At 65.1% G+C, this 42,007-nt stretch carries 34 protein-coding genes; 8 read left to right on the top strand and 26 right to left on the bottom strand.

Annotated features, from left to right (window positions below; all coding sequences use genetic code 11):
* Positions 1–451: 451 nt before the first annotated feature.
* Together G3446_RS16110 and G3446_RS16105 are read right to left on the bottom strand one after the other, a co-directional pair.
* Entirely contained in the window at positions 452–880 is a 429-nt protein-coding gene (locus tag G3446_RS16110; protein WP_164453855.1) for a tetratricopeptide repeat protein, read from the bottom strand.
* Positions 881–969: 89 nt separating this feature from the next.
* The gene (locus G3446_RS16105; RefSeq protein ID WP_164453854.1) at positions 970–2,475 is read right to left on the bottom strand and encodes a multiheme c-type cytochrome; all 1,506 of its coding nucleotides are present in this window, start codon (positions 2,473–2,475) and stop codon (positions 970–972) included.
* 439 nt (positions 2,476–2,914) lie between these two features.
* Here G3446_RS16105 and G3446_RS16100 point away from each other — a divergent pair, with 439 nt between their 5' ends.
* Positions 2,915–3,484, top strand: coding sequence for a c-type cytochrome (locus tag G3446_RS16100; protein WP_245232548.1), 570 nt, complete (start codon positions 2,915–2,917; stop codon positions 3,482–3,484).
* A 13-nt stretch (positions 3,485–3,497) separates the two neighbouring features.
* Positions 3,498–4,778: an NAD(P)/FAD-dependent oxidoreductase gene (locus G3446_RS16095; RefSeq protein WP_164453852.1), complete on the top strand. Its 1,281-nt coding sequence runs from the start codon at positions 3,498–3,500 to the stop codon at positions 4,776–4,778.
* A 325-nt stretch (positions 4,779–5,103) separates the two neighbouring features.
* Here G3446_RS16095 and G3446_RS16090 read toward each other — a convergent pair whose 3' ends face one another.
* The 8 genes from G3446_RS16090 to G3446_RS16055 form a co-directional block, all read right to left on the bottom strand.
* A complete protein-coding gene (locus G3446_RS16090; protein WP_164453827.1) occupies positions 5,104–5,406 on the bottom strand; it encodes a hypothetical protein in 303 nt (100 codons plus the stop codon).
* Positions 5,403–6,113 (bottom strand): hypothetical protein, encoded by a 711-nt coding sequence (locus G3446_RS16085; protein ID WP_164453851.1) that lies wholly within the window; start codon positions 6,111–6,113, stop codon positions 5,403–5,405. The genes G3446_RS16090 and G3446_RS16085 overlap by 4 nt, the downstream gene beginning before the upstream one ends.
* Positions 6,110–6,748, bottom strand: coding sequence for a transcriptional regulator (locus G3446_RS16080; protein ID WP_164453850.1), 639 nt, complete (start codon positions 6,746–6,748; stop codon positions 6,110–6,112). Before G3446_RS16080 ends, G3446_RS16085 begins: the two co-directional genes overlap by 4 nt.
* A 226-nt stretch (positions 6,749–6,974) precedes the next feature.
* Positions 6,975–8,405 carry a type I restriction-modification enzyme R subunit C-terminal domain-containing protein gene (locus G3446_RS16075; RefSeq protein WP_209262463.1) on the bottom strand — a complete coding sequence of 477 codons (1,431 nt, stop codon included), beginning with the start codon at positions 8,403–8,405 and terminating at the stop codon, positions 6,975–6,977.
* A gap of 132 nt (positions 8,406–8,537) precedes the next feature.
* Complete coding sequence (locus G3446_RS16070) at positions 8,538–9,068, bottom strand: hypothetical protein (RefSeq protein ID WP_164453849.1); 531 nt, start codon at positions 9,066–9,068, stop codon at positions 8,538–8,540.
* 24 nt (positions 9,069–9,092) lie between these two features.
* Positions 9,093–10,454 carry a paraquat-inducible protein A gene (locus G3446_RS16065; protein ID WP_164453848.1) on the bottom strand — a complete coding sequence of 454 codons (1,362 nt, stop codon included), beginning with the start codon at positions 10,452–10,454 and terminating at the stop codon, positions 9,093–9,095.
* A gap of 139 nt (positions 10,455–10,593) precedes the next feature.
* The gene (dnaE, locus tag G3446_RS16060; RefSeq protein ID WP_164453847.1) at positions 10,594–14,169 is read right to left on the bottom strand and encodes a DNA polymerase III subunit alpha; all 3,576 of its coding nucleotides are present in this window, start codon (positions 14,167–14,169) and stop codon (positions 10,594–10,596) included.
* Between the two features lie 419 nt (positions 14,170–14,588).
* Positions 14,589–14,996 (bottom strand): peroxiredoxin family protein, encoded by a 408-nt coding sequence (locus G3446_RS16055; protein ID WP_245232547.1) that lies wholly within the window; start codon positions 14,994–14,996, stop codon positions 14,589–14,591.
* Positions 14,997–15,441: 445 nt separating this feature from the next.
* On the opposite strand from G3446_RS16055, the gene G3446_RS16050 reads away from it, so the two are divergent.
* Entirely contained in the window at positions 15,442–16,797 is a 1,356-nt protein-coding gene (locus tag G3446_RS16050; protein ID WP_164453845.1) for a YhjD/YihY/BrkB family envelope integrity protein, read from the top strand.
* Between the two features lie 25 nt (positions 16,798–16,822).
* Here the strand turns inward: G3446_RS16050 and G3446_RS16045 are convergent, their stop codons facing one another.
* The 3 genes from G3446_RS16045 to G3446_RS16035 all read right to left on the bottom strand — a co-directional run bounded on the left by G3446_RS16045 (position 16,823) and on the right by G3446_RS16035 (position 19,936).
* Positions 16,823–17,785: an alpha-E domain-containing protein gene (locus G3446_RS16045; RefSeq protein WP_164453844.1), complete on the bottom strand. Its 963-nt coding sequence runs from the start codon at positions 17,783–17,785 to the stop codon at positions 16,823–16,825.
* 34 nt (positions 17,786–17,819) lie between these two features.
* Positions 17,820–19,280 carry a circularly permuted type 2 ATP-grasp protein gene (locus tag G3446_RS16040; RefSeq protein ID WP_164453843.1) on the bottom strand — a complete coding sequence of 487 codons (1,461 nt, stop codon included), beginning with the start codon at positions 19,278–19,280 and terminating at the stop codon, positions 17,820–17,822.
* A 161-nt stretch (positions 19,281–19,441) separates the two neighbouring features.
* On the bottom strand, positions 19,442–19,936 hold the full coding sequence (locus G3446_RS16035) for an ATP-dependent zinc protease family protein (RefSeq protein WP_164453842.1): 495 nt from the start codon (positions 19,934–19,936) through the stop codon (positions 19,442–19,444).
* Between the two features lie 173 nt (positions 19,937–20,109).
* Between G3446_RS16035 and G3446_RS16030 the strand changes: the two genes are divergently transcribed.
* Entirely contained in the window at positions 20,110–20,778 is a 669-nt protein-coding gene (locus G3446_RS16030) for a hypothetical protein (protein ID WP_245232546.1), read from the top strand.
* Between the two features lie 40 nt (positions 20,779–20,818).
* Here G3446_RS16030 and msrB read toward each other — a convergent pair whose 3' ends face one another.
* Positions 20,819–21,220: a peptide-methionine (R)-S-oxide reductase MsrB gene (gene msrB, locus G3446_RS16025; protein WP_164453841.1), complete on the bottom strand. Its 402-nt coding sequence runs from the start codon at positions 21,218–21,220 to the stop codon at positions 20,819–20,821.
* Positions 21,221–21,369: 149 nt separating this feature from the next.
* Here msrB and G3446_RS16020 point away from each other — a divergent pair, with 149 nt between their 5' ends.
* From G3446_RS16020 to G3446_RS16005, 4 genes are all read left to right on the top strand, one after another.
* A complete protein-coding gene (locus G3446_RS16020; RefSeq protein ID WP_164453840.1) occupies positions 21,370–22,566 on the top strand; it encodes a pyridoxal-phosphate-dependent aminotransferase family protein in 1,197 nt (398 codons plus the stop codon).
* 12 nt (positions 22,567–22,578) lie between these two features.
* Positions 22,579–23,196, top strand: a complete 618-nt coding sequence (locus G3446_RS16015; protein ID WP_164453839.1) for a thioredoxin domain-containing protein — start codon at positions 22,579–22,581, stop codon at positions 23,194–23,196.
* Positions 23,193–24,077, top strand: coding sequence for an archaetidylserine decarboxylase (gene asd / locus G3446_RS16010; protein WP_164453838.1), 885 nt, complete (start codon positions 23,193–23,195; stop codon positions 24,075–24,077). Before G3446_RS16015 ends, asd begins: the two co-directional genes overlap by 4 nt.
* 97 nt (positions 24,078–24,174) lie before the next feature.
* The gene (locus G3446_RS16005; protein ID WP_245232545.1) at positions 24,175–24,375 is read left to right on the top strand and encodes a Fe-S-cluster oxidoreductase; all 201 of its coding nucleotides are present in this window, start codon (positions 24,175–24,177) and stop codon (positions 24,373–24,375) included.
* 719 nt (positions 24,376–25,094) lie between these two features.
* Here G3446_RS16005 and G3446_RS16000 read toward each other — a convergent pair.
* The 12 genes from G3446_RS16000 to G3446_RS15950 all read right to left on the bottom strand — a co-directional run bounded on the left by G3446_RS16000 (position 25,095) and on the right by G3446_RS15950 (position 41,913).
* Positions 25,095–25,694 (bottom strand): Uma2 family endonuclease, encoded by a 600-nt coding sequence (locus tag G3446_RS16000; protein WP_164453836.1) that lies wholly within the window; start codon positions 25,692–25,694, stop codon positions 25,095–25,097.
* A gap of 144 nt (positions 25,695–25,838) precedes the next feature.
* Complete coding sequence (locus G3446_RS15995) at positions 25,839–26,732, bottom strand: trypsin-like serine protease (protein WP_164453835.1); 894 nt, start codon at positions 26,730–26,732, stop codon at positions 25,839–25,841.
* A 44-nt stretch (positions 26,733–26,776) separates the two neighbouring features.
* Positions 26,777–29,929 (bottom strand): efflux RND transporter permease subunit, encoded by a 3,153-nt coding sequence (locus G3446_RS15990; protein ID WP_164453834.1) that lies wholly within the window; start codon positions 29,927–29,929, stop codon positions 26,777–26,779.
* Between the two features lie 3 nt (positions 29,930–29,932).
* On the bottom strand, positions 29,933–30,790 hold the full coding sequence (locus G3446_RS15985; protein ID WP_164453833.1) for an efflux RND transporter periplasmic adaptor subunit: 858 nt from the start codon (positions 30,788–30,790) through the stop codon (positions 29,933–29,935).
* Between the two features lie 221 nt (positions 30,791–31,011).
* Positions 31,012–32,316 carry a replication-associated recombination protein A gene (locus G3446_RS15980; protein ID WP_164453832.1) on the bottom strand — a complete coding sequence of 435 codons (1,305 nt, stop codon included), beginning with the start codon at positions 32,314–32,316 and terminating at the stop codon, positions 31,012–31,014.
* 6 nt (positions 32,317–32,322) lie between these two features.
* On the bottom strand, positions 32,323–32,949 hold the full coding sequence (gene lolA, locus G3446_RS15975) for an outer membrane lipoprotein periplasmic chaperone LolA (RefSeq protein WP_164453856.1): 627 nt from the start codon (positions 32,947–32,949) through the stop codon (positions 32,323–32,325).
* 161 nt (positions 32,950–33,110) lie between these two features.
* On the bottom strand, positions 33,111–35,657 hold the full coding sequence (locus G3446_RS15970) for a DNA translocase FtsK (RefSeq protein ID WP_164453831.1): 2,547 nt from the start codon (positions 35,655–35,657) through the stop codon (positions 33,111–33,113).
* Between the two features lie 691 nt (positions 35,658–36,348).
* A complete protein-coding gene (locus G3446_RS15965) occupies positions 36,349–36,564 on the bottom strand; it encodes a cold-shock protein (RefSeq protein WP_164453830.1) in 216 nt (71 codons plus the stop codon).
* A gap of 1,251 nt (positions 36,565–37,815) precedes the next feature.
* Entirely contained in the window at positions 37,816–39,117 is a 1,302-nt protein-coding gene (locus G3446_RS15960) for an EAL domain-containing protein (protein WP_164453829.1), read from the bottom strand.
* Positions 39,118–39,350: 233 nt separating this feature from the next.
* Complete coding sequence (locus G3446_RS15955; RefSeq protein WP_342450136.1) at positions 39,351–39,497, bottom strand: DUF2061 domain-containing protein; 147 nt, start codon at positions 39,495–39,497, stop codon at positions 39,351–39,353.
* Positions 39,498–39,500: 3 nt separating this feature from the next.
* Entirely contained in the window at positions 39,501–39,626 is a 126-nt protein-coding gene (locus tag G3446_RS28985) for a hypothetical protein (RefSeq protein WP_342450135.1), read from the bottom strand.
* Positions 39,627–39,873: 247 nt separating this feature from the next.
* Positions 39,874–41,913, bottom strand: coding sequence for an ABC transporter ATP-binding protein (locus G3446_RS15950; protein WP_164453828.1), 2,040 nt, complete (start codon positions 41,911–41,913; stop codon positions 39,874–39,876).
* Positions 41,914–42,007: the final 94 nt, after the last annotated feature.

Genomic DNA, 42,007 nt, shown 5'->3' with positions numbered 1-42,007 from the left:
GTCGCGGTCGATCAGAGCGGCGCGACCGGCGGCTTCAACATCAATAGCAGCAGCCAGACGCAGAACGGCATCAGCGGTCAGGTCTCTCTGTTCTAAGGCTCAAGTGAGCCTGAGCAATGCTGACAAAGACGGGGGCTTCGGCCCCCGTTCGCCTTGCCCAAGCGGTCAGTCGACGGAGCGCGAGCGAATAGCCAGCCAGGCGTGACTTGGAAACAACCTGATCTGGCTCCGGCGCGGCCTCACATCCGTTTGACTACCGGTTCGCGGGGTGAGGCGGATGCGATTCAGCCGGCGTCGTTGCCGTAGATCACCTGTTTGAAGGCGGGCTGCCAGCGGATGGAGTTGGCGGACGCGCGGGGCCTCTGTGGCTGACACCCTTGGCGAGCGGCCGTCGCCGGAGAAGATCGGAAGACGCCCTGGTGCGCCGGGAGCGCCCGACACAATCGCAGGCCTAGTCGCCCGCCGCCTGGGCGGTGCGCGCGTCGATCCAGGCAATCACCGAATCGACCTCACCCGCCTTCTTGGGCGCAATCGCCTTGGCCTCTTCCAGGGCGGCGCGCGCAAGGCTGTAGCGACCGAGATGGAGCTCCGCGACGGCCATGCCGACGAAGGCATCGGCGTTGCGGGCATCGAGGGCGATGGCCTGGCGAAATCGCGCGATGGCCGCCGGCTGATCTTGCTTGAGGAGCAAGGCGCCGCCGAGCCGGGTGCGTGCGAGCGCCGAGTCGGCATCCAGCTCGACCGCGCGCTCGAGGATGACGGCGGCGGCGTCGATCTCGCCGGCCTGCAGCTTGGCTTCGCCCTCGCGGACCAGATCGCCGACATCAGCGGCGGAGACTGGGATCGCGATGAGCATGAGCAGCACGAAAAGGAGTCGCATCTTTGTGCACCTATCGTCGGGCAAGTCTGTGTTGACCCTCGGGAGACCGCGAGGCGCCAGCCCCCCGACTGGCGCCTCGCGCGTACCCCCTACTTCAACGCCCCCTTGCCATACCTGGCCTCGAAGCCCTTGCGGACGTTATCGAGCTGCTCCTTGCTCATGCCGTTGAAGTACCAGTCGTGGCCTTCGTTGGCCGCGAAGTGCTTCTCCAGCAGGGCTTCGGCGAACTTCTCGTTGCCGTCCTTCTTGTGCACCACCTCCTTGAGCTCCGGGATCCACTCGAAGTAGGTATTCTTGGCCACGTCATAGATGCCGTGCCACCAGGTGTAGTCCGGGCCGTTCATGGAGGCGCCATGCCGAGCGCGGCGGCCCTCGTGGTGCCAGATCTCCCACCAGACCCACTCGATCTTGTCGTCGAAGGGCGCCGGGGTGATGTAGCCGCCTTCCTTCAGCTCGGCCATGGCGCCAGCGATCGGCTTGGCGAACTTCTCGTTGTAGAGCTCCACAACGTCGTCGAACTGCTTGTAATGGCCCTCGATCACACTGGTCGAGTGACAGCCGAAACAGACACCCTCCATCTGGGAGCGGCGGTCTTTCCAGGTCATCACCTCGATCACGGTCGAGCCCTTGGCGGCATCACCCACCTTGGGGATCTCCTTGCCCTCCGGGACGTCGAACTCGTCGCCGTTCTCGAGCCGGACCAGGTTGATCTTGGTCGAGATGGGCGGGCGCAGCGTCCATGAGATACGCTCGCCGACATTGTGCGTCTTGCGGATACCTGGCGCCGCGCTCATGTGGCAGGTCGCGCAGGTCGGCGCCGCGCTGTAGTCGACGCCGGCAACCCACTTGTCGGACTCCAGGTTCATCTCATCGACCTTGGCGTGATAGATGATGCCGTGTTTGGACTCGTTGTAGATCTCGATCTGCGGGTGGTCGGGACCGACGTGGCACTTGCCGCAGGTGTCCGGTGTGCGTGCCTGGGCGCGGGAGAAGCGATGGCGGCCGTGGCAGGCCGTGCAGGAGCCGAGACTGCCGTCCGGGTTGATGCGCCCGATGCCGGTATTCGGCCAACTGCCGGGGGTCGGGCGGCCCTTGTCCTTGCCCTCGGTGATGAACTCGAGCTCAGACCCATGACATTGACGGCAGCCGGCGTTCACCGCCGCGGGGCCGCCGACGACCTCACCGAGGAGATTGTCCAAGGACGCGAGAATCTGTCCGCCCTTGGCGTGGTGGGAGCCGTCCATCTCCTCGAACTCGACCTTGTGACAGTTCGAGCAGTCCTTGGGCGTGACCACGATGGAGATGAGTGCGTCTTCGTGGGCGAAGCCGTCGATGTCACCCTCCTTCGCCTCATGGCAATCCAGGCAGGTCACGCCCGCCTGGCCGTGCTGGCTGTTGTTCCACTCCCAGTAGAGTCCCGGGCTCTCGGTCATGTGGCAGTCGACGCATTCCTGTCCACGCGGATCTCCCCAGTCCACGCCCAGCTCTCCGCCCGGGCGGGCCGCCTGAACGCTGGCTGCCATGGCCAGTAGACCCAAAGCGATGGCTAGCTCGAACAGCTTGCTCGAGCCGAACTCTCGCGGCTGTCGCTTCATAACGCACTCCTGATTTCGTTCTTGGCTGCTCGTGCGCCGAGACAGACCCCTTCGAATCCGCTGGCGCACCCACAGGACGCTGTGTCCCCAACCTTCGGGAGGAGCACCCCGGCAAGGCACCGGCGGCCCATCTCTCCCCCACCTGCGGGACACGCGAACGACATGCGTCTCCCGTGCACAGACCGGACAGCATGGCCTGCGCCGCTCTCCATCGCGCAACGCCCTCAAGTTGCCCAGAGAACCGGCGGTCGGCCTTGATTTACCTCAAATCTAGCGAGCCGATCGCGACTCCCTGCGTCGGCTCGGCGAACTTGATCGAAATCAAGGTCCTGACCGGAGACGTCAGTGAGAGTCGGGGCAAACGAGAAACCTCGGCAGGACGGCCGTGCGCCTGCCGTCCAGAGGACCCACCCGAAGGAGAAGCCTGATGAGACTCCGCATGTCATCAACCCTGCTCGCGGTCGGTCTGACGCTGAGCTCCGCCGCCGCGGCCGAAGGGGTGCGCTCCGCCAGCATGCTCGCGAACACCTGCGCCGGCTGTCACAGCACCCATGGCGCGAGCGCCGGAGAGCAGATGCCGACCATCGGCGGCATGGACAACGGCTATCTCTACGATGTGCTGCGCGACTACAAGACGGGGGTCAGAGGCTCGACCATCATGGGCCGCATCATGCGCGGCTACACGGATCGGGAGATCCACGCCATCGCCGCCTACTTCGCCGCTCAGCCCTGGGTCTCGACGGATCGCGTCGCGGTCGCCACGGACCTGCACATCGCCAGGGACATCCACGCGCGTCAGTGCGAGACCTGCCATGAGGACGGCGGCCGCGAGCAGGAAGACAAGTCACCCCGTCTCGCCGGTCAGTGGGCCGGCTATCTCGAATACGCCCTGGAGGCCTGCCGCGAGATCGGCCACCGCTGCCGCCCGCGCAAGATGGGCGAGCGCGTCATGGAGCTTTCCGATGCGGAGATCGCGGCGCTTGCGCGCTTCTACGAGAGCGAGAAATAGGGGGACGATGGCGATGACTGATCTTGGACGCAGGGCCTTTCTCAAGACCTCCGCGCTGGCCGCGAGCGCGGCTTTGTTGACGTCGCCTGCCCGACGGGTCCACGCGGCACCCAAGGCGCGTGTGGTGGTCGTCGGCGGCGGCTTCGGCGGCGCCATCGCGGCCAAGTATCTGCAGATGGCGGATCCGGAGATCCGCGTCACCCTGGTCGAAAAGGAGCCCGTCTTTCGCTCCTGCCCCATGAGCAATGAGGTCCTGAGCGGCGACCGCAGCCTGGACGCACTGACCTTCGATTTCCGCGGCCTCACCCGGCGCGGCATCGCCATCATGCAGGACGAGATCACTGAGATCGATGCGGAGCAGCACTTCGTGCGCGGCAGCAGCGGCAATCGCTACAACTATGACAAGCTGATCCTCTCGCCCGGGGTCAGCTTCCGCTGGGACGCCATCGAGGGTCTCACCGAGGAAGTCGCCGAGCGCTTCCCGCACGCCTGGAAGGCCGGCCCGCAGACGCTCAAGCTGCGCCAGCAGCTCGAGGCCATGGACGACGGCGGCGTCTTCATCATCTCCGCGCCGCCCAACCCCTTCCGCTGCCCGCCCGGCCCTTACGAGCGCGCGGCCCAGGTCGCCCACTACTTCAAGCAGCACAAGCCCAAGTCGAAGATCATCATCCTCGACGCCAAGGACGCCTTCTCCAAGCAAGGGCTCTTCCAGGCGGGCTGGAAGCAGCACTATGGAGACATGATCGAATGGGTGTCCGGCGCCGCCGGCGGCATCGTCGAGGCCATCGACCCGAAGACGGGGGCCTTGATCGGCACGGTCGAAGACTTCCACGGCAATGTGGTGAGCCCCATCCCGCCACAGCGCGCCGGTGCGCTGGCGGTCAGCGCGGGTCTGACGGACGCGTCCGGCTGGTGCCCCGTCGATCAAAAGACCTTTGCCTCGACCCTGCACCCAGACATCCACGTCATCGGGGACTCCTGCATCGCCGGTGTCATGCCCAAGTCCGGCTACTCGGCGAATTCCCAGGGAAAGGTCTGCGCCGCCGCCATCGCCGCTGAGATCGCCGGACAGGCCGCTCCCGAGCCGTCCTATGTCAACACCTGCTACAGCCTCATCACGCCGGATCATGGCATTTCAGTGGCTGGTGTCTATGACTTGGAGGACGGACAGATCGTCGGCATCGAAGGTGCCGGGGGCCTGTCCCCCATGGATGCCGATGCACGCACCCGTGCCATCGAAGCACGATTCGCACACGATTGGTTCAGGAACATCACAGCGGATATGTTTGGCTGAGGCGAACGCGCGCGGCCCCGCAACATGAGCCTTGGACAAGCCTGCGAAATCGGCGGGCCTTGGGAGCACGTCGCCCGAGCATAGCCGGATCAGCGCTCGCGCCTTGGCGGAGTGGATCCCAGGGTGGCGGGAGACAAACGTTCAGCTGGGACGAACGCGCGCTGCTCCAGCTCATGAGAGGTCTGCCTTCGTCCGCCCTGCGCTCGAGAGCTGTTCGCGCGGTGTATCGCGCCGCAGGGCCACCCGCTCGCCACCCATGGCCTCGCCGAGGTGATCCGCCAAGCCTACAAGCCTACGCCCGCGCCAGGCTCACAAGACACAGTGCTCAGCGGTGCTGAGCCGATGCGCCTGAAGTTTTGCGGTCGATTTCCTTGGATCCAAGCTGGTCCCGCCGAGCGTTAACCTGGCTCTCTGGCTCTGTAACTGTTAATGGCCACCTAAACTGATCCAGCCACGGCCACTTATCTTGACCCACTTGAGGGTGACCAGTCTCACGGCATCCTGCTTGAGCTCTTTCGTGTACTTCTTGCAGCACCAGCTCGGTGACGTAGTTGGAGTAGTTGATGCCGTCGTCGCGCAGGACGTCGCAGAGGCTCCAGAGCTTTTGGACGATGTGGTTGTCGGTCATGGGCGGTCGTGCTCGTTTTCTTGGGCGATACGCCGCCAGCGCTCCCAGACGATGTCGGCGCGGCCAGGGTCGGTGATGTTTCCGGCGATGGCGTAGTCGAAGTCTGGATGCCGCAGCAGGCAGGCGAATTCTTGGGCGATAGAGGTACTGACGTCCTGGTCCGCTGCGGCGATCTCGTCACCGAGCGCCTTGCGTCCGTCCACCAGGGTGAGGATGTCTTCCAGGTCGTGACTGCGCAGGGGATCGTCGTTGCCACGGCCCTTGAATGCATCCAGCTTGGTGGCGACGAAGTAGACGGGATCGAGCAGGTTGATGCAAAGGTCATGGTCCAGCCGGTATGGCTGCGAGGTCTCCAGTGCCCGGCGGTACCAGCGATTGGTGAAGCCCAGGATGCTGGCATCAGTGGGCATGAAGTCGACGATGAGCTCGTCGAGGCGCATCCGGCAAATGATGTCGTCCTCCGGGGACTCGCGGAATCCGCATTGGCGCAGCCGGTCCTGGATCCTGGCCCAATGCCCGCGCCCGTCGGTGCCGACGATGAGATCGACGTCCAGCGTATAGCGAATGCCTTGTCGCGCAATGGGATCGTTCAGCAGGAGCGCCGTGGTGGAGCCGCCGACGAAGGGCATGCGCTCGAGCAGGTCCGGCGGCAAGGCCCGAGCGACCCGCAGGAGCATGTCGCGTTGCTGTCGCTCGATGTCACTCATCGCGGCTGCAGCAGCATTTCGAGGATGCGGGCGGCCTCGGACTGCTCGCGCGGCCGACCGAGGCGTATGGCATCGATCAACGCCAGCATGGTGTAGAGCTGGGCATCTTGCCTGACGGCCTTGGGCACGGAGCGGTAGAGGGGGGCGATGGTCTGCCCGGAGGCGGTGCCCAGCGGGTCGGGCCACACCCATTGCTCGGCCCCGGCAACGGCCCCGCGCAGCACCGGAGCCGCGAATCCGGTCGGAATACCCCGCACCACCCTCGCGGGTGTCGCGGGGAACACGTATTTGAGACCGTGGAGGATGAATTGAAGCAAGGCACTGACGTTGGCTTGCGGCAAGCCGTCCGAGCGCGAGCGCATGGCCAGACCCACGGCCATGGACCGGCGCAATGATTGGCTGACCTCGCTCTTGCTCAGATTCAGGGAGGCTTCGAGACCGCGAATGGTCAGTGCCCGCTCGGGCGCTTTCGCCTGATCCAGGTCCTCGATGACAGTGCCATCCTCTTGCTCCCAGCCTTGCCAGTCGTGCGGCAAGGGTCCCAGCTGAGCCTGGCTCCGGGCGAGCTGTTGCTGGGCGCACGGCTGGCGTTGCGTCACGAGCTTGAGCAGCAGCACGATGTCTTGACTCTTCATGGCGAGGGGCTGGGTAGGCGTCGCGTTCGCTGTTCGCGAACAAAGGACATTTGTACGCCTTGTACCGATCAATTCAAGGAGGTGGCCATCGACAATGTCCCTATGTGCCGACGTCGCCCGCAAGTGGGCTCCTAAGGTGATCGCCGCGTAGGAGCCCGCTTGAGGGCGACTTTGGCCGTTGGTGCTCAGGCACGGACGAGGCGCAAGAAACCCTTGACGCACCCAGTCAGGCCGGTTGCTGCCAGAGATGATCGGCAATCTCATCCAGTACCTCATCGAGCCGGTTACCGAGCACCTTGTCGAGCTGCTTCGCGCCGCCCTTGTCGGCAAAGCGCGCATTGACGAACCCGCGCTCGATGATGACCTCGAAGGCCAGCTGCTTGGCCAGCCGCTCCAGCCATTTGCGTTGCACGGGCGTCCAGGCATGGGAGGCGTAGATGCCTTCCATGGCGCGGGCGACGCGTTGCTCGAAGGGGATCAGCGCCTCGCCCAAAGCGGCTTGGCGAATGTGGCCGATGATGCTGGCGGCGATGTCCTGGTTGCTTTGGTTGCGCCAGGCGGTCTTGAGCTTGGCTTCGGAGAATCCGTTCTGGTCCAACAGCAGGCGCACGTCCTTGAGCTGCTCGCGGGTCAGGTCGCGCGGACGGTTGACGACGACGGCCAGGGCGGCGGACTGGTTCAGCTGGTCCCTGATGAAGGCATTGAAGCTTTCGAGATAATCCTCGGGCTTGGCGTGATCGCCGTAGCTCTGATCGCGGACCAGCAGCTCGTCCTTGTGGTCCGAGATGAGGGGGTATCTCTCGGTGCCGAGCAGAGTGTTGACCTCGGCGAGCTGCTGGACCAGGTTGGCGTGTGTCTTGACGAAGTCTCCGGCCTGACGCGGGCCGAGCTGATGCAGTTGCTGGTGCAGCTTGCCAGGCTCGACACCCCAGAGCTGCTCCAGCTCCTTCAGCTTGGCCCGGATGTCTTCACGCCGCTCGGCTCGGCTGTCGGCTTTGCGCAGTATCCGCATCATCTTTTGGGAGAGCGCAGCCAGGACGTCGTCGGCATGGCTGCTGTCCGGCTGACTGCCGGGGGCGTCGAGGCTTCTCGGGTCCAGGAGCTCCCGAATCAGTTGCTCGACCGTAACGCCGGGATCCTTGACCAGTGGTTTCATGGTGCTGACATCGCGGAGCGCGGCGTAGATGTCTACCGGGTCGTAGATCTTGAAGACGGTCTTGCCGATGTCGTCGCAGCGACGCGTGGCGCGGCCCAGCATCTGCTCGTAGAGAATGCGTGAGCGGACGCGGCGCAGGAACACCAGATGGCAAATGGCCGGCACGTCGATGCCGGTGGTGAGCAGGTCCACTGTGATGGCGATGCTGGGGTAGCGCTCGTTCTTGTAGCGGCGGATGAGCGCGTCCACCTTGTCGCTCGCGCCGGTGATCTTCCGGACCGATGCCTCGTTGTAGGCGTCGCCCCAGAGGTCCTTGAAGGCCGCGTCCAGCAGACGCTCGACCATGTCCGCATGCAGATCCGTGGCGCAGAAAATCAGGGCCTTCTCGTGGGCGACTCGCCCGAAGAGCGGAGGGTGAGGTCGGAGTCGGGGCAATCTCGACTGGTGGCAGGCGAAGACCACATCCTCGCGCGCGCCTTTCGCAATCTCAAGGCCGTTCAACGAGTGATCCGTCCGGCTTGTCACAAGAACGATGAGCGCATTCGCAGCCACGTCCTTCCCTGCATGCTAGCCCATGAGCTGCAATAACATCATTAGCAAGGGGTTTCCGCATTCTTGCCGGGGGGAATCGGACTAGGGCGTCGTCCCGGATTCGCAGGGCACGAAGAAGTCGTTCGTCAGCGCCTCGCGGCATTGGGCTTCGATGCTGCTGTCGGACAGAGGGGTGGGCTTGCCTTTCAGCTCTTCCTTGGCCAGATCGACGAGCTCGTTGGCCAGGCGGCAGGGCTCGGCGAGGCTGCAGCGGAAATCCTTTCCGCAGACGCGATCGACCAGCTGGTAGCAGGCCGAGGAGCCAGGTAGCAGGGTGACGGGCGTGCTGGGCTCCCAGGCGTCGAGCATGCCTTGGCTCGGGATCGCCGTGCCGTCGCGGACGATGACCACTGAGCCATCCTCCAGCCGATGGACACCGTCCCAAAGCGGCGCTCGCTGCCCCTGATCCGTGCGCCAGGCGCGATGCGTCGAGGGGTCGACCTCGATCCGCGATCCGTCCTGCAGGGTCCCGGTCCATTCCGCGCCGACCACAAGGCCGATCGACAGCAAGAGGGCGCTGCCACCGAGCACAGCCGCGCCAAGACACCGCCTGTACGACTTGAGCGAAGACACGACCAGCCTCCGATATCTCCTCAATCAGCTTGGATGGGTCTCACCGAAATGCCTCTCCAGCGTAGCCGATAAGAAGAGACTTGCCAGCACGAAGCCGAGGAAGAGGTAGAAGCCAGGCTCCAGCGCCGTGCCATTGGTGGTCAGAATCTGCGTCCCGAGCGCGGTGGCGGACGCGCCGCCGTCATCCGCCCCCCGTGTGAGGCTCCTAAGCTGGCTGCCGATGAGTCCGTCGAAGCCGAGATAGGCCATGAAGATGGCGATGACCAGGACGTCCGCCATGGACCACTTGCCGGAGCGCAAGGCGAAGAAGCGCACCAGGGCCGAGCTTCGCGACCGGCGCAGGTCGAAGTAATAGAGGTAGGTGGTCATTACCTTGATGGCGGGGAAGATCACACTGAAGAGGGTGATGAGCACGGCCACCAGCAGCATGTCCGCGGCCCTGGTCTCGACCAGGATGCGCACGACCTCGAAGATGCTCTTGGTCTGGAAGTAGAGGACCTGATTCGTGAAGACGATGGGCTCGTCCAAGAAGGTCAGCTGCAGCTCGGTGATGCTGGCCTGGATCTCGATCATGGGTGTGAGAATGCCGCCCAACAGCAGGATCACGGTGGCGCCGGTCAGGAGGAAGAGCTTGAAGGGATCGAAGCCCGCTCGCCCAGCCGCGCCTTCCCCGTCTGCGCCCTTGGCCCGGCCCGATATGCACAGCAGAAAGAGCAGCAGGATCAGAGCGAAGAGGATCGCCAGCCGCTGCCGCAGGGGTCCTTCATCGGCGTCGATTCGGGTTTCGAGCGTCGTGGTGCAGCTGTCCCGGTCGGCGCAGCCATAGCGCTGCATGAGCGCATTCAGCGCCGAGCGATCCACCTTGGCGAAGGTCGCGTCCGAGGTCTGGCGGATGAGCTTGGTCAACTGCGCCTTGATCTCCTCCTTGACCTCGGGCTTGCTGAGCTGGTCGACCACGATCTCGGCGTACTGGGGCACCTGCCGCCTCAGCTTGCGGAAGTCGATCAGCATGTCTTGCAAACCCTGCTGCAGCGCGCCCTGCAGCTGGTCCATCCAGCTCCCGCCGCTCCTGAGGTTGCGTCGGCGCAGATAGCGCTCGATCTCGGTGAGCATGGTATCCAGGACCTGCTCGACCGCCTTGACCACCTGGGGGCGGTTCTCCTCGGTCAGGTCGAGCTCGCTCACCCGCTTCTCGATGACCGCTGAGATCCGATCGACCCACTCGTCCGCGTCCAGCAGTCCGTAGCGGACGTGATGGACCTCGGCGAGATCGGTCTTGAGGACCTTGATGCGGTTGAGGTCCGTAACGAGCTGCACCGTCAGGACGGCTGCCGCGACGAAGAAGGCGACGGCGACGACCCGCCGGGCGATGAAGACGGCGCTCATATGGTCCAGGGCCTCCTGCAGGTCAGTCTCAAAGCGCTGTCAGCTCCCAGCCTCCAGCGGCCAGTTTTGCGCCTACGCGACGCATTCAGACCCTTTGCGATCTTGGTGCGCTTGGCGGCTCAACCCGAGCTTCTGGATTTCAGGAAACCGCCATCAGGGCCGGCTCCCGCATCTCCGGCGCTGGCGCAGCCAACGCCGGGCGCTCGTAGGAGACGCGCACGCAGTCCGGCCCGAGCAGCTTGCGCAGTCGCTTGAGCAGGGAGTCCGCCGGCTGGACGCGCCAGTCGCTGCCCAGCATCAGCTCACCCTGGGCGCCCGGCCGGCGATAGGTCAGGCGGATGGGCGTATCGCCCTCGCGAAAGGCCGAGAGGGCCTCTCTCAGGGCGGCGAGCTTCGCCCTGCCCTGGGCATGCGCCTCGGCGTCCGAGAGATCGAGGATGAGCTGGAGGTGATCCGCGCTGGATTCCCGCGCCTCCTCGAAGGTGCGGATGCTGTCGGCCCGCACCGACCAGGCGTCACGATACTCGTCGAAGTTGAGGCTGCCGGTTACGCTGAGGATCTGGTCCGGCACCAGGAGCTGGCGCGTCTGCTCGTAGAGCTCGGAAAAGACGGCGGCCTCGATGCGGCCGGTGCGGTCATCGAGCACGATCGAGCCCATGCGCCCGCGCTGCGTCTTGCCGTGACGCACGCTGACGACCAGCCCGATGACGGTGCGCTTCTCCCGATCGCGGCGGTCGCGTCGCCCCAGATCGCGATCGGACTCCAGGAGCTTCGCGATGCGCATGCCGGACATGGCATTCAGCTCCGCGTCGTAGCGGTCGATCGGATGGCCGGTGAGGTAGAGGCCGAGGGTCTCTTTCTCACCCTGCAGACGCTGCTCGTCCTCCCAGTCCGCCTTGACCTCGCCGACCAGCTGCGGATCCGGTGCCGGGGCCGCGGTCGGCTCGAGCGCGCCGAAGAGATCGGCCTGTCCTGCCGCCTTGGTGGCGTTGTACTGCTCGGCCGCCTTGAGCGCCAGCGGCAGGTGGGCCATGAGGGTGGCGCGGTTGGGGCCGAGCTCGTCGAGGGCACCGGCGCGGATCAGGGCCTCGAGCACGCGGCGATTGACCTTGTGCAGATCGATGCGGCAGCAGAAGTCCCAGAGATCGCGGAAGGGGCCGCCCTCCTCCCGTGCCTGGATCATGGCCTCGATGGCGGACTCGCCGACGCCCTTGATGGCGCCCATGCCGTAGATGACGGTGCGCTCATCGGCGATGGTGAACTGGTAGGCGGAGCGGTTGATGGCCGGCGGCTCCACCTGGAGCTTCATCTCCCGGCACTCGTCGATCAGGGTGACGACCTTGTCGGTATTGTCCATATCCGCGCTCAGCACCGCGGCCATGAAGGCCGCCGGATAGTGCGCCTTGAGCCAGAGCGTCTGGTAGCTGACCAGGGCGTAGGCGGCGGAGTGGGACTTGTTGAAGCCGTAGCCGGCAAACTTGTCCATCAGATCGAAGATGTAGGTGGCGGTGTCCGGATCGACGCCCCGCTTGCCCGAGCCCTCCATGAAGATGGCGCGCTGCTTGTCCATCTCGGACTGCTTCTTCTTGCCCATGGCGCGACGCAGGAGGTCCGCGCCGCCAAGCGAATAGCCGGCCAGCACCTGGGCGATCTGCATGACCTGCTCTTGGTAGAGGATGATCCCGTAGGTCGGCTTGAGGATGGGCTCGAGATCCGGGTGCGGATAGGCGACGTCCGCGCGGCCGTGCTTGCGGTCGATGAAGTCGTCCACCATGCCGGACTGCAGCGGACCGGGCCGGAACAGGGCCACGAGCGCCGTGATGTCGCCGAAGCTATCCGGCTGGAGCTTCTTGATCAGCTCCTTCATGCCGCGCGACTCCAGCTGGAAGACGGCGGTCGTCTCGCAGCGCTTGAGGAGCGCGAAGGCGTCGTCGTCGTGCGGGTCGATGAGGTTGATGTCGATCGGCGGCTCGCCCTGCGTCGCGCGGACGTCGTTGATCGTCTCGAGCGCCCAATCGATGATGGTCAGGGTGCGCAGCCCCAGGAAGTCGAACTTGACCAGGCCGACCTGCTCGACGTCGTCCTTGTCGTACTGGGTCACCAGGTTCTCGCCACCGGGCTCGCAGTAGAGAGGCGCGAAGTCGGTCAGGACGGTCGGCGCGATGACCACGCCACCGGCATGCTTGCCGGCGTTGCGCGTCAGCCCTTCCAGCTTGAGCGCCATGTCGATGATGGCGTGCACCTCTTCGTCGTCATCATAGGCGCGCTTGAGGTCCTCGCTCTCCTGCAAGGCCTTGTCGAGCGTCATGCCCAGCTCGAAGGGCACCATCTTGGCGATCTTGTCGACGAAGCCGTAGGGATGGCCCATGACGCGCCCGACGTCGCGCACCACGGCCTTGGCCGCCATGGTGCCGAAGGTGATGATCTGGGAGACGGCGTCGCGCCCGTATTTGCGCGCCACATAGTCGATGACGCGGTCGCGCCCCTCCATGCAGAAGTCGACGTCGAAGTCGGGCATGGAGACGCGCTCGGGGTTCAAGAAGCGCTCGAACAGCAGGTCGTGCTCGATGGGATCCAGATCTGTGATCTTGAGCGCGTAGGCGACCAGGGACCCGGCACCCGAGCCACGTCCCGGCCCCACGGGGATGCCGTTGTCCTTGGCCCACTGGATGAAGTCCGCGACGATGAGGAAGTAGCCGGGGAAGCCCATCTGCAGGATGACGTCGAGCTCGATCTGCAGCCGTTCGTCGTAGACCTTGCGCTTCTCGGCGAAGTCGGGGGCATCGCGGTCGAAGGTGCGATCCAGTCGCCACTCGAGCCCCTTGCGCGATTCCTCCGCGAAGAAGCTCTCGGTGGTCATGCCCTCGGGCACCGGGAAGACGGGCAGATAGTTGTCGCCCAGCTTCAGCTCGAGGTTGCAGCGCTTGGCGATCTCGACCGAGCTCTCCAAGGCCTCCGGCAGATCCGCGAAGAGCTCGGCCATCTCCTCGGGCGTGCGCAGGTACTGCTCCTCGCTATAGTCGCGGGGACGGCGCGGGTCGTCCAGGGTGCGGCCCTGGTTGATGCAGACGCGGGCCTCATGGGCCTCGAAGTCGGAGGCCGCGATGAAGCGCACGTCGTTGGTCGCGACCACGGGCACGCCGCGACGAATGGCGAGATCGACGCTCGACTCGATCAGCTCCGCCTCATGCTCGCGCCCGGTGCGGATCAGCTCCAGGTAGTAGCGGTCGCCGAAGGCCTTCAGCCAAGGGTCCAGCACCTGATCGACGAGCTCCGGCCGCCCCTTCAGGAGCGCCTGCGCCACCTCGCCGCGCGGCCCGCCGGAAAGGGCGATCAGCCCCGCGCTCGCCTCCAGGATCCAGTCGCGCTCGACCAGGGGGATGCCGAGGCGCTGACCTTCGACATAGCTGCGCGAGATGAGCCTGGTCAGATTGAGGTAGCCATCCGCGCTCTGCACGAGCAGCACCAGCCGATGCGGCTGGTTGGGATCTTCCGGATTGCGGACCCAGAGATCCGCCCCGGCGATGGGCTTGAGCCCGGCACCGACCGCGGCCTTGTAGAAGCGCACCAGCGAGAAGAGATTGCCCTGGTCGGTGACCGCAACCGCCGGCGTTCCAGCCGCCGCGGCGGCCTTGACGAGCGGCTTGATCCGGACCAGTCCATCGACCAGCGAATACTCGGAATGGAGATGCAGATGAACGAAGCTCGGATTCACGAATGCCCTGTGAGACTGAATGGATTTGACTGGGCTGACCCAGCACGGCTGGCTAGTCTAACCAGTGCGCCGCGCTCTGCAGATACGGAAAAATCCATCGAAGCCTCGGGACGGATAGGCGAGCTTGTTAGCCAGACGGGATATGAGATCAAATGGCTTTTGAAACAGTCACTTGAGAGATCAAGCGACGAGCGAGACGGAGACGCGCAGATGACCGAAAGCCTGGCTTTGTCAAGCCCTTTTCGACACCCCTGGCGCCGCTCGAGCGCACCCTCTGGAGGAGCAAGGCCGTGGCCGGCTCGGACAGCAGCATTCATCAAGAAGGCGCCTCGGGACGCGCGCCAATCAGCGCCCAATTCCGCTTCGCGCCCTTTGCGCCTTGGGGCTCGATCCACCTTGGCTCGAGCCAGCTCGCAGGATCACTTCAAGCGACGCACCCGCTCGAGGACCTCGGGGTGATCCCAAGCCAGCTCGCCCGAGGCACGCAACGCCAGGCGACCCTGGGCGTCGATGACGAAGGTCGTGGGCAGCCCCCGCATCGGATACGCCTGCGTGACACTGGTATCCGTATCGATCGGGAGTGGAAGATCGAGCTTGAAGTCCTGCCGAAAGCGATCGACCGTCTCCGGGTCCTCGCCGACGTTGATCGCCAGGACGCCGATGCCGTCCTGCGCAAGCTGCTCATGGGCACGCTGCAGCGATGGCATCTCGGCCCGGCAGGGCGGACACCAGGTCGCCCAGAAGTTCAGGATGAGGGGTGCTCCGCGATAGTCGGCCAGCCGGTGGACGCTGCCGTCCGGCGCGCTCAGCTCGAACTCCGCTGCCATGGGCCTTCCCGGAACTCGCATCAGCTCGCCCGCTAGGGCTTGAAGATCGAGCAGAAGTGTCGCGAAGAGCGCAAGGATGGCTCTGAGAGCAAGAGTCGTTGTGAGTCGCTTCGAGAACGTCATTGCGATGGGTCCTTCTGGTAAAGCCGCCACGCGTAGAGCTGCCCGGGGATCTGCCGCCGTGCACCGGCACCAGCGCTTGGACGGCGGCATTCCGAAAACGCCTGAGTCTCGGGGGAGAGCCCTTGGTGGCGCGAGCGGCGCATTGACAGCAGGCAAGTGCCCGATTTTCCCCGCTGAAGGCTGAGGGCTGGATGCCGACGGCTCAACCGAGGATGAACACCCATCCGGGATCCCACCAGCGCCGAAGCTGAGGCCAAAAATCTCGCTGCGGCGCTGTCCATGTCACAATTGAGCAACCACGCGTCGAGCCATACTGGAAGCCATGGACCGCACCCCTGCCCTCTCCAAACGCCTCAATGATCTGCTCTGGGGCTCGGACCTCCAACAGCTTCCGCCCTGGCGGGCCAGGCTCCTCTGGATGGGGCGCCTACTCTACGCAGTGACGCGGGACCTGACCCAGGACAACCTGTCCCTGCACGCCATGAGCCTGGTCTACACCACGCTGCTCTCCCTGGTGCCGCTGCTCGCCGTGAGCTTCTCCGTGCTCAAGGGCTTTGGCGTCCACAATCAGGTCGAGCCCTTGCTGATGGGCTTCCTCGAGCCGCTTGGAGCATCCGCCCAGGAGATCACGCAGCGCCTGATCAGCTTTGTGGACAACATGAGGGTCGGCGTGCTGGGGTCGGTCGGCTTGGCCGTGCTGCTCTACACGGTCATCTCGCTGATCCAGAAGATCGAGGGGGCCTTCAACTACGCCTGGCGCGTGACCGAGATCCGCCCCCTGGGGCAGAGATTCACCCAATACCTCAGCGTGCTCCTGATCGGACCCGTGCTCTTCTTCTCAGCGGTCGGCCTATCCGCCTCGCTGGGAAGCAGCACCTTCGTGCAGTCCGTCATGCACATGACGCCCATGAGCAAGCTGATCGAGATCACAGGCGTCCTCGCGCCCTATGTGATGATCTCGCTGACCTTCGCCTTCGTCTATCTGTTCGTGCCCAATACGCGCGTCCGCATCCCCTCTGCGCTGATCGGCGCCTTCCTCGCCGGTCTGCTGTGGGAGGTCGTCGGCGGGGTCTTTTCCAACTTCATGGCCGGCTCCACCAGGTACATGGCAATCTACTCCAGCCTGGCCATCCTGGTGCTCTTCATGATCTGGGTCTATCTGGGCTGGCTCATCCTGCTCATCGGCGCCAGCGTGGCCTTCTATCACCAGCATCCGGAATATCTGACAATCGAGAGCCGCGAGCTGCGCCTCAGCAACCGGCTGCGCGAGCGCTTGGCCTTGTCGATCGCCGCGGAGATCACGCACCGCCACTTGACCGGTGAGCCGCCTTGGGACTGCGAGCTGCTGTCCAAGCGCATCCAGTTGCCGGACGAAAATATCCGACACATTCTCGGCATGCTGGAAGACGCCGGCTATATCCTTCGGACCCTGCCCCAGGGCATGGAGCAACCCGCCTTCGTGCTGTCACGCGCGCCCGAGGGCATTCCTGTCATGGAGCTGCTCGAGCAGGTGCGCAGCCATGAGGAAACCAGGTCGGGCTTTCGCGAGGCGTCGCCTGAGCCAGGTGTGGCCCGGGTCGAATCCGCGATCGAAACGGCACTCTCCGACGCCCTCGAGGGGTTGACGCTGAAGGACCTCGCGGCCGGTCTGGATGCACCATCCAAGCCGCGGACCTGAGCGGCAGGATCAGCAAGCCGCTGGCTCAGCCCTGGCTCTGCGACTGCGATTGGGCTTCGGGCGGCGGCGGGAACCAGGTCTTGGCGATCTCGTCGTGAAGCTCGCCGACGCAGACCTGGAGCTCGTCGATGAAGGCATGCAGCTGCTGATGACTCAGGCGCCCCGGCACCACGGCCTCCAGGTTGCGCTTGAAGCGGCCGTGGACGCGCAGCGGACCCTCGTTCCTGGGGAGCTTCTCCATGCTCGCTCGCACCGTATCTAGACAGTGGCCGACCGAGCGGGGAAAGGCATCGTGCTGCAGCAGGAAGCGCAGCACCGCCCCGCGCTGCACCCGAATCTGCTCGCTGCGCCTGTAGGCCTGATAGCCGGTCAGCGACTTGAGGACGCTGACCCACTGGATCGTCTCATAGGGGCGCAGCTCGGTGGCCTCGGCTGGCAGGAGGCTGGCCGAGCGCACGTCGATGATGCGCGTCGTCATGTCCGCGCGCTCCAGGAAGCGCCCCACATGGATGAAGTCGTACCCTTGATCATGCAGCATGGTCCCGGAGAGCATGCCAGTCATGGTCTGGATGCTCTGGACGATGTGCTTGAGATAGCTATGCCGCCCGCCCTTGGTGAGCCCCTTCTGCAGCTGCTCGCGCGCATGGAGGAAGAGCTCGTTGAGCAGCTCCCAGGCCTCGCGCGGGACGAAGTCGCGAATGGTGCGGCAGTTCTCGCGGGCGGCCTCCAGCGAATAGAGAATGGAGCCAGAGTGGCGCTCGTCGCCGATCAGGAACTTCAGCACCTGGCGCTCACCGTAATCCTTGTAATGCTCCTCGAAGAGCGTGTTGGCGCCCGTGATATCGACCAAGGGGCGCCAGCCGGGCGCGATGCCCTTGGGCAGGTCCATCAGCAGATTGGCGTTCACGGTGACGATACGCGCGGTGTTCTCCGCACGCTCGACATAGCGCGACAGCCAATAGATGTTTTCCGCAACACGCGACAGCATCGAATCCGCTCCGTTAGATCAGTGGGCGTCTCGCCTAGTTGGCCTCGGACTGCTCGGGCAGGATCCAGGTGTCCTTGCTGCCGCCGCCCTGAGAGGAGTTGACGACCAAAGAGCCCTTGCGCAGCGCAACCCGCGTGAGACCGCCCATGGTCACCTGCTGCCGATCGGCCGAGAGGATGAAGGGACGCAGATCCACATGGCGTGGCTCCAGCTTGTGGCCGATGATGGTCGGCACCGTCGAGAGCTTGAGCGCGGGCTGGGCGATGTAGTTGCGTGGGTCCTTCTTGACCAGCTCCGCGAACTTCTCCCGCTCGCTCTTGGTCGAGGCGGGTCCGACCAGCATGCCATACCCTCCCGACTCGTTGGCGGGCTTCACCACCAGCTCCTCCATGTGCGCCAGGGTGTAGGCGAGCGCGTCCGGCTCCATGCAGCGGTAGGTGGGCACATTGGGGATGATGGGGTCCGCGTCCAGGTAGTACTTGATGATCTCGGGGACGAAGGCGTAGACGACCTTGTCGTCCGCGACGCCCGCCCCAGGCGCGTTCGCCAAGGCGACGTTGCCCGCCTTCCAGGCCCGCAGCAGACCAGGCACGCCAAGGGCGGACTCTGGCAGGAAGGCCTCGGGATCCAGGAAGAGGTCGTCGATCCGTCGGTAGATGACATCCACGCGCGCCGCGCCGTCGACGGTGCGCATGTAGACGCAGTCATGGTCGTCGACGAAGAGATCCCGCCCCTCGACCAGCTCGCAGCCCATCTGCTGCGCCAGATAGGCATGCTCGAAGTAGGCCGAGTTGTAGATGCCCGGCGTCATGACCACGACCTCCGGATAGTCCGCCGGCCGCGGCGACAGGGCCGCCAGGGTGTCGAAGAGCTGCGAGGGATAGTCGTCGACCGGCAGTGGCGCATAGTGCTCGAACAGCTCCGGAAAGACGCGCTTGGTCACCAGGCGGTTCTCGAGCATGTAGGAAACGCCGGAGGGCACCCTGAGGTTGTCCTCGAGCACATAGATGGTACCGTCCCCGTCGCGCACCAGGTCGGACCCGCAGATGTGGGCCCAGGTCTGCAGCGGCGGGTCGATGCCGACGCACTGAGGCCGGAAGTTCACCGACTTGGCCAGCACCTCGGCCGGGAAGAGCCCGTCCTTGATGATGCGCTGATCGTGGTAGAGATCGTCGATGAAGAGGTTGAGCGCTTGGACGCGCTGCTTGAGCCCCGCCTCGACACGCTCCCATTCGGACTGCGGGATGATGCGGGGGATGATGTCGAAGGGCCAGGTTCGATCGATGGTGCCGCCTTCCTCGGAATAGACCGTGAAGGTGATGCCCATCTCCTTGATGGCCACGTCGGCGGCCTCTTGCCGTGCGACCAGCTCATCGGGCCCCAGCTCCTCCAGGTCGGCCAGCAAGCCCTCGACCGCCTCGCGCCCCTTGCCCGGGGCCGCCACCAGCTCGTCGTAGAAGTCGTCGCAGGGATAATCGTTCCAGTCGATGCGCATGGTCTATCGCTCAGAAGCTCGCTGCCGGCCGGGGATGCCGCGCGCCCCGCAGCAGCCGCTCCCAGCAGCCCCAAGCGCGTCGCGATCATCAGTTGAGAAACAGTATGCTGGAGCGCGGCACGCAAAGTCTATCCCGCCCCGCGAGCGCCGCAGCCCGGCGCTTAGGGGTCGCTCGGCGCCCCGGCACCATAGGCCTCCCAGGGGTGTCGGATCCGCCCGGCTAGGAAGGACTGCCCCGGATCGACGACGGCGTTGCCAGCGATTGCCGTGCGGCCCAGCAGCATGCGGAACAGCATGGTCTCGCGATTGGTCAGAGTCAGCTCGATCGGCCACTGCAGCTGCCCCAGCGCCACGGCCGTATGGATGACATAGCGCTCCTCGCGGTGCCCGCCCGAATCGCTCACCTTGCGCTGGTCGACGACCGGCGCCTCTGCATGCACGACGATGTCGCTGCGATGCTGCACAGGGTGGACCCCAAAGCGCGCATACAGCTGCCCCTGACGCCGAAAGGTGTCGACGTAGAAGGCGTGAAGTGTCGAGGTGCGCGCCCCCGTATCCACCTTGGCCTTGATACAGGGGATGCCGAGCGCGGGCAGTGCGAGCCACTCGCGCCAGCCGAGCACGGCCTGCGAGGGCGCTGTCTTTTCGTTATTCATGGCGACGCGCAATCTAACCCAGGATCCTGACGCCGGTCACCACTCTATCTAGCCTATTTGCCGAGGCGACGCGCCGGCCAGGTGCCGAAAACGCACCATCGACGGCCCCGGCCTCGCTGCCCTAGAATCGTCAAGGAGTCAAGCCACCAACCGCGCCTCCGGCCGGAGCATCTATGCAGCGCACCGCGTTGTCACTTCTCCTCTTCCTCCTCCCAGCCATCCCGGCTGCCGCCGAGCAGGGAACGGCAAAGATCCTGGCGCCCTGGGAAGCCAACGGCCAGCTCTTTCAGGTTGCGGTGGACAAGCTCCAGTTCATCGGCACCTTCGAGGGCATCATGTACATCGAGCACGGCGACGGCCTCTTCGACACCGCGCTCTTCACCTGCCCCTCCACCCAAATCATCCATGTGCTGACCAACCAGCTGGAGGGGCACGGCTACTGCACCCTGGAGAGTCCGACGGGCGATTATGTCTATACCGAATTCAACTGCGATGGCGCACCCGGCGCCTGCAAGGGCAAGTTCACCATTACCGGAGGCACCGGGAAGCTGACGGGCATCAGGGGCGAGAGCCCGATGATCGTGCGGACGGCCCTGAGCGGCACTGCCATCGATCAGGAATCCGGCGGCACCATCTCAGCCGCCAAGGGCCTTGCCATCTGGCCGGAGATGCGCTTCGAGGTACCCGGGCAGAACGCCACCATGGGCCTCTTGGGAACCGGCCCGGAGGCGCCCGAGCCGGACAATGGACCCACGGTAGAGGACGATGGAATGGAGATCGAGATCCCGACCGAGCTGAGCGAGCCGAGCGACGGCGAGCACCAACCGGCCCCGAACCGCTAGACGGCGGGACAGATCGCCGCGCACGTCTGGGCTCACCGCATCAGTGGTCGCTGGGCTCGAACGCGAGCGACACCGAGTTGATGCAGTAGCGCAATCCGGTCGGTCGCGGGCCGTCCGGGAAGACATGCCCGAGGTGCGCCCCACAGCTCTTGCAATGCACCTCGGTGCGGTGCATCCCATGACTGCGGTCTTCCTCGGTCTCGACCACGCCGGAATCCACTGGCTCCCAGAAGCTCGGCCAGCCGCTGCCGGAGTCGAACTTCTCCTCCGAGCTGAACAGCGGATCGCCGCAGCAGCTACAGCGGTAGAGACCCGGGGACTTAAGATCATGGTATTGGCCGGTGAACGCGGGCTCGGTGCCCTTCTCCCGGCAAACGTGATATTGCTCGGGCGTCAGCTCGGCCCGCCATTCGGCATCTGACTTTTCCGCATTTCGTGTCATCTCTACCTCGCTATCGACCCTGGCTCGGGTCGGTTCTCCACTGCCTTGAGCCGCTGGTGGGCGCCACTTATACTCCGTTGCCCACTCGCGCTTCGCATTCATCCGCCCACGCCCTGCGCGGGCCGCTGACAGACCTCCGGACGGCCACCATGACCATTCGCTCCTTCAATCCGCCTCCTCGCTCCTTGATGGGGCCGGGCCCCGCCGATGTCCACCCACGGGTTCTCGCTGCATTGGCCCGCCCCACCATCGGGCATCTAGACCCAGCCTTCGTCGGCATGATGGACGAGCTGAAGACGCTGCTGCGGCAGACCTTCCGCACCCAGAATGCCTTGACGATGCCGGTCTCTGCGCCTGGCTCTGCCGGGATGGAGCTGTGCTTCGTCAACCTGGTAGAGCCAGGAGACGAAGTCGTCGTGTGCATCAACGGGGTCTTCGGCGGGCGCATGAAGGAGAACGTCGAGCGCGCCGGTGGCAAGCCCATCGTGGTGCAAGGCACCTGGGGCCGCGCCGTCGATCCCGAGCAGGTCGAGAGCGCGCTGCGGCAGCATCCGAAGGCCCGCATCCTGGCCTTCGTGCATGCCGAGACGAGCACGGGCGTTAGCTCCGACGCCAAGGCCCTAGCCGCGATCGCACGCCAGCACGACTGCCTGACCATCGTCGACACAGTCACCTCACTGGGCGGATCGCCGGTCGAGGTCGACGCCTGGGGGCTGGATGCCGTCTACTCGGGCTCGCAGAAATGTCTTTCCTGCACCCCCGGCTTGGCGCCCGTCACCTTCAGCGAGCGCTCCCTGGAAAAGGTCCGCGACCGCAAGAGCAAGGTGCAGAGCTGGTTCCTGGATCTGAACCTGGTCATGGGCTACTGGAGCGGCGAGCAGAAGCGCACCTATCACCATACGGCCCCCGTCAATGCGCTCTATGCCCTGCACGAATCCCTGGTGATGTTGTCGGAAGAAGGTCTGGAGCAGGCCTGGCAGCGCCATCGCCACCACCACCTGGCACTGCGCGCAGGCCTGGAGGCACTGGGTCTGGAGCTCATGGTCCCGGAATCTGAGCGCCTGCCGCAGCTCAACAGCGTGTCCGTCCCGGCCGGCGTCGACGAGGCCGCCCTGCGCGCGCGGCTGTTGAGCCGCTACAACCTGGAGATAGGTGCCGGCCTCGGCGACCTGGCAGGCAAGATCTGGCGTATCGGACTCATGGGCTACAGCAGCCGCCCGGCAAACATTCTGCTGTGCATCAGCGCCTTCGCGAGCGAGCTGGGGGCGATGGGCCACAATACGGATGCCAGCGCCGCGATCTCCGCTGCGCGCGCCCTGCTCGATCAGGACGCGGACTGCCGTTAGATAGCGACCGAGATGTTTCTCCGCAACCGCCACAGCCTTTGGATCCGCCTGGTCATGGTCCTGGGCGCGATGGCGCTCTTCGTGGTCGGCTACCAGTGGGGGAATCGGTATCAGCGCGGCGGTGACGAGCAGGTACGCATCAACGGCGTCCTGGTTCGACCGGTCGGCGCCATCCCCAACTTCAGCCTGCGAGACGCCTTGGGCCAGCGCTTCGATCAGAGCCATCTGGCCAAGGGCTGGACGCTCATGGCCTTCGGCGACCTGGCCCAGGCATCGGGTCAGCGGGGCGTGCAGCGCCTCATCGATGCCTACAATCGCGTCGCAGACCAGCCGAAGCTCAGGGGTAGCCTGCAGCTCGTCCTCGTCGCAACGGCTGAAGCCCCCGGCCTGGCTCGCGATTTTGCGCGGCTCTCACCGGCCCTGCATATCCTCGGTGGCGATGGCGAGGAGATCGACCGGCTCCGGGCCACGCTCGGCCTGCCGGACGATGCCGAGCCGACCCTCTTTCTCTTCGGCCCGGGCGGCTACCTAGTCGCCCTGCTTCCGGCGAGCGAGAGCGGCCAGGCGGTCGCCGAGGACCTCAAGGCGGTCTATGCGGACGCCTCCACCCTGCTTCCGGAGCAGCCATGACGCGCTCGACCAAGCCCAGCATCGGGGAGCGGCTCTTCGTCGCGCTCCAGCACCTCGTCCCTCAGCGTTGGCTCTCGGAGCAGATGTACCGGCTGGCACGCGTACAATGGCGGCCGCTCAAGGCCCTGGTCATTCGCAGCTTCGCCCGCCTCTACCGCATCGACATGAGCCTGGCGCGCGAGCCGCGCCTTTCCGCCTATCCGCACTTCAACGCCTTCTTCACCCGGGCCCTCAAACCGGAAGCGCGCCCCCTAGACACCCACCCACGTGCCGTGCTCTGCCCCGTGGATGGCGCCATCAGTCAGATCGGCCCCATCAGTGACGGCAAGCTCATCCAGGCCAAGGGGCATGACTACAGCGTGCGGGCATTGCTCGGGATCGAGCCAGACGAAACACATCCGTTCGATGGCGGCCAGTTCGCGACCATCTATCTATCGCCGAACGACTATCACCGCATCCACATGCCGCTGGCCGGCGATCTGACCCAGATGCTCCACGTACCAGGCCAGCTGTTCAGCGTCAACGCCACCACGGCACGCCTTGTCCCTGGGCTCTTCGCGCGCAACGAGCGCGTCGTCTGCCGCTTCGACACGGAGGCAGGCACCATGGGCCTCATCTTGGTGGGGGCCATCTTCGTCGGCGGCATCGAGACCCTCTGGGCGGGCGAGATCACGCCGCCACACTCCGGCCAGGACATTCAGCGCTGGGACTACTCGGACGACTGCCAGCACCTCCGCCTCGAGGCCGGCGACGAGATGGGCCGTTTCAATCTGGGCTCCACAGTTATCCTGCTCTTCCCCCCAAATCGCGTGCAGTGGGAGCCGGTACTGGTCGCCGGTCAAAAGGTCCAGCTCGGACAACGGCTCGGACTGCGGCTGTAGAAGACTGACCGAGCCAGTGAATCCAGAGCCCCTTACCTGCCGCCCCGGCTGCGCCGCCTGCTGCATCGCACCCTCGATCAGCAGCCCGATCCCCGGCATGCCGCATGGAAAGCCGGCCGGCGTAACCTGCGCTCAGCTCGACGACAACCTCGCCTGCAAGCTGTTTGGCAGCCAGCTCCGCCCCGCCGTCTGCGCCTCCTTAGCACCAAGCCTGGAGATGTGCGGATCGGATCGCGACCAGGCCTTGTCGACCCTCGAAGTGCTCGAGCAATTGACGGCCCCCAGGAGCGCCGACTAGCAGGGAGCGCTCACCCGGCGATGTCCAGGCGCTGTCAACCTGAATCGAGCTGCCAGCTTGCAGCCGCCAGCGGTGTTGTCGCTCACGCCATTCCGCCGAGTTTTCTAAAAACCATCCGCGCTGGACCGACTAGATTCCGCCACCGCCGTTTTCGGCCGAATACAGTTTGCGTCGGCGTTCTGGTTGTAGGCATCCATAAGCTGACGCTCATCGCCCCAAGGAGAGCTACTCCTACACGCGGTAAGGAGTCAGTCGAGCCTCTGGATCGAGGACAGGTCACGACTCAAAGGAGTCATCGGAGCCCCCACCGGGAAGTTCCGCTTCATGCACGGCACCGGTCATTCATCCCAGACATGAACAAGCAAGTGTCAGAGTCCATCGGCTTGCAAGGAGCGCCCCTGGGACGATGCCACCAGAGAGACAGGATTTTTTAGTGAGCTGTTTGGCCCGACTCCGGACCTACGACACCCGCCACGCCGGTGCCGCAGGACGAGAAGGATTGCCGCTCTTCAGGTGGGCGAATCCTGGAGCTCCGTCACGAAACAGTCTTGGCAAGAACAGCGGCTCAAGCGGTCGACCAAGCCAAGTCGGATCGGGTCAGCCGCTCGCGCCTTCGATGGCGGCAGCCCGCCGCGACCAGGGCGGTCGGAGCAGGCCTCGTCGCGCCGGGGCGGCGCTCCCAGGCTTTGCCTATCTGGCGCGGCGCCTTCTCGTCATCCCTATCCATCGCTGGATGCGGCGGGCAGGCCCTCGACGACGCGCTCCCAGTCGATCTCCACACAGGGACAGGCCTGGCAGGCCGCGCGACCCTGCAGCTCTGAGACTGCGGGGCGCCCGTAGGCACCGTCTTCCAGGCGATACATGGTCACAACCCGGTCGACAGGATGGACCAGCCAGTACTCCTTGACGCCGTGGCGCTCGTAGAGCAAGAGCTTGCGTACCTGATCATGACCGGCGGTCGCCGGCGACAGCACCTCAATGAGCCAATCGGGCGCGCCGCGACAGCCCTTGTCGTCCAGCTTGGACGGATCGCATACCAGGCTGATGTCCGGCTGGACCACGGTGAGGATGTCGTCGTCCGCTTCGCTCCCCTCCGGGAGCCGGACGTCGAAGGGAGCGACATTGACTTCGCAGCCGCTTCCCTCCGACACGCGAGCAATCTCACGCGCAAGCTCGAAAGTCAGCCGCTGGTGCAGCCTGCTCGGCGCGGGCGCCATGGCGTAGGCCACACCCTCGATCAGCTCGAAGCGTTGATCCTCGGGCCATCCGCGATATTCGGCGTAGGTATGCCCGACTGGACTCTGCGCAGGAAGAAGCATGTCAGGAGACTCCCTGGGATTCTTCACTCCAGTATCGACGAGACGACAGGGCGCAACAACCCGGGGGCCGGCATGCTGCCCCAGGACGGGGTGGCCTCACCCTCTACCCGGCAAGGTCTTGAGCGACGAGACCTTTCCGCCGAATCAATCTGGCCAAGCCCCCCAATCCCGCAAGCCATGCAAATTGACCGACATATTTGACCGAGCCGTGTCCCGATGGCTGAGCCCCCAAACGGTGCCATGCACGCCGACCACATCGCCCTCGAACAGCACGGGGCCACCTGAATCGCCTGGACAGAGGGTTGCGCTCCCGGCGAGACGCTCTCCGGCGAAGCTATAGAAGTTGACGCTATCGACACGAATCACGCGGCTCCGTCCCCAAGTACGGCGCGCCGCTTGCCGACGGCTCCGTCCCCTGCGCCAATCGCTGACCCGCTCGCAGCCATAGCCGACCAAGATCACCTCGGCCCCGGCCGCCAATGGCGCTAGACGCACGGGAATCACGGGGATCCTTGGCGTTGCCTGGGCGACGCGCACCAGGGCCGCATCCGGAAAGCGGTCGCTGATCCGTGAGTCCGCATGGACCAGGCGGATGCGGCGATCGAGCTCGGCGCCGCTGTAGCCTTTGCGGTAATCCGCGATGAGTCCTTGCTGATACGCATACAGGCGTCTCAGCCCCCGTTCGAATCGAGGCGGCAGGTCGGTCCGTGCAACGACCAGGGGCTCGGCGCTCGGCCAATCGGCGATGGCCGCGTTGCTCACCCGAATCTGGCCGCCAGTGCGAAAGGCCGGAGCCAATCCGCCCGATGGCACGTCGATCACGCAGTGAGCCGCCGTCAAGAAGGTCCGCGGCGCGATCTTGGCCGCGCTGCATCTGGAATCCTGGGTCCGCCAGATTGTGACGACGGCGCCGTATGCTCCCGCACGATCGAGCTGGCCGTTGATCAATGCGGCACTGGGAAGACTGATTAGGCACAGTAGCAGGAAGAGCAGGCGCCCTGGATAACAGGGGACACGCCGAGCCTGGCTCGCGGGCATTGCCCGGATCCCGCTGGAAGGGCGTCTCTGCCGATCTCGGACGGTCATGGCGGCGCGACTCGCCGCCCTGCCCCGGCTCGGCGCTCCTGCCAGCCCATCATCAGGTCCCAGGCGACCGGAACGATGAAGAGCGTGAGAAAGGTCGCCGCGGCCAAGCCCGTCACGAAGGTCGAGGCCATGGTGCCCCAGACGATGGAATAGCTCGGGAAGCCGACCGCCATGGGCAGCAGGCCGAGCACTGTCGTCAAGGTCGTCAGAACGATGGGGCGCAGGCGGACGTGGACGCCGTCGATGATGGCCTCGCGGCGGCTCAGCCCGGCCCTGTAGCGCCGATTGATGAAGTCGAGCAAAACGAGGGAGTCGTTCACCACCACGCCGGTGACACCGACAACGGCGATGAAACTGTTGATGGTGAAGAGGGATTGGGTGAGCAGCTTGCCGAAGACCACGCCGATGATGGAGAACATCACGGCCGAGAGGATGATTAGCGGCTGGGCATAGGACTTGAACTGCGTCGCGAGGATCAAGTAGATGATGAGCAGCGCCAGCCCGAAGGCCCGCGTAAGACTGTCGAAGGAGCGCTGCGTCTCCTCGTAGGCACCGCCGAAGACCAGGGTCGCCCCCTGAAACTCGCCCCTAATCTGGCGGTATTGGTCGCGCACCCAGGCGACGATCTGAGGCGCGGAGAGCCCCGAGCCTGCTGCGATGTCCGCGGTGATGGTAAGACTGCGCTGGCGCTGGTAGCGCCTCAGCTCGCCGGGCTGGCTCTCGATGACCGGGTGGACGAGATCGCCGAGCAGCACCGGCCCGGAGGGGTGCTCGAGCGCCGGGATGTCGAGGGCGCGCTCGGGACGGTCGAGATAGGCGGGGTCGACGCGCAGCTTGAGATCGGCCTCCTCGTCGCTGAAGCGGTACTTGCCGAGATAGCGCCCGTCCAGCACCGCGGCGGCCAGTCGCGCCGCGTCGCCCTGCGTCAGTCCGAGCTCGCGCGCCCGCTCCGCGTCGACCTCCATGCGGAAGACCCGCGCGGGGCGGCCGCGATCGTCCGTAAGGCCGATGAGGCTCGGCCCGAAGTCCGGATGCACGTCCAGCCTCGCCAGCAGGGTATCGCTCAACCGGCGCACCGCGTCCTCGTCCGAGCCGACCACCTGGATGTTGAGATCCTTACCGCTCGGCGGGCCGTCCTTCTCGGCCCTGACCCAGACGCGAAAACCGGGCTCGGCGAAACGCGCAGTCAGGCGCTCGCGCATGCGCTCGAGGTGTGCCTGGGCATCGTCGAAGACTCGTTCCCCCTTGGATGGGAGGGCGACCATGAGGGTGCCGAGATTGTGCCCGTAGCTGTTCTCATAATCCTCGGTCACGGTGAAGCCGGCGAAGCCTGCCGCCGAGCGGGCGTATCCCGGCCCGTCGGCCATCACGACCTCCTCCATCGCCTTCAGGCGCGCGTCGATCCGCTCGATCGGCGTCTCGGCGGGTCCCTCGATGAAGGCGTAATAGAGGTTGTAGTCGTCCGGGAAGAACTGGATCTTCACCAGGGGCAGAATGCCCGCGACGGAGACGCCCATGATGGCAACGGAAGCCAGGAAGGCGACACCAACGAGCGCCAGCGCCGTCTTGCGGAACCTCAGCGCCACCCGCATCAAGCGGTCCGTCACTCTGCGCAGCCAGGCGAGGATGGCATTGTCGCGCTCATGCAGAGCGAGCCCATCCGTCATCGGACGGGGACCGAAATGCTCGTAATGCAGCGGCAGGATCACAAGACACTCCACGAGCGAGGCGACGATCGCGAAGCTGACGGTCTTGGGAATGAGGGCGAAGAACTCGCCCGTCGAGCCCGTCATGATGAGCATGGGCAGAAAGGCGGCCACTGTCGTCGCCGTCGCTGAGACGACCGGCCAGGCGACTTCCGCGGTGCCCTCGACGATCGCCCGCTCGATCGGCTCGCCGAGCTGGGTACGCCGATAGATGTTCTCCACCACGACAATGGCGTCGTCCACGATGATGCCGGAGACCAGTACGAAGCTGAACAGGGTGATCTCGTTCAGCGAATTGCCGGTGAGCTGGATCAGGACCATGGTCACCATGAAGGCGAAGGGAATCCCCAGGGTCACCAGACCCGCGTTACGCGGCCCCATGAAGTACCAGAGGATGAGTCCGACCAGCAGAACCCCGACGATCATGTTCCAGCCGAGGGTGCTGATGGACTCGCGGATATAGGTCGTCGAGTCCTGCGTCAGCGCGACCTTGATGCCCTGCTGGCTCAGCGCGGGCTCGATCTCCTCGAGAATGGCCTCGATGGCGGCATAGATGTCCAGCGCACTGCCGTCCTCGGCCTTGGCGACCAGCAGGGTCACGCAGGGCTGACCATTGACAGAGGTGAGGACACTGGGATCGCGATAGTCCGGGCGGGCGTCCCGGACCAGATCGCCAACCCGCACGAAGGAGCCGTCCGCATCGGCTCGGACGATGGTGGAGACGACCTGCTGGCGGGAGCGGAAGCGCTCGTCGACGCGCACCAGGAGCTCGCCCGAGGCATCGACGAAATCCCCCGCGGGGATGCTGACATTGGCGTCTTGGAGCGCCGCGGCGACCTGGTCGAAGCTCACGCCCTGCTGCTTGAGCCTGTCGGGGTCGAGCAGGACGTGGAATTCGCGCTCCTGCTCTCCTTGCAGGCGCGCATCAGTCACGCCCGGGATCTGCGACAGACGAACCTGGAGCTCCTTCGCCATGAGCGACAGGGCGCGATTGGAGCGCTCCCCGACCAGATTGACCGCCACCACGGGCAGCCAATAGGAGGTGCGGATGAGGTCGAAGCGCGGCGGGTCGATGCCCTCCGGGAGCCGTTCGAGGACGCTGAGCACGCGGAAGCGCAGCTCGTCGTAGAGGGAGTCATAGTCGCTGCCGTCGCGAAACTTGACGGTGAGCGACGAGCGCTCCCGCAGCGAGCTGGAGCGGATGAGCTCGACATTCTCCAGGCCGTCGAGCGCCTCTTCGATCTCGCGCGTCACCAGGGCCTCGACATCGCGTGGCGAGGCGCCCGGAAAGACGGTGGTGATCTCGACCTTGCCGAAGTTGATCTCCGGATAGCGCTCGGCCGGGATGAGACCGAGCGTAAAGACGCCGGCCACGATCATGAGCACGAAGATCAGATTGAAGAGGACCCGCTGGCGCAGCGTAAAGCGGACCAGGGACTCCACGGCTCAGGGCTCCGGCCGGGTGCTTAGGGCGTCGCCGGGTGCCAGGTCTGGGCCGACGACGCGCAGCTCACCCTCATGGAAGGGATCTTCGCCGAGCATCAAGACAGGCAGGCGCTCACCATCCTGGCGCCTGACCCAGTGCTCCTCATAGCTGGTACCCAGGGTGGCCGCGGGAACCCGAACGGCGCCACTAGCCTCGGGCAGACGCAGAGCGAGCCGCACCCGCAGCCCACCACGCATCTCAGGCAGAGGCTCGCTGACCGCAAGCTCCACAGCCACCTTGCGCGTCCGCGCGTCGAACCCTGGACTCACGCGATAGATCCGCGCGCGCGCAGCACGGCGCAGGTCGGTCACCTGAACCTCGACATCGTCACCAACCGACTTCAGCGCCATGAGCTGATCCGGTGTCAGCGCGAAGGGCACCAGGAGCGTCGAGAAATCGCCGGCTCGTCCGACCACCTCGCCCTCGGAGACCCATTGCCCCGGCTCGATCGCGCGCTCGGTGACCTGCCAGCCCGGGGCGCCGCGGATCAGCGACCGGGACAGGCGCTCCTCGGCGATGCGCCGCTTGACGTCCAGCGCCTTCAAGGCGTGTCTGTTGTCGCGCAGGGATTGCTCCAGGGCATCCAATTGCGACGCTGAGGTGTTCTTCTCTTCCGCCAAGGCCCGATAACGAAGCGCCTCGCGCTCGTCGAAGGCGATCTGCGTGCGCAGCCGCTCCTGCTGCACCTGCAGCTCTTCGAGCTCGAGCCGAATGAAGGTCGTATCGAGCTGGGCGAACCGGCCCTCCGCGTCCAAGGGCTCGCCGACATCCGCGAAGACGGCCTCGACCCGACCGGACTGCTCGGCGGCCAAGGGCATTTCAGCTCTCGCCCGAGTGAAGCCGGTCAAGGACACAAGGCGCTCGGCCGGCTTGGCCAGGACAACGCCTGGGTCCGGCGCTTCGCTCGCAGTGGCGCCGCAAAACGCCACGAGCAGGACCACGGCGAGCATCTGCCAAGAGGACAGGCACCAGATGCCCCCGCGCAGGATCGCAAGAGACCTGCCGCTGCTAGGCCTGCGCCCCGCACGCATCCACCCACTCATTCCTTTGGCGCCGCCTGATCGAGCGCGCGCAGATGCGCGAGCTTTTCGCGAATGCGGATCTCGAGTCCGCGGTCGACGGGGGCATAGTAATGACGCTCGCCCAGCTCATCCGGGAAGTAACGCTCCCCTGCAGCGTAGGCCTCGGGCTCGTCGTGGGCATAGCGGTAGGCACGGCCATAGCCGAGCTCCTTCATGAGCTTGGTCGGCGCATTGCGCAGGTGAACGGGAACCTCCAAAGAGCCCGAGCCGCGGGCATCGGCCAAGGCCGCGCCCCATGCCTTGTAGACGGCATTGCTCTTCGCGGCGCACGCCAGATAGACGGCGGCCTGGGCCAGGGCCAGCTCACCTTCCGGCGAGCCGAGCCGCTCCTGAGCATGCCAGGCGTTGATGGCCAGATCCAAGGCCCTCGGATCGGCGTTGCCGATGTCCTCGCTCGCCATGCGCACGAGCCGCCTGGCGATATAGAGCGGATCGCAGCCGCCGTCGATCATGCGCGCGAGCCAGTAGAGGGCAGCATCCGGACTCGATCCGCGCACCGACTTGTGCAAGGCCGAAATTTGGTCGTAGAAGCTGTCGCCCCCCTTGTCGAAGCGGCGCACAGAGGCGGCCGAGACCTCGGCCACGACCGAGGTGTCGATCTGGCCCTGTGGCGCGACCTGGGCGGCGAGCTCGAGCAGATTCAAGGCGCGGCGCGCATCCCCGTCCGCCGTCCTCGCAAGCAAACGGGCCGCTTCGCCATCGAGGGCCAGCCCCTGCCCGCCAAGCCCGGCATCCGCGGCCCCGAGCGCGCGCTCCAAGACCTTCAGCAGGTCTTCCTCGGTCAGCGGCTTGAGGACATAGACACGCGCGCGCGACAGGAGGGCGTTGTTGAGCGAGAAGGAGGGATTCTCGGTCGTTGCCCCGATGAAGATCAGGGTGCCGTCTTCGACATGCGGGAGAAAGGCATCTTGCTGGCTCTTATTGAAACGATGCGCCTCGTCGATGAAGAGGACGGTTCCCCTGCCCTCCATCTGGCGCATCGCCTTGGCCTCGGCCACCGCCTCGCGGATCTCCTTGACGCCAGCCAGCACCGCGGAGATGGTCAGGAAGTGCGCACCGGATTGGCTGGAGAGCAGTCGCGCCAGCGTCGTCTTGCCGGTGCCCGGAGGACCCCAGAAGATCATGGAGTGCAGACGCCCGGACGTGATGGCCTGGCGCAGCGGCTTGCCCGAGCCGACGAGGTGCGCCTGTCCGGCGAAGTCGTCGAGACGCGCCGGCCGCATGCGATCGGCGAGCGGCGCGTCACCTGCTGCGCGAGTCATGATGCCCTAGTCGAACTTGAGGAAATCGTCGACGGCGCGCGGATCGATCTCGAAGAGGCTGGGCTCGAGCTTGAGATTGCGCCGCGCCCCGCTGAAGTTCAGCCGCGTCTCCTGCCCGAAGCTGTCTTCCATGATGAGGCTGTCGAGCGTCCGAGCGCCGAAGCCGAGCTCGATCCGGACGATATCCGTGTCCTTCGCCTTGGGAATGAGCTCGACCCAGTCACGTCCGTCGGTGCTGTCGATCGCGCGGACCCGAAAGTGCTTTTCGATGGGATCCGCACTCGCGAGCAGCAGGGCCGGCGTTCCGCTCAACGCCTTCTTTTGGCTCTGGTGAGAGACCTGCTTGAGCTCGAGATCGTGGACGTAGACACGTTTGCCGTCGGCGAGAATGACTTGCTTGTTCGGCTTGTCGTACTCCCAGCGGAAACGGCCAGGACGCTGGAGATAGAGCGTGCCGCTCGCCTCCATCATCTGCGTGCGGTCCGCGTTGAAGGTGTATTGCTGAAAGCTCGCCTCCAGGCTGTCGAGCCCGGCCAGGTAGTCGTCGACCTGTTCGGCGGCATCCATCGCAAAGGCGCCGCCTGTCCAGACGAGCACCAAGAGGCCAGACAGGATGGCGGCGCCAGCACGCATCTGCGCCCATCGCCGCCAAGGAGCTGCCCGCCAGCGCGCCGGCACGAGATCGGAAATCAAAGCCATACCCAGTCTTCTCCAGAGTAAGTGCCCGAGCGTGGAGACAACGCCATGGTCGAAAAGTGCCGACCGCCAATCCGCCGACGACGCCTGCGAGGCGGTCAATCGTCCATCGGAGGCGGCGCCAGCACCTCGCGGTTGCCGTTGGTCTCGGCCGGACCGACGATGCCGATGCGCTCCATCTCCTCGACCATGCGCGCCGCGCGGTTGTAGCCGATCTTGAGCTTGCGCTGCACGCCCGAGATGGACGCCCGTCGACTCTCGACGACGAACTGGACGGCCTCGTCGAAGAGCGGATCGGTATCCTCGGTCTCCCCCTTCGGCTCGGGATCGATACCGGGCAGCGCCTCGGTCGGCTCGCGAAGCACATCATGGATGTAGTCCGCTTCGCCGTACTGGCTCTTGAGGAACTCCACCACGCGATGGACCTCGGGGTCGTCGACGAAGGCGCCGTGAACGCGCTGCGGCAGGTTGCCGCCGGGCGGGAGGTAGAGCATGTCGCCATGGCCTAGGAGCTGCTCGGCGCCCATCTGATCGAGGATGGTGCGCGAGTCGATCCGCGAGGACACCTGAAAGGCCATGCGCGTCGGGATATTGGCCTTGATGAGGCCGGTCAGGACGTCGACCGAGGGACGCTGGGTCGCGAGCAGCAGGTGGATGCCGGAGGCCCGCGCCTTTTGCGCCAAGCGCGCGATCAGCTCCTCCACCTTCTTGCCGACCACCATCATCATGTCGGCCAGCTCGTCGATGATGACGACGATATAGGGCAGGTGGCCGAGCATGGGGACCTCGCCACCCGACGCCAGCAGATCCTCCTGGCTGACCGTCGGGTCCGGGATGGGCGTGCCTGCCGCTTCCGCCTCGGCGATCTTGCGGTTGTAGCCGGCGATGTTGCGCACCCCGAGCTTGGCCATCAGCCGATAGCGCCGCTCCATCTCGCCCACGCACCAGCGCAAGGCGTTGGCCGCCTCCTTCATGTCGGTGACGACGGGCGTCAGCAGATGCGGGATACCCTCGTAGACGGAGAGCTCCAGCATCTTGGGGTCGACCATGATGAGGCGCACGTCCTCCGGCCCCGCCTTGTAGAGAAGGCTCAGGATCATGGCGTTGATCGCCACCGACTTGCCCGAGCCCGTGGTGCCGGCGATGAGCGCGTGCGGCATGCGGGACAGATCCGAGACGACGGGGAGTCCGGAGATGTTGGTACCCAGTCCCAGCGTCAGCGGCGAGGACGCATCCTGGTAGGCGGGCGAGTCGAAGATCTCGCGCAGGAAGACGGTCTCGCGCTGCTTGTTCGGAATCTCGATGCCGATGACCGACTTGCCCGGGATGATCTCGACCACCCGCACGCTGACGGTTGTGAGCGCGCGCGCCAGATCTCGCGCGAGCCCAGTGATCTTGCTGGCCTTGATCCCTGGCGCCAGTCGCAGCTCGAAGAGGGTTACGACTGGCCCCGGATAGACGGCGACCACCTCGACCTCGACGCCGAAATCGGCCAGGTTGCTCTCGACCTGGCGCGACAGCTCCTCGAGCCTCTCCTGCGAGTAGCCGCGCCCGCTTCGCCGTGGCACATCGAGCAGATCGAGCGGCGGCATGGGCGCGTCGCCGGGCGCGAAGGCGCGCTTCTTGCCGCCGGGCTGCGCGGGAGACGACGGCTGGGGCCTGGCGTCGCTGGCTGGCCGCGGCACGGTGTCGCGCAGGCCCTCGGCGACCCCGCGCAAGGCGGCGCCAGCGGTCTGCATCAAGCTCGGCTTGGAGCTCGGCGATTCTGTGCGCACCTCGGGGGCCGGAGTCACGACCTCCACGGCCGCGGGATCGGTCATCGCATCCTGAACCGCCTGTGGCAGCTTCGTCGGCGAGCGACGACGCGCCTTGCGCCTGAGGCTGGCCTGCCCTTCGTCGCTATCGCCCGAGAGCGGCGCCGCGGATGGATCGACCAGCTTCAGCGCCTTGGGGAGGCCGTCTGGATAGGCCTCCCTCTCCGAGCGCTTGCGCACCTGCGTGGAGGAGAGACCGCCGATCGAGCGCGTCAAGCCCTGCCAAACCGAAGTCGCCCCCTGCAGGACAGCGGCCCCGATGGCGTCCATCAGCTTGACCCAGGAGATGCCGAAGAACAGCGTCAGGCTGACGACAAGCCCCCCCACCAGCAAGAGGTTGGCCCCCGTCGGATTGAATGCCGCAACCATATGACTGCTGACGAGGAGTCCCAGCCCACCACCTGCACCATTGGGCAGATAGCCACCATAGTCCGCGAAATGAATGGATGCGAAGGCACAGCCGCCCGCTACGGTGACCAGAAAGCCCATCCAGCGCAGCGACAGCAGCCAGGTCTTGACGCCAGCGTCCTCACCTGGACCGCGGAAAACCAGCCAGGCGCTCCAGGCGACCATGAAGGGCAGCAGGTAGGCGAAGAATCCGAACAAATAGAGCGCGATGTCGGCGAACCAGGCACCGGTCCGGCCGCCCGCATTGCTGATCTGCGTGGCCTCGCCGACATAGGACCACCCCGGATCTTCCGGTGAGTAGCTCACCAGTGACAGCGCAAGGTAGATGGCAGCGCACATCAGCGTCCACATCGAGCCCTCGCGCAGTGCGCGCTCGACGTGATCGCTGAAAGTGAGCTGCCCGTAGCGTGTTGCCTGTGCCATGCGGTCCTCCAAATCTTCCACGGCATTATAGCCTTAGAGGATTTTTTTCGCGCGAATTCGGCATCGGCGGCAGGGCGAGCCGGTAACAGCGGGCCTAACACCCGCAGCGACTTGGGAGAAGGGTGAGCGGCGAGGCGCAGCCAGGCCGCGCAAGCGAGATGGTGCTGCCTGAGCCGTCCTCAGATGACTCCGATCACAGACAGACCTCGATTGAGCGATCGATGAGAGAGGGTCAGAGCCAGGGAAGGTGAGGAAATGCTGGACTCATCGACCTGAGGCACGAAGCCCGGGGTCGGCGGAAGCTCGACGCATTGTTTGTCGCCTCCCCCGCGCGGCGCCCCAGCTTACACAGACAGAGGCAATTCTCGCGGTGCGCTCGGTACATTTTCATAGCCCCGGAGCCCGTCTCACCCGAGGGGAGACAAGTAATCGAGACGATGATGGCGCTCCACAGAGAAACGAGGGAGCAATCCGAGCCGAAGCCGGAGCCGGAGCCACAGCGCTCCTACTTCAAGCCTGCTCGGAGCAGTGACGGCCGCGGGACAGGACGATGGAAGCCCCTAAAAAGCGCTTTCACTCCGCCCTCAGAGCCCGCACTCACGCCGATCAGCGCGCAGCACGATGGGGCGTGCCGGCTCGACGGCAACACAGCCCCGCGAGCACCGCCCGCCCTATCTCGCGACCGTGCCCCTCAAGCGGGTGTCACGTTCTCCGCCTGCGGCCCCTTAGGCCCCTGAGTCACCTCCATGGTCACTCGCTGGCCCTCGAGCAGGGTGCGGCGTCCACCGCCACTGTTGATCGCACTGTAATGCACGAAGACATCCTTGCCCTCTTCTCGCTCAATGAACCCATAGCCCTTTTCATCATTGAACCACTTGACTGTTCCAGAAACCAATTCGCCTGCCATAACAACCTCATCACAAAAAACGCACCAACCTACGTTGGCATTTCTAATGACATAGCCTTGAGAAAAAGCTAAGTCATTCCGCTCGATAGCGAGTGGAATTCATCTTGCTGACACCCTGGCTCCCTGCGAGCATGACTGACATCCACCTGGCTCGGGCGCGGGCGGGTGTCGGACGCTGCTCGCACTTCAGGACAAGACGGTCCAGCATACCTCGCACAATATCAGTAGATCACACAAGACCGGATCCCAAAAGACCAGATTCCACAAGGAGCATCCCGCTCGAGCTTTCGCTCCACTCTGCCATACCCGAGCTTGAGCCCAAGCTCAGCGGACCCGCCATCCTGCTCAGGCGCCCGTTCGCGCACTTGCGCTTGGCGCGCATTTCCCACCACCCACAAGTTTCTAATAGGCACCGAGCCGCGACTCAAATGCCGCGGCGGAGAAGCCGAGCAAATTGGCCGGGGATTGCCTCTGCAGGGCGAACGAAGGGAGTGGGGCAGTAAAGATAGGGTAAAGAGGTCAGGAACTATGATTTCGAGCTCATTTCTCGCGCTCCATTTGCGCGGGTTATGATCAGCAGCCTCGCGGAAGGTCCGACTTCCCGTTCTTGTTGCACTCAGTGCATCCGATGGGCGGATTATACCTGATAAAAGGTCCGTGCAAATGCTGTTCAGGATAGGAAAGCGCGTTGCGATTCTCCAACAGATCCTGCGGCCTTGATCGTCAGTTGGACCGGTAGGGTGGACGAGCGAGAGCGAAGTCCACCGAATCCCGCGCCGGCGTTTGGTGGACCGCGCTGCCCTTACCCATCCCACAATGGGAGTCCGGACCAATCGATGACCGACGCCGATCCTGCAAACGCCCGCATAGGTCTGAGCTGATCGCCCAGCGACGGCATCATGATCGACCAGCCAAATACTCTAGCTCGCATTCCATAGAACAGCTGGAGTCGACGGGACTTGCCACAGCGCTCACGATGGGCGAAAGAGGCCGTCTTGAAGAAGATCGGGGGCAACGACCGCGGGCCCTCATCCGTGACGGGCAGCCAGGAATGGCGCTCCCGGCGAGCCAGCGGCGCGCTGACACTTTAGGCGATTGCCGGAACTGCTTGTACCAGCCTGGCGCCGGATTGAGGCCCTGCTTCAAGGAGCGCCGACAGGAGCATCGCCGGGCGATTGACTGGCGGGGCGGCACAGAAACACAGAAGGCGGTCATCAAGACAAGCGAGATGTTGCGTTGCCAGAAATCGCCTTAGATGATGGGCGCGGACTCGACCATTGTCACGCTGGGGTAGACCAGCTCCTGATTCGGCACGCAGGTGAAGTTGCCCTGAATCGCATCGACACCGGCCGCGAAAAGGATCGGCATCAGCTCGGCGTTCTCCACGGCCAGGGCGATGACTTGCATACCCTCCTTATGGGCGCAACGAACGAAGGCGTTGAGCGCCTGTTGGGACGCAGCCCCCTCCACGAGCCCCTGTACGGTGGCGGCCGACAGCTTCACATGGGTGACGATATCGGGATAAGACTCGAGCAGCTGGAGCTCCTCCAAGCGAGGATCTTCCAAGAGGATTCCGTGCCGTTTCGCCTTCAGCATCTCCGCCAAACGCTCGACCCCGTCGCGGGCCTCTTTGAGCGCCGCCTTCTTGATCTCGATGACGATCGAGCCAGGCGTCAAGTGCGCGGCGGAGAAAAAGGCCCCGATCGCCCGAATCTGCTTCTCGGACTTCAGCGTCTCGAGCGACAGATTCACGAAGAGAACGGCGTCTGGCGCCCCGCTACTCTGCATCTGCTCGAGGACCGCAATCGCCTGGCGGCAGATCCACAGGTCGATGTTGCCGATCCAGTCGGCCTCGACAGCCAGCGGCAGAAAGGCGTCGGGCAGCAGCAGCCGGCCAGCTTCATCCTTCAGCCGAACTAGCGTCTCGAACATGTTGCGATGCTGCCCATCCGGTCTGAGCGCCACGATCGGCTGATACTCCAGAGTCAGTCCGCCTGCGTCGATGAGCGCGCGTACCCGATTCAGGTCCAAGGGCTTCGGCACCTCGCCGCTATTGGACCGCAAGCCGCCCTGGTGGACGTGCTTGCCGAGGTCGCTGATCGTCGGCACGACGAACTGGCTCCGCCCTCCAGACTCGCCGACGACGGAATGCCGAAGCTCCCGTAGCTGCTTGCGGGTCGCCGCATTGCGGATCTCACGCTCGCAGACCGCCAGGAGATGATCGACATCGTCTCGCTGGACGACATCCGCGGCACCGCAGCTCAACCCCTCGGCCGGGCGCGGCTCATTCGCTGCGCCCTTGAGCAGAATCAAGGAGGCGTCGAGGCGATCACGCACAGGGGCGAGATAGGTGACGATGTCCTGCTCGAAGAAGACCGCGGCATCGCAAAGGATCAAATCCCACCAGCTCGGCTGAGTCAAAGCGGACTTGATGGCATCGGAATGCGCGGCCTCGGTCATATCGACGACGATTCCCTGCCGATTCAGGAGCGCGCTGATGCGCAGCTCAGCAGGCTCCGGATAGATGCAGAGAATATTTTTGATCTTTTTCATCCTGAAGCTGCTCTTGCAGGGCGTCGCTGACGAGAATTTTCCGACACCGACGATAGTCGGTGACGGAAAACCATACGTCGCGCCTTACAAAAGCGCAAGCAAGGCGGACGAGAGGCCAATGGATCCTGCGCTCTGTGTCGCAGACCCGCTCCCGCCTGGGCGCCGGCGCACCCGCTTTCCCTGTCTTCGCAGCGACGCCGCCTGTCCGCGAGGCCGCGGAATCGAGCCAACGATCAGGCTGCAGCCTGCAACCCAGCCTCTCCGCTGCGCGAGCCCTCCCGAAGGCGGGTCCAGATCAGCTCGTGGAAAACGTAAGCGACCGTATTGACGGCAGGCTCTCCCAAGGCGATCGCACCACCGACGATCACGCTGCCGGTCATCACCTAGGCTATGGTGAAGGCGACGGCCATGTGCACCGCGCCGAAGGTCGTGGTCTGGATCATCTTAATAAGGAGCAGTTGAACCGCAAAGAGCGCAAAGAGCGCAAAGAGCGCAAAGGATTTCGACATCTTGTCTGCGAAGCGATGCTCACTCAGAGGGTGAAGAGACGCGGCGATGCAAGTCTCTGTTTTTCTTCGTGTCCTTCGCGCCTTTGCGGTTCCAATTGCCGAATCTAGGATCATGGTCGGACCCTCTTGCTGTCGTTGCCTGAGAAGACAAGTGAAGCAGAGCAAGAAGAAATATCGATTGAGATGAAACCACCGATCGCAAACTCCGATCGACCCCAGGCAAGGGGATGCAGGCCTGAGGCAGGGCTCAGCTTGATCGAGTAACGAGGTGGCAGCTCAGGACGCGCGTCGCGCTGGCCTGCACGCTTTCGGGATAGCTGTGAGCGCAGCGCTCGAAGGCCTCGGGGCAGCGCGGATGGAAGTGGCAGCCGCTCGGCGGGCTGCTCGGTGAGGGCATGTCGCCTTCGAGTCGAATGACGTTGCGGCGCTTGCCCTGCTCCACGACCGGCACGGCGGAGAGGAGCGCGCGGGTGTAGGGATGACGCGGATCGTCCAGGATCTCGTCCACCTGGCCACGCTCGACGATGCGCCCCAGGTACATGACGGCGACCTCGTGGGCGAGGTAGGCCACCACGGAGATGTCGTGGGTGATGAAGAGGTAGGCCAGCCCCAGGCGCGCTTGCAGATCCTTGAGGAGATTGAGGATCTGGGCCTGAACCGAGACATCGAGGGCGCTGGTCGGCTCGTCGCAGACGATGAGGCGGGGCTCGACCGCAAGGGCGCGGGCGATGCAGATGCGCTGGCGCTGACCGCCCGAGAACTCGTGCGGGTAGCGCGTGGCGGCCTCGGGGTCCATGCCGACCAGGTCCAGCAGCGCGTCGACGCGGCGCATGCGCTCGGCGCGGCCCTTGGCGATCCCCAGCGCCTGAAGCCCCTCGCCAATGATGTCGCCCACGAGCATGCGAGGGTTCATGGAGGCGAAGGGATCCTGGAAGACGATCTGCAGGTCCTTGCGAAAGCCGCGCATCCGGCGGTTGTCGAGGCCGATCAGCTCCTGACCGCGATAGCGGACCGAGCCGCCGGTCGGCTGGATGAGCTGCAGGATGCCCTTGCCCGCCGTGGTCTTGCCGCAACCGGACTCGCCGACCAGGGCCAGGGTCTGCCCCTCGCGGAGGTCGATGGAGACGCCGTCGACCGCGCGAACATGACCGACCACCCGACGCAGGACGCCGCGATGAATGGGGAAGTAGACCTGGAGCCCCTGCGTGCTCAAGAGCGGCGAGCCCGCTTCCGCGGATGGCTGGACATCGACCGGCACGCTTGCCGCAACGCCAGCGTCTTGAGGCGGCTCGGCCGGACTGCCCCCCTGCCCCGCCGCCTGCGAATCCCAGAGGAAACAGCGCGCCCCATGCCCGCCCGCAATCTCGAGCCAACGAGGCGCTTGAGTCCTACAGATGTCCATCGCCGCGGGGCAGCGGTCCGCGAAGCGGCAACCTTTGAAGACGGTGTCGAGCCGAGGTACCCGTCCCGGAATCACCGCCAGACGACCGCTGCGCTTCTCCGCGGCCGGTAGGCTCTGAAGCAGCCTGCGGCTATAGGGGTGCGCCGGGCTGGCGAAGAAATCGGCCACGGACGCCGTCTCGACGATGTGCCCGGCGTACATCACGGCGAGGCGATCCGCCGTCTCGGCGACCACGCCGAGATCATGGGTAATCAGCAGGACCGCCATGCCGGTCTCACGCTGCAGGTCCTTGAGGAGCCGAAGCACCTGCGCCTGGATGGTGACGTCCAGTGCCGTCGTCGGCTCGTCCGCGATCAGCAGCTCGGGATCGCCGGCCAGGGCCATGGCGATCATGATGCGCTGTTTCATGCCACCTGAGAGCTGGTGCGGGAATTCCTTCACCCGCTGCTCGGGGTCCGGGATGCCGACGGCGCGCAGCAGCTCGACCACACGCTCGGGCACCTGGGCGCGCGAGCGCCCCTCGTGGATGCGCACCGCCTCGGCGATCTGATCGCCGACCGTCATCACTGGATTCAGCGACGTCTGCGGCTCCTGGAAGATCATCCCCATGCGCCCGCCGCGGACCCGGCGCATCTCCGCCTCGGTCAGTCGCAGCAGGTCGGTGTCGCGCAAGCGCACAGCGCCCGCCGCGATCCGGCCGGACGGCGGGAGCAGGCGCATCAGGCTCAGGGCCGTCATGGACTTGCCGCAGCCGGACTCCCCCAGAAGCGCGAAGGTCTCGCCGGCCTGGATGTGCACATCCTGGCCGTCGACGACGGTCACCGGGCGGCTCGCGTCACCGAGCTGGGTCTTGAGTCCTTCGACGGAGAGTAAGGGGGCGGTCATGGAGTGGTCAGTGGTCAGTGGTCAGTGGTCAGTGGAGAGTGGGGGGGGGGTTTGGGGTGTAGGCTTGCGCGAAGACCCATGACAGAAGACAAGT

It is taken from the genome of Thiorhodococcus minor (assembly GCF_010820565.1).
Classification (GTDB): Bacteria; Pseudomonadota; Gammaproteobacteria; order Chromatiales; family Chromatiaceae; genus Thiorhodococcus; species Thiorhodococcus minor.
This window is presented reverse-complemented; position numbering and strand designations above follow the sequence as displayed.

Coding starts and splice junctions, on each gene's coding strand:
- G3446_RS15960 (WP_164453829.1), bottom strand. CDS start 39,117: ATGAAAAAGATCAAAAATATTCTCTGCATCTATCCGGAGCCTGCTGAG.
- G3446_RS16100 (WP_245232548.1), top strand. CDS start 2,915: ATGTCATCAACCCTGCTCGCGGTCGGTCTGACGCTGAGCTCCGCCGCC.
- asd (WP_164453838.1), top strand. CDS start 23,193: ATGACGCGCTCGACCAAGCCCAGCATCGGGGAGCGGCTCTTCGTCGCG.
- G3446_RS16095 (WP_164453852.1), top strand. CDS start 3,498: ATGACTGATCTTGGACGCAGGGCCTTTCTCAAGACCTCCGCGCTGGCC.
- G3446_RS16040 (WP_164453843.1), bottom strand. CDS start 19,280: ATGCGCATCGACTGGAACGATTATCCCTGCGACGACTTCTACGACGAG.
- msrB (WP_164453841.1), bottom strand. CDS start 21,220: ATGACACGAAATGCGGAAAAGTCAGATGCCGAATGGCGGGCCGAGCTG.
- G3446_RS16035 (WP_164453842.1), bottom strand. CDS start 19,936: ATGAATAACGAAAAGACAGCGCCCTCGCAGGCCGTGCTCGGCTGGCGC.
- G3446_RS16085 (WP_164453851.1), bottom strand. CDS start 6,113: ATGAGTGACATCGAGCGACAGCAACGCGACATGCTCCTGCGGGTCGCT.
- G3446_RS15950 (WP_164453828.1), bottom strand. CDS start 41,913: ATGACCGCCCCCTTACTCTCCGTCGAAGGACTCAAGACCCAGCTCGGT.
- G3446_RS16000 (WP_164453836.1), bottom strand. CDS start 25,694: ATGCTTCTTCCTGCGCAGAGTCCAGTCGGGCATACCTACGCCGAATAT.
- G3446_RS16005 (WP_245232545.1), top strand. CDS start 24,175: ATGCCGCATGGAAAGCCGGCCGGCGTAACCTGCGCTCAGCTCGACGAC.
- G3446_RS16090 (WP_164453827.1), bottom strand. CDS start 5,406: ATGACCGACAACCACATCGTCCAAAAGCTCTGGAGCCTCTGCGACGTC.
- G3446_RS16050 (WP_164453845.1), top strand. CDS start 15,442: ATGGACCGCACCCCTGCCCTCTCCAAACGCCTCAATGATCTGCTCTGG.
- lolA (WP_164453856.1), bottom strand. CDS start 32,949: ATGCGTGCTGGCGCCGCCATCCTGTCTGGCCTCTTGGTGCTCGTCTGG.
- G3446_RS28985 (WP_342450135.1), bottom strand. CDS start 39,626: ATGTCGAAATCCTTTGCGCTCTTTGCGCTCTTTGCGCTCTTTGCGGTT.
- G3446_RS16110 (WP_164453855.1), bottom strand. CDS start 880: ATGCGACTCCTTTTCGTGCTGCTCATGCTCATCGCGATCCCAGTCTCC.
- G3446_RS16015 (WP_164453839.1), top strand. CDS start 22,579: ATGTTTCTCCGCAACCGCCACAGCCTTTGGATCCGCCTGGTCATGGTC.
- G3446_RS15965 (WP_164453830.1), bottom strand. CDS start 36,564: ATGGCAGGCGAATTGGTTTCTGGAACAGTCAAGTGGTTCAATGATGAA.
- G3446_RS16055 (WP_245232547.1), bottom strand. CDS start 14,996: ATGGCAGCGGAGTTCGAGCTGAGCGCGCCGGACGGCAGCGTCCACCGG.
- G3446_RS16030 (WP_245232546.1), top strand. CDS start 20,110: ATGCAGCGCACCGCGTTGTCACTTCTCCTCTTCCTCCTCCCAGCCATC.
- G3446_RS16020 (WP_164453840.1), top strand. CDS start 21,370: ATGACCATTCGCTCCTTCAATCCGCCTCCTCGCTCCTTGATGGGGCCG.
- G3446_RS16080 (WP_164453850.1), bottom strand. CDS start 6,748: ATGAAGAGTCAAGACATCGTGCTGCTGCTCAAGCTCGTGACGCAACGC.
- G3446_RS16065 (WP_164453848.1), bottom strand. CDS start 10,454: ATGAGCGCCGTCTTCATCGCCCGGCGGGTCGTCGCCGTCGCCTTCTTC.
- G3446_RS15980 (WP_164453832.1), bottom strand. CDS start 32,316: ATGACTCGCGCAGCAGGTGACGCGCCGCTCGCCGATCGCATGCGGCCG.
- G3446_RS16105 (WP_164453854.1), bottom strand. CDS start 2,475: ATGAAGCGACAGCCGCGAGAGTTCGGCTCGAGCAAGCTGTTCGAGCTA.
- G3446_RS15970 (WP_164453831.1), bottom strand. CDS start 35,657: ATGGCACAGGCAACACGCTACGGGCAGCTCACTTTCAGCGATCACGTC.
- G3446_RS15955 (WP_342450136.1), bottom strand. CDS start 39,497: ATGACCGGCAGCGTGATCGTCGGTGGTGCGATCGCCTTGGGAGAGCCT.
- G3446_RS15995 (WP_164453835.1), bottom strand. CDS start 26,732: ATGCCCGCGAGCCAGGCTCGGCGTGTCCCCTGTTATCCAGGGCGCCTG.
- G3446_RS15985 (WP_164453833.1), bottom strand. CDS start 30,790: ATGCCCTTGGCCGCCGAGCAGTCCGGTCGGGTCGAGGCCGTCTTCGCG.
- G3446_RS16045 (WP_164453844.1), bottom strand. CDS start 17,785: ATGCTGTCGCGTGTTGCGGAAAACATCTATTGGCTGTCGCGCTATGTC.